The organism is Stenomitos rutilans (assembly GCF_059505485.1).
Genome location: NZ_JCACKR010000064.1, coordinates 1 through 54,920 on the forward strand (window position 1 = coordinate 1; position 54,920 = coordinate 54,920).

At 49.9% G+C, this 54,920-nt stretch carries 53 protein-coding genes, 32 tRNA genes and 1 pseudogene (1 of these 86 running past the window's edge); 66 read left to right on the forward strand and 20 right to left on the reverse strand.

Going from position 1 to position 54,920, the window contains the following annotated elements:
* Positions 1-52 precede the first annotated feature (52 nt).
* Positions 53-481 carry a GNAT family N-acetyltransferase gene (locus AC5JLP_RS11600; RefSeq protein ID WP_496068097.1) on the reverse strand — a complete coding sequence of 143 codons (429 nt, stop codon included), beginning with the start codon at positions 479-481 and terminating at the stop codon, positions 53-55.
* Between the two features lie 263 nt (positions 482-744).
* Between AC5JLP_RS11600 and hemC the strand changes: the two genes are divergently transcribed.
* Both hemC and AC5JLP_RS11610 read left to right on the forward strand, forming a co-directional pair.
* Positions 745-1,716, forward strand: a complete 972-nt coding sequence (gene hemC, locus AC5JLP_RS11605) for a hydroxymethylbilane synthase (RefSeq protein ID WP_496068098.1) — start codon at positions 745-747, stop codon at positions 1,714-1,716.
* Between the two features lie 196 nt (positions 1,717-1,912).
* Entirely contained in the window at positions 1,913-4,123 is a 2,211-nt protein-coding gene (locus AC5JLP_RS11610) for a CHASE2 domain-containing protein (RefSeq protein ID WP_496068099.1), read from the forward strand.
* Between the two features lie 138 nt (positions 4,124-4,261).
* On the opposite strand, the gene AC5JLP_RS11615 is transcribed toward AC5JLP_RS11610, so the two are convergent.
* The 6 genes from AC5JLP_RS11615 to gshA form a co-directional block, all read right to left on the reverse strand.
* Positions 4,262-4,693, reverse strand: coding sequence for a hypothetical protein (locus AC5JLP_RS11615; protein ID WP_496068100.1), 432 nt, complete (start codon positions 4,691-4,693; stop codon positions 4,262-4,264).
* Between the two features lie 14 nt (positions 4,694-4,707).
* A complete protein-coding gene (gene secF / locus AC5JLP_RS11620; protein ID WP_496068101.1) occupies positions 4,708-5,709 on the reverse strand; it encodes a protein translocase subunit SecF in 1,002 nt (333 codons plus the stop codon).
* Positions 5,706-7,127, reverse strand: a complete 1,422-nt coding sequence (gene secD, locus AC5JLP_RS11625) for a protein translocase subunit SecD (protein ID WP_496068102.1) — start codon at positions 7,125-7,127, stop codon at positions 5,706-5,708. The genes secF and secD overlap by 4 nt, the downstream gene beginning before the upstream one ends.
* Before the next feature lie 378 nt (positions 7,128-7,505).
* Positions 7,506-9,575 carry a peptidoglycan DD-metalloendopeptidase family protein gene (locus tag AC5JLP_RS11630; RefSeq protein ID WP_496068103.1) on the reverse strand — a complete coding sequence of 690 codons (2,070 nt, stop codon included), beginning with the start codon at positions 9,573-9,575 and terminating at the stop codon, positions 7,506-7,508.
* Positions 9,576-10,536: 961 nt separating this feature from the next.
* On the reverse strand, positions 10,537-10,995 hold the full coding sequence (locus tag AC5JLP_RS11635; RefSeq protein WP_496068104.1) for a tRNA (cytidine(34)-2'-O)-methyltransferase: 459 nt from the start codon (positions 10,993-10,995) through the stop codon (positions 10,537-10,539).
* Positions 10,996-11,369: 374 nt separating this feature from the next.
* Positions 11,370-12,521 carry a glutamate--cysteine ligase gene (gene gshA / locus AC5JLP_RS11640; RefSeq protein WP_496068105.1) on the reverse strand — a complete coding sequence of 384 codons (1,152 nt, stop codon included), beginning with the start codon at positions 12,519-12,521 and terminating at the stop codon, positions 11,370-11,372.
* A 560-nt stretch (positions 12,522-13,081) separates the two neighbouring features.
* Here gshA and AC5JLP_RS11645 point away from each other — a divergent pair.
* The 5 genes from AC5JLP_RS11645 (at position 13,082) to AC5JLP_RS11665 (ending at position 18,833) form a co-directional block, all read left to right on the forward strand.
* Positions 13,082-14,638 carry an ammonium transporter gene (locus AC5JLP_RS11645; protein ID WP_496068106.1) on the forward strand — a complete coding sequence of 519 codons (1,557 nt, stop codon included), beginning with the start codon at positions 13,082-13,084 and terminating at the stop codon, positions 14,636-14,638.
* 87 nt (positions 14,639-14,725) lie between these two features.
* On the forward strand, positions 14,726-15,631 hold the full coding sequence (locus tag AC5JLP_RS11650) for a GDSL-type esterase/lipase family protein (RefSeq protein ID WP_496068107.1): 906 nt from the start codon (positions 14,726-14,728) through the stop codon (positions 15,629-15,631).
* Between the two features lie 69 nt (positions 15,632-15,700).
* Positions 15,701-17,239: a SagB/ThcOx family dehydrogenase gene (locus AC5JLP_RS11655; RefSeq protein WP_496068108.1), complete on the forward strand. Its 1,539-nt coding sequence runs from the start codon at positions 15,701-15,703 to the stop codon at positions 17,237-17,239.
* 187 nt (positions 17,240-17,426) lie between these two features.
* Positions 17,427-17,888, forward strand: coding sequence for a hypothetical protein (locus AC5JLP_RS11660; RefSeq protein ID WP_496068109.1), 462 nt, complete (start codon positions 17,427-17,429; stop codon positions 17,886-17,888).
* 555 nt (positions 17,889-18,443) lie between these two features.
* Complete coding sequence (locus tag AC5JLP_RS11665; protein WP_496068110.1) at positions 18,444-18,833, forward strand: AbrB family transcriptional regulator; 390 nt, start codon at positions 18,444-18,446, stop codon at positions 18,831-18,833.
* Between the two features lie 130 nt (positions 18,834-18,963).
* Here the strand turns inward: AC5JLP_RS11665 and AC5JLP_RS11670 are convergent, their stop codons facing one another.
* On the reverse strand, positions 18,964-20,967 hold the full coding sequence (locus AC5JLP_RS11670) for a chloride channel protein (RefSeq protein ID WP_496068111.1): 2,004 nt from the start codon (positions 20,965-20,967) through the stop codon (positions 18,964-18,966).
* 533 nt (positions 20,968-21,500) lie between these two features.
* Between AC5JLP_RS11670 and AC5JLP_RS11675 the strand changes: the two genes are divergently transcribed.
* The gene (locus AC5JLP_RS11675; RefSeq protein ID WP_496068112.1) at positions 21,501-21,920 is read left to right on the forward strand and encodes a hypothetical protein; all 420 of its coding nucleotides are present in this window, start codon (positions 21,501-21,503) and stop codon (positions 21,918-21,920) included.
* A gap of 47 nt (positions 21,921-21,967) precedes the next feature.
* On the opposite strand, the gene AC5JLP_RS11680 is transcribed toward AC5JLP_RS11675, so the two are convergent.
* Genes AC5JLP_RS11680 through sufR form a run of 3 tightly spaced genes read right to left on the reverse strand, consistent with a single transcriptional unit; the run spans position 21,968 to position 23,400 of the window.
* Positions 21,968-22,345, reverse strand: a complete 378-nt coding sequence (locus AC5JLP_RS11680) for an NDH complex assembly factor CRR9 (protein WP_496068113.1) — start codon at positions 22,343-22,345, stop codon at positions 21,968-21,970.
* 27 nt (positions 22,346-22,372) lie between these two features.
* Positions 22,373-22,705 (reverse strand): hypothetical protein, encoded by a 333-nt coding sequence (locus tag AC5JLP_RS11685; RefSeq protein WP_496068114.1) that lies wholly within the window; start codon positions 22,703-22,705, stop codon positions 22,373-22,375.
* A 26-nt stretch (positions 22,706-22,731) separates the two neighbouring features.
* The gene (sufR, locus tag AC5JLP_RS11690; protein ID WP_496068115.1) at positions 22,732-23,400 is read right to left on the reverse strand and encodes an iron-sulfur cluster biosynthesis transcriptional regulator SufR; all 669 of its coding nucleotides are present in this window, start codon (positions 23,398-23,400) and stop codon (positions 22,732-22,734) included.
* Positions 23,401-23,659: 259 nt separating this feature from the next.
* On the opposite strand from sufR, the gene AC5JLP_RS11695 reads away from it, so the two are divergent.
* The 8 genes from AC5JLP_RS11695 (at position 23,660) to AC5JLP_RS11730 (ending at position 31,171) form a co-directional block, all read left to right on the forward strand.
* Positions 23,660-24,037, forward strand: coding sequence for a ferredoxin thioredoxin reductase catalytic beta subunit (locus AC5JLP_RS11695; RefSeq protein WP_496068116.1), 378 nt, complete (start codon positions 23,660-23,662; stop codon positions 24,035-24,037).
* 58 nt (positions 24,038-24,095) lie between these two features.
* Entirely contained in the window at positions 24,096-25,532 is a 1,437-nt protein-coding gene (sufB, locus tag AC5JLP_RS11700) for a Fe-S cluster assembly protein SufB (protein WP_496068117.1), read from the forward strand.
* Between the two features lie 99 nt (positions 25,533-25,631).
* Positions 25,632-26,423 (forward strand): Fe-S cluster assembly ATPase SufC, encoded by a 792-nt coding sequence (gene sufC / locus AC5JLP_RS11705; protein WP_496068118.1) that lies wholly within the window; start codon positions 25,632-25,634, stop codon positions 26,421-26,423.
* A complete protein-coding gene (gene sufD, locus AC5JLP_RS11710; RefSeq protein ID WP_496068119.1) occupies positions 26,420-27,787 on the forward strand; it encodes a Fe-S cluster assembly protein SufD in 1,368 nt (455 codons plus the stop codon). The genes sufC and sufD overlap by 4 nt, the downstream gene beginning before the upstream one ends.
* A 109-nt stretch (positions 27,788-27,896) precedes the next feature.
* Positions 27,897-29,159, forward strand: a complete 1,263-nt coding sequence (locus tag AC5JLP_RS11715) for a SufS family cysteine desulfurase (RefSeq protein WP_496068120.1) — start codon at positions 27,897-27,899, stop codon at positions 29,157-29,159.
* Positions 29,160-29,314: 155 nt separating this feature from the next.
* A complete protein-coding gene (locus AC5JLP_RS11720; RefSeq protein ID WP_496068121.1) occupies positions 29,315-29,803 on the forward strand; it encodes a hypothetical protein in 489 nt (162 codons plus the stop codon).
* A gap of 113 nt (positions 29,804-29,916) precedes the next feature.
* Positions 29,917-30,390, forward strand: coding sequence for a TspO/MBR family protein (locus AC5JLP_RS11725; protein WP_496068122.1), 474 nt, complete (start codon positions 29,917-29,919; stop codon positions 30,388-30,390).
* 361 nt (positions 30,391-30,751) lie between these two features.
* Complete coding sequence (locus AC5JLP_RS11730) at positions 30,752-31,171, forward strand: peptidylprolyl isomerase (RefSeq protein WP_496068123.1); 420 nt, start codon at positions 30,752-30,754, stop codon at positions 31,169-31,171.
* Between the two features lie 23 nt (positions 31,172-31,194).
* Here AC5JLP_RS11730 and AC5JLP_RS11735 read toward each other — a convergent pair whose 3' ends face one another.
* A complete protein-coding gene (locus tag AC5JLP_RS11735) occupies positions 31,195-31,413 on the reverse strand; it encodes a hypothetical protein (protein WP_496068124.1) in 219 nt (72 codons plus the stop codon).
* 88 nt (positions 31,414-31,501) lie between these two features.
* Here AC5JLP_RS11735 and AC5JLP_RS11740 point away from each other — a divergent pair, with 88 nt between their 5' ends.
* The 37 genes from AC5JLP_RS11740 to AC5JLP_RS11920 all read left to right on the forward strand — a co-directional run bounded on the left by AC5JLP_RS11740 (position 31,502) and on the right by AC5JLP_RS11920 (position 37,961).
* The gene (locus tag AC5JLP_RS11740) at positions 31,502-31,717 is read left to right on the forward strand and encodes a hypothetical protein (RefSeq protein WP_496068125.1); all 216 of its coding nucleotides are present in this window, start codon (positions 31,502-31,504) and stop codon (positions 31,715-31,717) included.
* Between the two features lie 74 nt (positions 31,718-31,791).
* A complete protein-coding gene (locus AC5JLP_RS11745; protein WP_496068126.1) occupies positions 31,792-32,322 on the forward strand; it encodes an HNH endonuclease in 531 nt (176 codons plus the stop codon).
* Between the two features lie 178 nt (positions 32,323-32,500).
* A complete protein-coding gene (locus tag AC5JLP_RS11750) occupies positions 32,501-32,692 on the forward strand; it encodes a hypothetical protein (RefSeq protein ID WP_496068127.1) in 192 nt (63 codons plus the stop codon).
* A 49-nt stretch (positions 32,693-32,741) separates the two neighbouring features.
* Positions 32,742-32,817 (forward strand) — tRNA-Asp (locus AC5JLP_RS11755).
* 3 nt (positions 32,818-32,820) lie between these two features.
* A tRNA-Glu gene (locus tag AC5JLP_RS11760) sits at positions 32,821-32,897 on the forward strand.
* Positions 32,898-32,900: 3 nt separating this feature from the next.
* Positions 32,901-32,974, forward strand: a tRNA-Arg gene (locus AC5JLP_RS11765).
* Positions 32,975-33,099: 125 nt separating this feature from the next.
* A tRNA-Cys gene (locus AC5JLP_RS11770) sits at positions 33,100-33,174 on the forward strand.
* A 5-nt stretch (positions 33,175-33,179) separates the two neighbouring features.
* Positions 33,180-33,255 (forward strand) — tRNA-Ile (locus tag AC5JLP_RS11775).
* A gap of 1 nt (position 33,256) precedes the next feature.
* Positions 33,257-33,327: transfer RNA gene (locus AC5JLP_RS11780), tRNA-Trp, on the forward strand.
* Between the two features lie 142 nt (positions 33,328-33,469).
* Positions 33,470-33,543: transfer RNA gene (locus tag AC5JLP_RS11785), tRNA-Glu, on the forward strand.
* A gap of 79 nt (positions 33,544-33,622) precedes the next feature.
* Positions 33,623-33,707, forward strand: a tRNA-Tyr gene (locus tag AC5JLP_RS11790).
* 92 nt (positions 33,708-33,799) lie between these two features.
* A tRNA-Arg gene (locus AC5JLP_RS11795) sits at positions 33,800-33,877 on the forward strand.
* A 3-nt stretch (positions 33,878-33,880) separates the two neighbouring features.
* Positions 33,881-33,953, forward strand: a tRNA-Phe gene (locus AC5JLP_RS11800).
* A 24-nt stretch (positions 33,954-33,977) separates the two neighbouring features.
* Positions 33,978-34,052, forward strand: a tRNA-Asn gene (locus AC5JLP_RS11805).
* Positions 34,053-34,115: 63 nt separating this feature from the next.
* Positions 34,116-34,193, forward strand: a tRNA-Gln gene (locus tag AC5JLP_RS11810).
* 7 nt (positions 34,194-34,200) lie between these two features.
* Positions 34,201-34,274 (forward strand) — tRNA-Gln (locus AC5JLP_RS11815).
* A 51-nt stretch (positions 34,275-34,325) separates the two neighbouring features.
* Positions 34,326-34,400: transfer RNA gene (locus AC5JLP_RS11820), tRNA-Leu, on the forward strand.
* A gap of 86 nt (positions 34,401-34,486) precedes the next feature.
* Positions 34,487-34,563 (forward strand) — tRNA-Leu (locus tag AC5JLP_RS11825).
* A gap of 73 nt (positions 34,564-34,636) precedes the next feature.
* Positions 34,637-34,712: transfer RNA gene (locus tag AC5JLP_RS11830), tRNA-Pro, on the forward strand.
* A 3-nt stretch (positions 34,713-34,715) separates the two neighbouring features.
* A tRNA-Leu gene (locus tag AC5JLP_RS11835) sits at positions 34,716-34,789 on the forward strand.
* Positions 34,790-34,794: 5 nt separating this feature from the next.
* A tRNA-Leu gene (locus AC5JLP_RS11840) sits at positions 34,795-34,870 on the forward strand.
* Between the two features lies 1 nt (position 34,871).
* Positions 34,872-34,949, forward strand: a tRNA-Ile gene (locus AC5JLP_RS11845).
* Between the two features lie 72 nt (positions 34,950-35,021).
* Positions 35,022-35,096 (forward strand) — tRNA-Lys (locus AC5JLP_RS11850).
* Between the two features lie 23 nt (positions 35,097-35,119).
* Positions 35,120-35,191, forward strand: a tRNA-Lys gene (locus AC5JLP_RS11855).
* Positions 35,192-35,242: 51 nt separating this feature from the next.
* Positions 35,243-35,317: transfer RNA gene (locus AC5JLP_RS11860), tRNA-Leu, on the forward strand.
* Between the two features lie 2 nt (positions 35,318-35,319).
* Positions 35,320-35,392 (forward strand) — tRNA-Met (locus AC5JLP_RS11865).
* A gap of 8 nt (positions 35,393-35,400) precedes the next feature.
* Positions 35,401-35,476, forward strand: a tRNA-Thr gene (locus AC5JLP_RS11870).
* 2 nt (positions 35,477-35,478) lie between these two features.
* A tRNA-Thr gene (locus AC5JLP_RS11875) sits at positions 35,479-35,554 on the forward strand.
* 5 nt (positions 35,555-35,559) lie between these two features.
* Positions 35,560-35,635 (forward strand) — tRNA-Thr (locus AC5JLP_RS11880).
* A 4-nt stretch (positions 35,636-35,639) separates the two neighbouring features.
* Positions 35,640-35,713: transfer RNA gene (locus tag AC5JLP_RS11885), tRNA-Gly, on the forward strand.
* Between the two features lie 81 nt (positions 35,714-35,794).
* Positions 35,795-35,866 (forward strand) — tRNA-Val (locus tag AC5JLP_RS11890).
* Positions 35,867-35,947: 81 nt separating this feature from the next.
* Positions 35,948-36,024: transfer RNA gene (locus AC5JLP_RS11895), tRNA-Arg, on the forward strand.
* Between the two features lie 13 nt (positions 36,025-36,037).
* Positions 36,038-36,114: transfer RNA gene (locus AC5JLP_RS11900), tRNA-Ala, on the forward strand.
* A 173-nt stretch (positions 36,115-36,287) separates the two neighbouring features.
* Positions 36,288-36,364 (forward strand) — tRNA-His (locus tag AC5JLP_RS11905).
* Positions 36,365-36,653: 289 nt separating this feature from the next.
* Positions 36,654-36,854: a hypothetical protein gene (locus AC5JLP_RS11910; RefSeq protein WP_496068128.1), complete on the forward strand. Its 201-nt coding sequence runs from the start codon at positions 36,654-36,656 to the stop codon at positions 36,852-36,854.
* Between the two features lie 275 nt (positions 36,855-37,129).
* Positions 37,130-37,861, forward strand: coding sequence for a hypothetical protein (locus AC5JLP_RS11915; RefSeq protein ID WP_496068129.1), 732 nt, complete (start codon positions 37,130-37,132; stop codon positions 37,859-37,861).
* 32 nt (positions 37,862-37,893) lie between these two features.
* Positions 37,894-37,961, forward strand: a tRNA-Met gene (locus AC5JLP_RS11920).
* A 35-nt stretch (positions 37,962-37,996) separates the two neighbouring features.
* On the opposite strand, the gene AC5JLP_RS11925 is transcribed toward AC5JLP_RS11920, so the two are convergent.
* The gene (locus AC5JLP_RS11925; protein ID WP_496068130.1) at positions 37,997-38,182 is read right to left on the reverse strand and encodes a hypothetical protein; all 186 of its coding nucleotides are present in this window, start codon (positions 38,180-38,182) and stop codon (positions 37,997-37,999) included.
* A 104-nt stretch (positions 38,183-38,286) separates the two neighbouring features.
* On the opposite strand from AC5JLP_RS11925, the gene AC5JLP_RS11930 reads away from it, so the two are divergent.
* The 4 genes and pseudogenes from AC5JLP_RS11930 (at position 38,287) to AC5JLP_RS11945 (ending at position 41,082) form a co-directional block, all read left to right on the forward strand.
* Complete coding sequence (locus AC5JLP_RS11930) at positions 38,287-39,720, forward strand: vWA domain-containing protein (RefSeq protein WP_496068131.1); 1,434 nt, start codon at positions 38,287-38,289, stop codon at positions 39,718-39,720.
* Between the two features lie 183 nt (positions 39,721-39,903).
* Positions 39,904-40,098, forward strand: a pseudogene (locus AC5JLP_RS11935) (Txe/YoeB family addiction module toxin); the annotation flags it as partial.
* A gap of 21 nt (positions 40,099-40,119) precedes the next feature.
* Positions 40,120-40,428 (forward strand): type II toxin-antitoxin system Phd/YefM family antitoxin, encoded by a 309-nt coding sequence (locus AC5JLP_RS11940; RefSeq protein ID WP_496068132.1) that lies wholly within the window; start codon positions 40,120-40,122, stop codon positions 40,426-40,428.
* Positions 40,429-40,467: 39 nt separating this feature from the next.
* Positions 40,468-41,082, forward strand: coding sequence for a hypothetical protein (locus AC5JLP_RS11945; RefSeq protein WP_496068133.1), 615 nt, complete (start codon positions 40,468-40,470; stop codon positions 41,080-41,082).
* 13 nt (positions 41,083-41,095) lie between these two features.
* On the opposite strand, the gene AC5JLP_RS11950 is transcribed toward AC5JLP_RS11945, so the two are convergent.
* Positions 41,096-41,254 carry a DUF433 domain-containing protein gene (locus tag AC5JLP_RS11950; RefSeq protein WP_496068134.1) on the reverse strand — a complete coding sequence of 53 codons (159 nt, stop codon included), beginning with the start codon at positions 41,252-41,254 and terminating at the stop codon, positions 41,096-41,098.
* Between the two features lie 125 nt (positions 41,255-41,379).
* Entirely contained in the window at positions 41,380-41,928 is a 549-nt protein-coding gene (locus AC5JLP_RS11955) for a DUF6438 domain-containing protein (protein WP_496068135.1), read from the reverse strand.
* A 194-nt stretch (positions 41,929-42,122) separates the two neighbouring features.
* On the opposite strand from AC5JLP_RS11955, the gene AC5JLP_RS11960 reads away from it, so the two are divergent.
* From AC5JLP_RS11960 to AC5JLP_RS11980, 5 genes are all read left to right on the forward strand, one after another.
* On the forward strand, positions 42,123-42,671 hold the full coding sequence (locus AC5JLP_RS11960) for an RNA 2'-phosphotransferase (protein ID WP_496068136.1): 549 nt from the start codon (positions 42,123-42,125) through the stop codon (positions 42,669-42,671).
* Positions 42,672-42,692: 21 nt separating this feature from the next.
* Entirely contained in the window at positions 42,693-43,364 is a 672-nt protein-coding gene (locus tag AC5JLP_RS11965) for a hypothetical protein (protein ID WP_496068137.1), read from the forward strand.
* 55 nt (positions 43,365-43,419) lie between these two features.
* Positions 43,420-43,872, forward strand: a complete 453-nt coding sequence (gene ybiA / locus AC5JLP_RS11970; RefSeq protein ID WP_496068138.1) for a riboflavin biosynthesis intermediates N-glycosidase — start codon at positions 43,420-43,422, stop codon at positions 43,870-43,872.
* Positions 43,873-43,891: 19 nt separating this feature from the next.
* On the forward strand, positions 43,892-44,725 hold the full coding sequence (locus AC5JLP_RS11975) for a hypothetical protein (protein WP_496068139.1): 834 nt from the start codon (positions 43,892-43,894) through the stop codon (positions 44,723-44,725).
* Between the two features lie 107 nt (positions 44,726-44,832).
* On the forward strand, positions 44,833-45,471 hold the full coding sequence (locus AC5JLP_RS11980; protein ID WP_496068140.1) for a HesA/MoeB/ThiF family protein: 639 nt from the start codon (positions 44,833-44,835) through the stop codon (positions 45,469-45,471).
* Between the two features lie 343 nt (positions 45,472-45,814).
* On the opposite strand, the gene lexA is transcribed toward AC5JLP_RS11980, so the two are convergent.
* The 4 genes from lexA to AC5JLP_RS12000 form a co-directional block, all read right to left on the reverse strand.
* Complete coding sequence (gene lexA / locus AC5JLP_RS11985; RefSeq protein WP_496068141.1) at positions 45,815-46,429, reverse strand: transcriptional repressor LexA; 615 nt, start codon at positions 46,427-46,429, stop codon at positions 45,815-45,817.
* Positions 46,430-46,712: 283 nt separating this feature from the next.
* Entirely contained in the window at positions 46,713-48,989 is a 2,277-nt protein-coding gene (locus AC5JLP_RS11990; protein WP_496068181.1) for an amylo-alpha-1,6-glucosidase, read from the reverse strand.
* A gap of 655 nt (positions 48,990-49,644) precedes the next feature.
* Entirely contained in the window at positions 49,645-50,553 is a 909-nt protein-coding gene (locus AC5JLP_RS11995; protein WP_496068142.1) for an RluA family pseudouridine synthase, read from the reverse strand.
* The gene (locus AC5JLP_RS12000) at positions 50,550-50,714 is read right to left on the reverse strand and encodes a hypothetical protein (RefSeq protein WP_496068143.1); all 165 of its coding nucleotides are present in this window, start codon (positions 50,712-50,714) and stop codon (positions 50,550-50,552) included. Before AC5JLP_RS12000 ends, AC5JLP_RS11995 begins: the two co-directional genes overlap by 4 nt.
* A gap of 212 nt (positions 50,715-50,926) precedes the next feature.
* On the opposite strand from AC5JLP_RS12000, the gene AC5JLP_RS12005 reads away from it, so the two are divergent.
* The 3 genes from AC5JLP_RS12005 to AC5JLP_RS12015 all read left to right on the forward strand — a co-directional run bounded on the left by AC5JLP_RS12005 (position 50,927) and on the right by AC5JLP_RS12015 (position 53,366).
* On the forward strand, positions 50,927-51,664 hold the full coding sequence (locus AC5JLP_RS12005; RefSeq protein WP_496068144.1) for a C40 family peptidase: 738 nt from the start codon (positions 50,927-50,929) through the stop codon (positions 51,662-51,664).
* Between the two features lie 84 nt (positions 51,665-51,748).
* Entirely contained in the window at positions 51,749-52,765 is a 1,017-nt protein-coding gene (locus AC5JLP_RS12010) for a glycosyltransferase family 2 protein (RefSeq protein WP_496068145.1), read from the forward strand.
* Between the two features lie 331 nt (positions 52,766-53,096).
* Complete coding sequence (locus AC5JLP_RS12015) at positions 53,097-53,366, forward strand: GlsB/YeaQ/YmgE family stress response membrane protein (RefSeq protein WP_496068146.1); 270 nt, start codon at positions 53,097-53,099, stop codon at positions 53,364-53,366.
* Between the two features lie 301 nt (positions 53,367-53,667).
* Here the strand turns inward: AC5JLP_RS12015 and AC5JLP_RS12020 are convergent, their stop codons facing one another.
* Positions 53,668-53,859, reverse strand: coding sequence for a hypothetical protein (locus AC5JLP_RS12020; RefSeq protein WP_496068147.1), 192 nt, complete (start codon positions 53,857-53,859; stop codon positions 53,668-53,670).
* Between the two features lie 470 nt (positions 53,860-54,329).
* On the opposite strand from AC5JLP_RS12020, the gene AC5JLP_RS12025 reads away from it, so the two are divergent.
* Positions 54,330-54,920 carry the 5' portion of a GDSL-type esterase/lipase family protein gene (locus AC5JLP_RS12025; protein ID WP_496068148.1) on the forward strand. It continues 360 nt past the right edge of the window, so the window shows 591 of its 951 coding nt (coding positions 1-591); it begins with the start codon at positions 54,330-54,332; its stop codon lies off the right edge, out of view.

The window sequence follows — 54,920 nt, forward strand, 5'->3', positions numbered from 1 at the left end:
CCTGTGTCAACAACTCAAACATCCATCGCTCAAAATGGCTTGTGCGTAAGTCCTACTTAAATTCGCTCCAAAGGTTGCATGGCTTCCAAAACAGACAATTTTCGGATACATAGCCACACTTCTCGTAGAAGCCTGTTGCAGTTGCATGGGCAACAGTAACAACTGTGATATTGTCCTCTCCACCAACCGCCTCTCGGATACGAACTAACAATTCACTGCCGATGCCTTGCTTTGCATAAGCCCGATCAACACCAAGGTCTGTGACGAAAAGGAAGTAGGCAAAATCACTCACGCCAAACGCAATTCCAATGAGCGTCCCTTTATCATTCCTGGCAGTAATAGCGATCGATCGCCTAGCCAGAAGCCTTTCTATTCTCTCTTCAAAGTGCTCTTGAGGATATTGACTCCCAAGATCACTCCTTTTCAAGAAGTCATAATACTCCTCAAAAGATAAACTCTCGTTCTCCCGGTATTCAATCATCTCTATCACTCAACAACACGCAAAGCGTCTCTATTACCAACCTGGGTTGCCGTAACCTGGAAGCAGACAAGCTCAAAATTCTTTGCTTACCCATGCTTGTTCAAAGCCTAACAATTCAACACGACCATACTGTTGTTAAAAGCCCGAAGGAATCTGCTTAAACATCTGTAATGATTGGTGCGTCTCGTACTTTCACCAAAGCGGTTACGCACTGCGGTAAGGTGGAGAGAGTGATTTTTGAAGCTCGTTTCAAGCCCTGAATTATGTCGCCTACTGCAACGCCTACTGCTACTCGCACGATTCGGATTGGTTCTCGCAAAAGCCAGCTTGCACTGGTACAAACCCATTGGGTGCAGGCGCAATTGCAAAAAGCCTTTCCCGATCGCACCTTTGAAGTCCACACCATGAGCACTCAGGGTGACAAGATTTTGGACGTGGCGCTGGCAAAGATTGGCGATAAAGGTCTGTTTACCAAAGAACTCGAAGTTGGCATGATCAGCGGTGACATTGATTTTGCCGTGCATTCCCTCAAAGATTTGCCGACTCGCTTACCAGAAGGGTTAGTCTTGGGCTGCGTCACGGAGCGCGAAAATCCGGCTGATGCGCTGGTGGTGCATGAACAGCATCAAGACAAGCAGCTTGGCACGTTGCCACAGGGTGCGGTTATTGGCACCTCCTCTCTTCGTCGTTTGGCCCAACTGCGGCATCATTACCCCCACCTCAGCTTTAAGGATGTGCGGGGTAACTTAAATACTCGACTGGCAAAGCTGGATGCAGGCGAGTATGATGCGCTGATTCTTGCAGCAGCAGGATTGCAGCGGCTCGGCATGGCTGATCGCATTCATCAGGTCATTCCAGCAGAGGTGTCGCTACATGCGGTGGGTCAGGGTGCGCTGGGCATTGAGTGCCGGGGTGATGATACCGAAGTGCTGTCGCTACTGAAGGCGCTGGAGCATGAGCCAACCGCATACCGCTGCTATGCAGAGCGATCGTTCCTGCGCGAGCTAGAAGGCGGTTGTCAGGTGCCCATTGGTGTGAACACATTGCTAGACGGCGATCGATTGACCCTCGCTGGCATCGTGATCAGCCTGGATGGGCAAAAAGTGGCGAAAGATAGCGTGAGTGGACTGACTACTGAAGCAGACGCGATCGGCGCAGAACTCGCTCAACGCTTGCGTGAACAGGGTGCCCAGGAGATTTTGGACGAAATTTTGGCAACGGTGCAACGGGGATGAGTGGAAGTTGTTAGCGTTTAGTTGTTAGTTTTTAGAAGGTTTAGAGGGGCAACCGATTGCTGGCTTGACGCTCTTGCTTCGACGATCGGGGAATGGGTAGAACAAGAATTGCAACATTAAGCATGACTGCTTTGCTGCCAGTTACCTCTGTCTAACAACTAAAAACCAACAACTAACAACTATAAGGCTGGGCTACATGCTGGGAACCCTGCTCAACGGACGCTTTAGAATTGTTCAGGCTTTGGGTAGCGGCGGGTTTGGGCAGACATATATTGCTGAAGATGTGTCGCAGCCCGATTATCCTCAGTGCGTCATCAAGCAATTTCGACCTGCGTATCAGGAGCAGGAGTTCTTGCAAGTTGCCCGTCGTCTGTTTGCAACCGAAGTTGAAACGTTACGAAAACTGGGAAGCCACGACCAAATTCCCACACTCATAGCGGATTTTGAAGAAAGCAACGAATTTTATCTGGCGCAAGAATACGTTGAAGGACTGCCGTTCAGTAGTGAAATCGCCTCAGCTCAGCGGCTTGATGAAGCGATCGTCCTTGATCTGCTGCGCGATGTGCTCAATATTCTGGCGTTTGTGCATCAAAACAGCGTCATTCATCGAGATATTAAGCCTGCCAACATCATTCGGCGGCAGCGAGATGGCAGGTTTGTGCTGATTGACTTTGGCGCAGTCAAGGCAATGCAAACGCAGATGACAGGCATCGTGCTAGCACAGAGCGATCTTACGGTGGGTATTGGTACGCATGGCTATGGGCCTAGCGAACAGATGATGGGCAAGCCGCGCTACAACAGTGATTTGTATGCACTGGGGATGACCGCGATTCATACGCTGACTGGGATACAGCCCTTTCAACTGCCCACCCACCCAGACACAGGCGAACTAATTTGGCGAGATCAGGCGCGGGTTAGTTCTGGTTTGGCAGGCATCCTGACGAAAATGACTCGCTATCACTTCAGCCAGCGCTATCAAACGGCAGACGCTGTACTGTACGCGCTGGAGCATCCCACCGAAATTGTAGCGGATGATACGCAGTTGCCGCTGACACTGCCAGAGTATCCGCCGACAGCAGCGCTAGACCGTGCCCTCGATCGCGCCAGCCTGCCTCAAACCGCCCGGCTACCGCTGACCTACTGGCAATCAGCTTCCAACGCTGTCTTGGGAGCTAATCCTAAGCCAAAGGGGATGCGATTGGCAGCGCTCTCTATTGGCATTGCCAGCGTTGCAATCACTGGTTTGATCTGGGGAATGCGTCAATTGGGTTGGCTGCAACCGCTCGAATTAGCGGCCTACGATCGCCTGGTGCAGCTCAGCCCCGATCCGGGCATCGACTCCCGCCTTTTGATTGTAGGCATCACAGAAGCCGATATCACCGCACAAAAGCAGTTTCCGATCGCTGATCGACCTCTGGCGCAAGCGATTCAAGCTCTACAGGGCTACAAACCTAGAGCGATCGGGTTGGATCTGCTGCGAAATCTTCCTCAGCAGCCCGGTCGAGCCGAGTTTTTAGCAGCACTCAAGGCACCAAACGTCATCACCATTACGAACCTGGGGAGTGCTAATCCACCAACAACCCCTGCGCCTGCAGAGGTTCCCTTTAATCGCGTTGGGTTTAATGATTTAGTGCTCGATCCGGGCGACATTGTGCGACGCAATTTACTTTTTGCCGATAGCGCCACCGCAACCAGTAAGACCCCTGTCACCTTCTACTCGTTCTCCTTGCGCTTGGCGCTGGCATATCTTGCACCTCAAAGGATTGGTCTTCAGGCACGTTCTGGTAATCCTGACAGTTTCCAGCTTGGTAAAGTGCAGTTTAGTCCGCTAGAGAACTATGCAGGAGGGTATCAGGCGATCGATGCGCGAGGCTATCAAATCTTACTCAAATATCGGGGACGAACGATCGCGCGGCAGGTGAGCTTGAGCGATGTTTTGAACGGCAACGTGGAGTCTGACTGGGTGAAGGATAAAGTTGTCCTTATTGGCACTACAGCTCCCAGCGGCAAAGACTTTTTTTCCACCCCGTATAGTTCTACCAGCGAAGATACGCCCCGGATGGCTGGGGTCTTCATCCACGCTCAAATAGTGAGCCAGTTTTTGAGTGCGGCCTTAGACGGTCAGCCCTTACTTTGGGTGTGGCCTGAGTGGGTAGAAGCACTGTGGATTAGCGTCTGGGCAGTCATTGGTAGTCTTTTGGCCTGGTACATCCGCCAGCCGCTAGTGCTAGTGCTGAGTGGGAGTGTGCTCTTGCTTAGCCTTGCAGTCATCAGCTTTAGCGTATTTCTGCAACAGGGCTGGCTACCGTTTATACCACCTGCTTTTGCAGCAACAGCAGCAGGGGCAATGGTGGTTGCCTATCGTGCTTACTGGTCATCACGATCAGACAACTTTGGGCGATCGTAGCAGTGCCGTTCAAGACACAAAAACATCAGACGAGCATTCAGCCACCCGCTTTAATAGTAGGGCTGCATGCTGACCGCTGACTGCTGACCGCTGACTGCTGAAAGCCGATACTCATAGCGATCGCCACAGTACAAGTTTTTACAGCCGCTTAGATTCTTTGGGCTTGCACACGAAGCGCCACAGAGGATGGCTCCGTCCCTGCTGCCGAATCCGCTGCACTTGTCGTTCTAAGCGTTGGCGATCGAGTTGCGATAGGCCAAAGATGGCATCATGGCTTTGTCGAAGTAGAACAGCAACGGTAAATCCGATGCAAACTGCTAGCCCGATGGCCGGAAAGCGGTTAAAGATCAGCCCATAGCGGACGGCAACCCACGTAAAGTAGTCTAAAAGCAGCGAAATGGGGTAGCGCAAAGCCCACAGACTGAGTGCGCCGATCGTGAGCCACAGCAAAACAACGACGCACCAGCGACCATAGATGGTCAGACGGTAAAGCCGCTTTACTTCCTGCTGCAAGGTGGTTACAGAATTGCCGCTCGTCTGGAGCGATCGTGGCTCCTCAGGCTGGTTCATATGGGGCGACTGGCTCAAGCATCATCTGACCTGGCAGAGAGATCGTCCACGTTACGATCGTCGGCGGCAAGATCCACCATTGCGGGTGTGGGAGGCAGCGCCTCGGCCCGTTCGCGCCAGAGGGCTAAGAGGGTACTGGCAATAAAGATGCTGGAATAAGCGCCCATCGTGAAGCCGATAATCAGCGCCAGAGCGAAGTTTTTTAAGGTTTCGCCACCAAACAGAAAGATGGCAAACAAGGTGAGCAAGACAGTGACGGTTGTGTTGATCGAACGGGTCAACGTCTGGTTGACGGCTGCATCCACAATGTCATCAATCGGTCGATCGGGTTGTGCAGCTCGTGTCTCACGAATGCGATCGTAAATAACGACGGTATCGTTCACCGAAAACCCGACGATCGTCAACAGCGCCACGATAAAGAGGCTATCGACCTCTGTGCCTATGGTCAATCCCAAAATGGCAAAAATGCCCACCGTAATCAAAACATCGTGAAACAGGGCAAGGATGGCAAAAATGGCGTAGTCCAACTGAAACCGAAAGCTTAGATAGACCGTAATCAGGGCAAACGACACCAACAGCGCCAACATGCCAGACGCAAACAACTGCTGACCAATGACTGGTCCCACCGTATCAATCTGATTTTTAGCCGGATCAAAGGCTCCAATTTTGCTGCCAAGCGCATCCAGAAGCTTCACCCGTTCCTCTGGATTCAGTGGTTTCGTGCGAATCGAGAGCGCCCGTTGTTCCTGCCCTAAAAGCTGAATGCTGCTGTCACCCAAACCCTCAGCATTCATGACCTCGCGCACGGCGGCAATGTCGATCGGCTTGTCACAGGCATTCGGCTTTGAGCAATCCAGTTCCACCTGAAGTCGCGTCCCACCAATAAAATCCAGACTGGGTCGCAACGGCGAACCAAACTTTTGCCAGGAGAGCAGCATCGCCAGAATGCCAGCAATGATCATCACCGACGAAAGCGTCCACCACAGTTTGCGTTGCCGAATAATTTGCAGTTTCATGGGGTCGCCTCCGCTTGAGATTGCGTCGTGGGCAGCTTCGGGCAATAGAACTCAAGCTTTCGTAATCCCTGAATGCTTTGAATGTAAAACAATAAGGTACGGGTGCAGGTCAAAGAGGTAAACAGGCTCAATAGCACCCCCAGCGCCAGGGTGAGGGCAAACCCTTTAACCAACCCTGCCCCTAGCCAAAACAGTGCTGCACATGAGATTAGTGTGGTCACATGTCCATCCAGAATGCTGGGAAACGCACGGTAAAAGCCAGCTTCGATCGATCGATAGAGCGTCTTTCCAGAACGGAGTTCTTCTCGCGTCCGTTCAAAAATCAGCACATTGGCATCCACTGCCATTCCAATACTGAGAATAAACCCCGCAATACCGGGGAGAGTCAGAGTTACTCCCAACAGATTAAACGCGGCATAGGTGAGCACGGCATAAATGAGCAAGGCAATATCAGCAATAAGTCCTGGTAGCCGATAGTACACTACCATAAAGACCAGCACGAGAAACAACCCGCCAATGCCTGCATAGATACTGCTTTGAACACTATCTCGACCTAGCGTTGCGCCTACTGTACGGTTCTCAACGACTTCTACGGGCACTGGTAAGGCACCCCCGCGCAACTGTACAGCGATATCAGTGGCTCGTTCAGCCGTAAAGTTGCCCTCAATAACGGCTCCACCGCCTGTAATGCCTGTTTGAGCGTACTGGACATCAACGGTATAAGCAAAGTCAGCACTAATCGGAGCGTCATCTAAGAAGATGCCCAAGGTGCGGCCCGTACCCGCAATACTTTTTGTCAACTCAGCAAACAGTTCACCGCCACGCTGATCAAACTTCAACCCAACGTGCCAGTTATTGCTAGCACCTGCTGGTTCAGGATAAGCGTCTTTGAGGTTTTTACCTGTCAGTTCCGTTTTCTCAAACAGACTTGTGATGGCCTCGTTGGTAGCTTTCAGTTCTGCTTGATTCTTGGCGATCGCAGCCTGATCTTGAGTCTTCCTCAGTTGTGCCTGACGATCCAGCTTCTCGCGCAGGTTTTGCTTTTCGATTTGCAACTGGGTTTCGGAGCCAGGTTTCTGCTTGCGAAAGTCTAGCTGAGCGGTGCCACCCAGAACGCGTTCTGCCTGCTCTGGATCGTTAACACCGGGCAGTTGCACCAGAATTTGATCTTTGCCAACAGTCTGCACCAATGGTTCTGAAACCCCCAGCCCGTTGACCCGCCCTTCAATGACTTTGCGAACGGCTTCGAGTTCCCGCTCGGTAATCTGTTGAATCTCCTGAGTCGTCTTCACCTGAATCGTAAGCTGTGAGCCGCCCTGAAGATCCAAGCCCAGGCGCGCTGGCACTTTGACAATCACCACAATAGCGGCGATGACCAGCACTAAAATCAAGCCTAAAAGCGATCGCTGTCTTCCCATACTGTGACCCCTGTAACAAACGCTATGATAGCGCTTTAAAGAATTTGAATTTTGCCTTGTGCGGGTCAACTTTGCCTAGTGAGGGGCGATTGTGTCTGATTAAACGCCTCTTTAGCCAAACGCTCCTCATTAAACTCCCTTGATGCGCTCAATTTAGAAGAGCGTAAACGATCGCGCTGCAATGAGCGTGCCCAAGCGACTCTAAGACTCTCACTAATGAGGCAGGCCGAATAGCCTTGTATAAAGTCAGGTGGTTCCAGTATGCCAGAAAGCAGCCGCGTAACTCACTCCACGCTTGTGGTTGAGAGGCACTCAACCAATAAAAAAGGGAGCTAAATGCTCCCTCTAAACAATCCAATACTTAATTGGAAAAAACGCTTATGCCTGCCCTCTCGGTAAATGAGCCATTGGGTTAACGGCTCCCTGTCCGGGCAGATGCACCTCAAAGTGAGAGTGCGGACCAGTACTGTAGCCAGTGCTTCCCATTTCAGCAATCTGCTGGCCTTGAGTTACTTGTTGCCCCTCGCGAACGATGAGACGGCTATTGTGTGCATAGAGGGTAACGCTACCATCTGGGTGCTGGATTTCAACCAAGTTGCCATAACCACCAGAGTTCCAGCCTGCCGTAATGATCACCCCCGCTGCCGCTGCAAACACAGGTGTGCCAACAGGTGCAGCAATATCGATACCTTTGTGCATCCGGCCCCAGCGCCAACCATAAGGAGAAGTCAAAACTCCCTTAGCAGGCCAGATGTAGCCGTTAAACTTACCTGAATTACCCGGCAAATACGCATCAACCGAGCCAAGAGGCGGCAAATCTGGAGACACCATTTTGCCCACGGGTGAGGAAATCAACGGCTCATAATTTTGAGAGCCGATCGATGCCGTTGCCACAAGCTGAGGTGTTTCTGGAGTAGCTACAGGTGCTAAATCGGCTTGCGCTGCCTGCATTTCAGCGTGCTTATTCTGCTGACGGCTGGCCTGCAACTGACGAATTTGAGCCTGAAGTGCTTTTGTATATGGAGTTAGCTGTGGTGCTGCGTTTGCTTCGTTTGATAGCGTGGCAGCGTTGGCTGGTGCCGCAACATTGAGAGGGACAGCCGCAACCTTGGTACCTTGTACAGTAGCGACCTGAATCAGACCTGAGGAACCCTGATACTTCTCTCGAAGCTTCACAATCTCAAGCCTGAGATTTTCAACGTAGTTGCTTTGTATACCCGAAGTTGATTGGTCTACCTGTGCTGGCTGCTTGCCGACGAAAGAGGCTGTTGCAACTTCAGTGCTACCACCCATCGCCGTGGGTGCTACTGACGAGTGGGTAAGTGAAACAGTTGGAACCAACTCAGCCGATGGCACTGTATTCGATTGAGTTGACACAACAGAGACCCCAGAAGCCTTACCAACGCTTGGTTCGGCGTTAACGGTCGTTGGACGCGATGTCACCGCTTGAGAGCGATCGACTGCAAGACGGGCACTTCCTGCTCGTGGCAGCGTCATTTGATCTGGCTTCGCAGATGCAATGATCACAGGGGCCTCAGCCGATGGCGTTAGCGATGCTTCACCCACGTCTTGAGGAATGACCAACACCTGGTTAACGCGCAAGACATTAGGGTCTTTCAGAGCATTGGCGGTCGTCAACTGCTTCAGAGAAACGTGATGGGCGTTTGCGATCGCCTCTAACGTGTCTCCAGTCACAACCGTATATGAAGGAGACAGAGGGTCACCAGTTGCCGCTGCCGTTTCCGGTGCTGCTTGAAAATTGGTCTCTGCGCGATCGTTCTGTTGAGTGTCTTTTAGTTGAGTGCCTTTTAACTGTGTAAGACCTTGTTGGAGTCGATCTTGCTTCTGTCTTAAAGCGTCGAGCACCTCATTATATGGAACTTGGGCAACCGTTTTCTGATTGGCGTCGATTGCCTTAGCACCACTGACCAGACCGTAGTATTCAGGTCTGTTGCCAGCAGCTTCAGCAGCTTCTGCGATGACAGAAACCTGTTTCGTGGTTGAAATCTTCAACACTTGCCCAACGTGCAGCACCGCATTCGTAGAAATGCCATTATCTAGTGCTACTTTCGCTGCATCCACCCCGTAAAATTGAGCAAGCTGCCAAAGCGTCTGGCCTTCTTGCACGGTGTGTTCAACAGTTTCTGCGGAAAAAGAATTTTGAGTTTGTTCAACATTGTGAGGCACAGTTGCAACATCAAACTCTTGAGGAACTACATTTGCAGCTGGCTCACCAGTAACTGGCTCTGCGGCAACTGCTTCATCGCTCTGGTTAGGCAGGGGGAGACCGTATGCCCCCACTGAAATTGCCAAGCCGATCACAGCGGCAGAAGTACGAACCAGACGATTGACCTCCAATGGAGTCTGCCTGCTTTGACTCTCCATCACACCCTCTTCAACCTCACAGGAAGGAACAGGCTTAACCTTCTGCGGAAATGTTCGTTCCAAAAAACGACCTCCTAAAATGTCCAGCGTTTAACTGTCCTTGAGTCACATCAGCTTGCCATCTGCCAATGATAGAAATCACGTCGAAAGGCGATCCAGATCACTAGCGGCAAACACTTAGGCAAGATTACCCTGCTTTCTCAATTTAGACAAGTTAACATAACCCCAAAAATCTACAATCCGTGTTCAAAAAACCTTTAATCGCCTTTTGTGAATCCGGCTATCGTGTGCTTGCACTCTTGTTGCTAGCCTCTTCTCAAGTGCATTGATTCAGATCTTGGAAGAATAAAGGTTCTTCCGATTCGCTGACATGCATTTGGGATTGTAACCGTCTAGCGCCATTTTTGAGAAGGTGGGAAAACCCCTTCCAGTCAACTCTACGACTACATACCAGACGAGTGTTAGACCACGATCGCTTACCGTTTCTGAGATCACGTTACGTTGAGAATTGGCCCTCAACAACCGTGAAATTGTGTACGTTATCACAATTAGTAACTCCCGCTTTATTAGCTGCTATGTCAGACAGACTGCTTTAAGCTTGCGAGAAGGCATCAGTTGTACTGCCAAGTGGGGATCAATCGCAACGATAAGAATTGAACGATCTGATATCGGTTTGCCATTGGAACTTATAGAAATTTCTTATTACATTCGCTCACTATTCGTGCTGCGTAGAACAACCCTTTCTCGATCTTTATCGCTTTGTAGAGACGAATGTAGCTGAATGATCGAAACGCAGTCGGGCTATATTTAGTTCATTCTTAAATAGCTGTATGCGCATTAAGTGTTTTGCGTTGTCTGAGGGCAAGGCTTAGTTGCTGGTCACAATCATCTCGGCCAGCACTCAATAGACCTCTAAAGACAGGGCTGTTTAGCCACACATGGCGCGTGAAGACGTGTATATGCTTGTGCAGTTAAGGTTTGTTTTGGCGGTCAAAACAAGGTGCATACTCACTGGAGTTGTTTACTAAGAGAGACCCAATTGTCGCTGTGCCTCAAAGAGGCCGACGGCTGCACTCACCGATAAGTTGAGGCTGCGGACATGCTGGCTTGCCATTGGAATATGGACGGTTTCGTCACAGGCGGTGAGCACATCAGCAGGCAGGCCTTGAGTTTCACTGCCAAACAGAAGCCAATCTGAGGATTGGAAGGCAAAATGAGTATAGCTACAGCGTCCAGAAGTGCTAAAGCCAATACGACGCCCTCCCTGGTGATGTTGTAGCGCTTGAAAGGCTTCGATCGATGGGTGATAGTGCAGGTTGACATGCGGCCAGTAGTCTAGACCGGCACGCTTCAAGTGGCGATCACTAATTTCAAAGCCTAACGGCCCCACTAAGTGTAGTTCGGTATTGGTTGCAGCGCAGGTACGAGCGATGTTGCCTGTGTTTGGCGGGATCTGAGGATGAACTAAGACGACTTTGAGCATGTGTTCGAGTAGCCAGCGTTGCTGTTTAAAGCGCTGTTAGCAGGGTAAAAAAAGGTACGACTGATAGCTTTTCTTAATCAATCAGCCATACCGTAAGGCTGGTAAAGATTTTGTTCTCAATCTGGCACCGTCCGCAGGGGGAGATCTCGCAAAATTATGTTATCGCTTGCAGACAGCCCACCTGTGTAGACGATCGACCGAGGCAGTCCAGTGGTTTAGCCCTAATGCGTTGCGTTTGTGCAAGCGTTCTTCTCCAAGCCTTCTGACAAGTCGAATACAGCGTAGGCTACTGATCGCTTGCTGTTCAGCCCCTTTAAGGGCAGCGAAAGCTAAATAGGCTAAACAGCAAGTACAACCCCGCCCGCTGTCTGACGCTAGGCGACTAGTGGCTCGCAAAGGTTGTCTTGCAGCGTAAGTTCGTAGGCAGCGGCGGCTTGAATGGCATGCTGCATGATCGGTTGGATCGCTAATCCCTGCTCATGAAGTTTGAGCCACTGTTGGGCTTCATTGCCTTCTCGCAGGATTTTTTTCAGCGGTAGAAGGAAGCAGCTAAAGCCCTCCCGTTTAGCGATCGGCCAGACATCCTGATAGAGCTGCTCAATCCAGTCTCTTGCCACAATCGTGCTGCCATCCTTCCAATGCTGTAGAGGTGCTTCTAAGCTACGGTGGGCTGCTGCAATTTCATTGGCGTCTGCGAGAGCTGCCAGAGCTTGCGATCGAGTTTCAGAAGGCAGTTGGCTGCTAAGCAGTGGATCGAGCGTTGGGTCGTCGATAAGTTGTATCAGGCGCGCTTCGAGGAGTGCTGTGATGGCTAGTAACGCGACTGGATCAATCACTAAATCGCAAATGCGCAGTTCCAACCGATTGAGATTGTAGGGGCGACGATCGCCGTTTGGTCTCACAGACGACCAGAGGTGACGCACATTTTGCATAGTGCCTGCTGCCAATTGCTGCTCAGTCCATCGAATAAAGTGGGCGTGACTTTCAAAAAGCGGCACTTGAGCTGGCGTTTTAGGAAAAAGCCCCCAGCGAGTCGAGTGGTAGCCTGTGGCGTTGCCCCCCAAGAACGGAGATGATGCGCTCAGCGCTAGGTAGAGCGGTGCTTCGACTCGAACGAGGCGGCAAGCTCGCATGAGAACGTCAGGGTCACTGATGCCGACATTAATATGGATACTGGCCGTGACGACGCTGGTGCCATAGGTTTGCTCGATATAGCTGTGGTAGGGATTACCCGGATCGGAGCGCCAAAAGCGATCAACGGAGCCTAGAGAAAGCGTGCTGCCTGGTATAAGGGTGTAATTTCCCAGTTGTTGCAGGTAGGTTCGTAGGTGCAAGCGGGGACGTACTAAATCACACAGTAGCCGCTCATAGCGGTAGCACGGGGGGGTGGTGTATTCGACGTTGCGGCTATCGGGTTCACGAACGAAGCCATCCAGGGCTGCGACAATTTTGTCAGAAAGCCCAACGATGTCTCCTTCAGGGGTGCTGGTGTAGATCTCAACCTCAAATCCTTTTGATAGCAGCATGAGTCCTCCCTGATTTGAGCAGCCTTCTTTCAGTATCGAGGAAAAGGTCAACAATGCATCCACTGAAAGTCGTGTGACGTATCAGACAAATTTTATGCGACACGGCAATTGCGGTTAGTAGGTGGTAGACGTTCGAGCGTAGAAAATTTCCTTTAAAGCTAATCAAAAAGTTTTAGAGGTTTGTACAACTTTGTCGCTCACCCACGCGATCGCCGCGTGATCCCGTTCCAGTAGAAGGTTCAGTTCTCTCTGCGGGTTCTTGCCTGGTACTTTAGCGCCCCTCGAAATTCAATCTGTTATCTCCTATACAGAATTAACCTTCCCAGAATTGGTGCAATCACTCCTAAGAGTTAATCCCTCTAAAGGGGTATTCGCGCTTCCATCACCTGCCCCGCATGGATAGCAGTCCGAAAATTGCCACTGAGGTCTTCTGTCCTCTAGTGGCTTGAGTAATGCAAGCAACGCTCAAGCCGTTTTCTAGCCATTGTGCTGATCTTGCTTGCCATCGGTGAGTTGCCTACCGTTTCTATTGACGTTTTCGCAAGGATTTTTGGGTCAAAATGTCTAAATTAATGCTTCATAAAAGGTCGAAGCACAAGCGTCGGCGTTTTTCCGGCTCTTTCGCTCGCTCAGTTTCTTCAATCTGGCGGAGTCTTGTTTCGCTGGCGATCGGCGAACCAGATGAACGAAGCAAAAAAACGCTGCGCCGATTGGTGACAGTGCTTGGGCTATCGTTACTCGCGATCGTGGTGTTCAGTCTGCTCACAGGATCACTCGTTGATCCAGCGGTTGCTCAGGACGCGGCTGCACCTGCACCACCGAAACTCGATACGGGTGACACTGCGTGGATGCTGACGTCTTCAGCTTTGGTGTTGTTCATGACACCCGGTCTGGCGTTTTTCTACGGTGGACTCGTGCGATCGCGTAACGTCCTCAACACCATGATGATGAGCCTGGTAGCAATGGGGATTGTGGGCGTAACCTGGATTCTCTGGGGCTATAGCCTAGCCTTTGATGTCACACTGGCTCAGGGGCAAACGTTTGCGCAAGGGATTCAACAGTTTATTGGTGGGCTGGGCTGGTTAGGGTTAAATGGAGTGGCCTTTGATGCTGCTGACCCCATTGGTTATGCCCCAACCATTCCCCACCAGGTGTTTATGGTTTACCAGATGATGTTTGCCATCATCACAGTAGCGCTGGTGTCGGGGTCGATCGTAGAGCGGATCTCGTTTAAGGCCTTCTTCTGGTTTATCGTGCTCTGGTCTACCTTTATTTACTCGCCCCTCGCTCACATGGTCTGGGGTCGAGGTTTTCTAGGCGGAATGGGTGCCTTGGACTTTGCAGGTGGAACGGTTGTACACATCAGTTCGGGGGTTTCGGCTCTGGTAGCTGCTTGGGTGCTAGGGCCGCGCAAAGACTGGATGGCTAAGCCAGTCATTCCTCACAACGTGCCGTTTGTTCTGCTGGGGGTTGGTATTCTGTGGTTTGGCTGGTTTGGCTTCAATGCAGGTAGTGCGTTGGGTGCGGGAAGCCTAGCAACTGTCGCGTTTGTAGCTACAACCGTGTCTACATCGGCAGCCGGGTTAACGTGGCTGATTGCCGAGTGGTTGCTGAAGGGCAAGCCAACAGCGGTTGGTATCGGCAGCGGCTTTGTTGCTGGTTTGGTTGGCATTACTCCCGCTGCGGGCTTTGTAACTCCACTGGCTGCCATTGCTATTGGGGCCTTGACCGCTCTTGCCTGCTTCTTCGCCGTTAATTTGAAGGCAAAGCTGCAATTTGACGACTCTTTAGATACCTTCCCCGTTCATGGTGTGGGTGGCGCGGCTGGTGCACTTTTGACTGGCTTTTTTGCAACTAAAGCCGTTAATGCGGCTGGCAACAACGGTGTTTTCTACGGCAACCCCGGTCAAATCGTCACCCAGATCATTGCGGTGTTGATTGCCGCTGCGATCGCCGCGATCGGCACCTTCGTGATTCTCAAAGTGCTTGGCCTGTTCATGGAACTTCGCGTCAAGCCTGAAGTGGAAGATGAAGGGCTGGACATCTACGAACACGGCGAAGGTGCGTATGGCGAAGAGTTTGCGGGCGAGGTTGCGTTTGCAAAACAAGCTGAATAGAGACGCCCGGAAAAACCTGAATAAAGACGCTTGAAAAACCTGAAATTGCCACTACAATCTGACTCAAATCATCTTAAATCTGAGCCAGTGTTTAGGCGATTCATTTCTCTTCCTGGTTGGGCTATTCTGTCGTTTAGCATTAGTGGGCTGTTGCTTGGGTCTGCATTGCTACTACGTTCGGGTAGCCTGACTAGTTTTTTGCAGGTTAATGCGTCAACGGTGCCAGCACTGCCTGCTAAGGTACCTCCAGCGGCTGAACTGGGCCAGCGCCGTCAGTTAACGTATGAACAATGGGTTGCCCTCTTAGGGCGAGAGGCCAACGTTGTGGCAGAGTCACACCCAAAAGGGCTTACAGTCCTGGCAGGAGACTCTCTTAGCCTATGGTTTCCGCCCGATTTGTTGCCTCAGGGGTCTGTTTGGCTGAACCAGGGGATTTCAGGTGAAACATCGTTTGGGTTGTTGAGACGGCTCAAACTGTTTGATCGCACGCAGCCAGAGACGGTCTTTGTCATGATCGGTATTAACGATCTGATTCGAGGTCTCAGCGCTGAGACGCTGCTGGCAAATTATCGTGAGATTATGCTGCATCTGAGAAAGGCGCATCCTCAGGCTCAAATCGTTGTGCAGTCGATTTTGCCTCACGCGGGGAGTCGGTTGCCGCGATCGCCCATCCTGAGTTCCCCATTACCCAATCAGCAACTCGCGCTCTGGGAGTCTCGGTTAGCCATCATGCCCAATCGCCGTATTCAACAGTTGAATCAGACCTTGGCAGCGATGGCAAAAGCAGAAGGTCTCGACTATCTAGATTTGTATCCATTTTTTACAGATGCTAATGGCGATTTAGCGGCTGATCTCAGTACAGATGGACTGCATCTAAGTGTCAAAGGGTATCAAGTGTGGCGATCGCGCCTCCAACTGTTTGCACAGCAGCAAGCCACCGCCGTCAGGCAGTTACCCCAAACACCCGCAACACAGGCAGGCATGAAACGTTAATCAGTCTATGGCGCTTTAGCCCAAGAGAATGCCAAGATTGGAGCGGAGCCGCATTCTTCCGCAACTGCTATGACGGACTTTACCGTATCGATCGCCCAGCACTATCACGAGCGGACAAAATACAATTCCGAAACGATCAAAACGAAACAGCAACCGCTCGATTGGGGCAAGCAACCTTTACCCTTTAAGGAATACAAAATTGGTGTCTCGATTGATCTAAAACCCCATTTGACCGATGCCCCAACTACTTTCGACACTGACCCAAACAGCATCTGGTGGCGACGGTTATCGCGATTGCTCCTCTGTAGCTATGGGTTAACTAGCAAAGTTGCGACCCCTAGCGCCTTCCATTACTTGCGGGCTGCCCCTTCCGCTGGCGGGCTTTATCCAGCTGAGTTGTATTTAATCTCCCGTGGCACACCGCTTTTGCCCGCAGGGCTATACAACTATCAAGCGTATACTCACTCCCTGATACATTTCTGGGAGAGCGATGTGTGGACAAAGCTGCAAGCCGCCTGCTACTGGCATCCTGTGCTTGAAAATACACAGATTGCCCTAGTGACAACGGCTGTCTTTATGCGCTCAGCGTGGCGCTATCAAGATCGTGCCTACCGTCGCATCTGTTTGGATACAGGTCATCTGCTCGGCAATCTTGAGCTTGCCTGCGCGCTCACAGACTACCGCCCTCACTTGATTGGAGGCTTTATCGATGATGCTATGCAGCAACTCCTCTATTTAGACGCTGAGCAAGAAGGCACGATCGCCATTCTCCCCTTGGCGGATTTGCTGGATGTTAAGCAAAATCTCTCTCTGGCACGCACAGCGCTACCCGCTGCCACACACCGCGAATACCCGTCTCTTTCAGATGGACAGATCCTCGGCTATCTACATCACGCGACTCAACTGCCTCTCGATACAACCGTTAAGGTGAATTGGAAGCCGCCAGCAACCTACGCACAGCGTGACGATAAGTACAATTTTCCCTTTTGCCTCAAGGTGTCTACGCTGACGCCACCGATCGACTGGGGTAGCCAACTGGAGCAACTAGAAACGACACTGCTTCAGCGGCGATCGACCCGTACCTACAGTGGCGCAGCGCTAACTCTAGAAGAACTGATCGCCCTGCTAGACTTTACTTACCAGCCTCAGCACTACATTGATCAAGGGCTGGACGGTTCGCCCGACTATTTTGACGTAAGCCTCGTCGAAACCTTTATTGCCGTATCTTCCGTCACCGGGCTAGAAGAAGGTTGCTATTACTACGCCCCGAAAACTCAAGAACTGCGCCAAATCCGGTTCAAAAACTTTCGCCAGGAATTGCACTTCCTCTGCTTATGGCAAGATTTGGGTCGTGATGCAGGAGCCGTCCTGTTTCATACGGCTGATCTCAAGGCCTCGATCGCAGCCTATGGCGATCGCGTCTATCGCTACCTTCATATGGATGCAGGCCATTTAGGACAACGGCTCAACCTGGCAGCCATTCGACTTGGGCTTGGAGTGAGTGGCATTGCTGGCTTTTTTGACGACCAGGTCAATGAAGTGCTGGGGATTCCGATCGATGAAGCCGTTCTCTACATCACAACGTTAGGGCGTTCTGCCGAGCGCTAAAGCGGCATTGAACCTTTTGGAATTAACCGTGGTCTTAACCCATACAACTGCTACCGCGTTGCTGGAAGGCGAGATCAATGAGCACAACCTTTGCTCATTCAGCCCGCTTTTTATCTCCAAAATAGCAACGTCAAACGGAACCATCAGTTGTTTTTTCCACGCGTCCATTTCAAGACACACAATCACTATGAACGTAAAACGCTTCTTACTCCTACCCGGTGCGTTGGCTCTTGCACTTTCCTTCGTAGCTCCCATGCTGCCTGTGGGTGCTCAAAGCCCATCGCCCTCTGCGGGTCAGTACCAAAAACGTGGTGTTAACCTCAACCTTACGGCTGAACAGAAAGCACAATTAAAGCAAATTCGTGAATCGACTCGCAGTCAAATTGATGCTGTTTTAACACCGGAGCAAAAGGCTCAAATCGCTGCGGCCAAACAGCAAAGACAAGCAGGTCAACCAGGCCAACGAGTCAAAAAAGCACGCGGTGTGTGGGCTTCCCTAAATCTCTCGGCTGACCAAAAAGCCAAAATTCAGGCGATTCGTCAGGATGCCAAGCAGCAGAGGGATGCGGTGCTGACCCCCGAACAACGCCAGCAACTGGAGCAAGCTCGGCAACAGAGACAACAGAGACGCCAACAGCCCAGCCAATAAGCCAGCACATATGCTTAATGTGAGGCCAATTGTGTTGTTTCGCTTGCAAAAATAATTCGCTCTGAGTTCTAAACGAAAGAGGGTGTGGGATGTTATCTCCCATACCCTCTTTTTGATCGTCCCCCTTAACAAGATGTTGAAAGAGATATAGAAAGCCTCATCACTCTGTTGCTATCCTAACTGCGCTTAGCAGCCGGGCTAATGGTGCATGCTTCCTCGGCTGTACTTTTACTGAAGCGACACACGATCGCGCGAACGGCAGGCCTGGATAAGACATCAACTGCAACTGGAAAACGATGAAAAGGCAATTCTGAAGGGGTTTATCTGTCTTTTAACAAGCAGTTACATGCTTTTAACAGTTACTATCAGTGACAAGAGCGGTTAGTGGGTCGCTACGATCGTATTCCCTTCCCAAGAAATTAGCAGTTAAGGCATGAGAAAAACGATACGGACAGTGTACTATGATTTGATAGGTAAGAACGCAGCCCTCACCTTTACCTTCTGGCAAAGGTCAGTAAATTTGAGATCCACTCCATATAATTCCGAGCTAAGTTGATGAGTAAAAAGAAAAAAATTGAGCCTCTTACTGGTGAAGCGCTGCTCAAGAAAGTGAAAGAGTTGGAGCATCACAGCAAGGAAGAAAAAGCGCGGGAGTGCGGCTATTACACCTTGACCAAAAATGGTGTAGAGCGAGTTAATATGATGAAGTTCTTGAACGCGTTGATTGATGCTGAAGGTATCGAGCTTGACGGCAAGCAAAACGCAAATGGTCGAGGCGGTCGCAGCGCCAGCTATCGGATTAGCGTTCAGTCTAATGGCAATTTGCTGATTGGCTCTGCCTACACTAAGCAGATGGAACTAAAGCCTGGTGATGAATTTGAAATTTCTCTAGGTAGGAAGCACATTCATCTCAAGCAGATTGACCAACTTGATGAAGAATCTTAAATGGACACGATCGATTGGATGACTGCCCTCCCCGCTGCATTGGCAATTGCCATTTTTGTGGGTGGTTTGCTGATGATGTTCAGTAATATCTGGACGATTCGTAATAAATAGCTAATTAGACAAGTAGGCATCAAGCAGGTGCTTGTGAAGGCGGTGCACTTACTGGTTCGCTGCTCATGCTCACCGTCTCAGCAAGCGTCGATTCCACGATCGCTGCTCCAGGGACGATGGGTTCGGCAAGCAAAATCTTTGCTGTAGATGCGGCATCCAGATAGGGATGAAGCGATTGCTGCATCAACGACAGGCTGCATACCAGCGTAATTTTTTCCTGCTCAAGCATGCCTACGATACGGCGAGTGTCATTACGATCGACTACGGGCAACTGACGCAAGCCTCGTGCAGACATTCTCACCAAGGCATCATAAATTGGCTCATCTTCGTAGGCGTACAGGAGGTCTGTGGTACAAATGGTGCTCAAGGTCTGGCTAGACGGGCTGAAGTTAAGCCCATCGATCGAGATATAGGTTTGGCTATACTCCCATCGCGAAATAAAACGGTGGATGTCCTGCAATGTCACAATGCCAATGAGCTGATGCGCCTCATCGACAACCAGCACACTCCGCGATTGATGCTGCATCATCGCTACCCCCGCTTGCAACACCGACAATGAACCAGGCAAAGCCAGGAAATGCTGATGCATGGCTTGAAAGACTGGCAGCAGATGTAACATCTCTGAGTCTTGATCCGGTTGGAGTGTGAGACCGATTGATTGTACGGTTGCTGTGTTGTGAGTAATGGGTCTAAGACGGTCAACGAGCCAGACGCTTAAACTCACAGCCGCCATGAGGGGCAGAATAATCCGGTAGTCGCGGGTCAGCTCAAACAGCAACAGAATTGCCGTTAAGGGCGCACGAGCACTCGCAGCCAGTACAGCCGCCATGCCCACCATGGCATACGCGGGGGGAGCCGCAATGCTGCCAGGTGCGATCGGCAGCACGATCGCCATTGCCTTCCCATAAACCGCACCGAGTGATGCACCCAGAAACATCGCGGGTGCAAATAATCCGCCTACTAGACCACTCCCTAAACTTACAGCGGTCATCACCAGCTTTGTGATGAGTAGACTCAGCAGTAGCAGTAACGAAAAGTGAGCATCTCGCAGCATGGCTTCTACGGTTTCGTAGCCAATTCCCAGAATTTGGGGAAACTGCAACGCGACCATACCAACGCATAAACCGCCGACGGCAGGGCGAAGCGCCGAGGGCAAGCGACCCATCCAGCGCAACCCAGAGATCTGCCCATCAAATAACTGTTGGGCCGTCTGAATCGACTGGGTATACGCGATCGACACCAGACTAGCAAACAGACCTAACCCAAGATATAGCGGCAGCTCCAATGGGCTGCGCACTTCATAGCTCGGCAGCGTAAACGGAGGTTGTCCACCTAGCCCAATTTGGGCAATTAATGCTGCAACGACTGCCGATAGTAAGACAACGCTTACCGCAGAGGTGGCAAACGTTGTTCCTAGCACCACTTCGAGAGCAAAAAACACCCCTGCGATCGGGGCATTAAAACCTGCCGCCAAGCCAGCAGCAGCCCCCGCCCCCAAAAGCAACCGCTGACGCTCCTTTGACATCTGTAGCGTTTGCCCAATAAGCACTCCAATGTTGGCACCAATCTCAACGCTCGGCCCTTCAGGCCCAAGGGATGCGCCCGTGCCCAGCGAGACGGAAGCTGCAACCGCTTTAGCACTAGCTCGTAGCGGGGAAACGTTTCCTAGCCCTTGCGCTGCGGCAATCAACGCCGATAAGCTAGGGCCGAAATCTTTGAGCAGCCAGCGCATCGTGCCAACCAGGAAGCCACCCAAAACGGGAACACAGGCAAGCGTCCAGAAGCCTAGAGGCGCGATCGCCCCCATCAAATCCTCTAGCATGAGGCTCTGGATCTGCTGAATCAGATAGTGGAAAAGCACCACAGCACAACCTGTACCGCTACCAATTACCAGCGCTAGCAGCAGCACAACCGTTTCTGGCGAGGGCTGAAGACGATTAAAGGCACTGCTAAGGAAAGGAGCGGATGGCTTAAAGCCTTCGGGCGTAGCAGTCAACGCATCAGAGGGAGAACTGGCGGTCATTAAACAGTAATGGCGATTATGAGATCAAGTTTAATTTTTGTTGCTAGCAATCCCATTCTCACTTATTTTTAGCGCCGTAGCGTGCCTTGTTATGCCCGAATTGTCACCCAAACAAAGAACTTCACCATGACTCGTATAGATAGAAGCCGCACAGGTTTTGGGCTGGTCTAAAAGTCTTGACTATTCCAGTAAGCAGAACGACGCTCACAGGGCTAATTTTGCTTAATAAGGGCGATCGACTGCGTAGCATTCCGTCCGAAAGACTGTAAAAGAATTTTGGCGGCAACGCTTTATGTCTGAACCTGGAAGATTAAAAAAAACGAAGAGGCGTGCTGAAAAGGTTCTCAAACCCGAATACAGCAGGTTACACTGAGCGAGGCAAGCATCTGGATTTAACCCATATCTAGGCGACGTCTCCGCCCTGTCCTCTGGTTCTGCAAGTATTAATTTGGCCGCTATTTAGACGCCTGGATTCCTTAAGGGAATACTCATTGAATTGGTTAAGTAAGCCTCTGTAACAGTGAACGATTCAGATGAACGCTCATACCTTCGATACAGATTCTCCTGTCTGCCCCATTTGTCATCGGGCGGGTGTCATTAAGCCCCACAAAATTCTGAAAGGATTGCTGACGTGCCAAAACTGCCGCGAAAGGCTGGTAGTGAGTTGGAGCGGTCATTATGTTCGTGACCCATTTAGCCTCAAGCCTCTTGCAACAGGTCAAATGCTGCGACGTGAAAGCCGTCCGTTAGCTCGAATGCAGCGTGACTTCAGGTTAGTCATTCCTTCACTTGTGTGGACGGTTCTGGGGAGTGCCATTGTTATAGGCACGGCAGTGTTTCTCGTGCAAAACGCTCCGATTAAACGCACGCCCTCAACGCACCCATTGCCATCGCCAACCAACGTTGAACGATCGCCCAAACTCAACCAAGCGTCTGGCCTTAACAAATCGTGAATATCACACCATTCCAGCGCGTGAGTTCAGTTGTGCGGTGAAACTGCCTAAGCCTTATCCAAATTAACCTTCGCTTGCCGCTCAAACCAGATGATGACTTGAGAGACGGTGAGCGCTTCGATCGCTACGCCTGCCTCCTGAGCTATCTGCTTTAACGGCTTCAGTGATGCGATGACTAGTTGGGCAAAAAACTGCCGGAACTCTCGATCAAGCCCTGTTTGCAAGCTCTCATCTTGATAGACCCAATCTTCAATCTGTTGTGGGTCTAGCTGCGTAATGGACGTAGTATTCTCCTGAGCAATTTGCCTGAGCGATCGCAGCGCATAAATAGCCACCCGCGCTGAAAACTTTTCCCGCGAAGTCAATAGCGCCTTGTCAACTTCGGCACATTCTTCAGGTGTCAGAAATTCGTTAGATGGTTGCATAAAAGCACTCAACGATTGGCTATTGACCTAATCAGACAACGTATACATCGTAAACCGCTCGTCATCTGGCCCATGCTTGATTAACAACTGCACCGCATTGGGTTCTCTCCAAGGTTGCTCCCTGACAACTTCAATAAACTCATCAATTTTTAAGAAGTTGTATGCGCCGCCGTAAACACAAGCAGTCATTGCTTTCCCTGTATTCACATACTGATCCAAATTAACCAGTGAAGTAAAGCGGTATTCCGCGAGCCAAGCGTTAACAGCATTTAGCGGTACAACCTCTTCAAAAGCCTCGCACTCATCGTCGCAGACTTCGTCCAAGCTGAAAATTAGCAGGACATCGACCACCCAACCCAATGCTAGAACTCCTTTGGCATCAAGTGTTACTTTGGCTGAATGAGATAGCCGCAGCGATGTTCACCGTTGACGAGCCAGTGAGTTCGCTCAACACAACATTCCAGCGCCACGGCAAACATTTCTAGTTCGTGACCGCAGACGCTAGGGAACGATTCGGCAATGTGGGAAATGGCGCAATTGTACTCTGTCAAGATGAAGCGATCACCCTCCTCATCGCTTGCGCCCGTCTCGTTAACCGGATGACACTCCGCCATATACCCTTCAGCGCGCCGAAGCTCAACCAGTTTGGAAACTCGCTCTTTTGAGGAACCAGCACCGATGCGATCGCGATATTCCATTGCTTTGCGTTCCCACTGCTTGCGCAGGATCGATCCCATTTGATCGGCTCCAACCGTTTCTGCCAGAGTATCGAGCAGCGAAACGGCAAAATCATCGTAGCGATCGGGAAAGCGATCGCGCCCTTCTTGGCTAAGGACATAGCTATAGTTTGGACGACCCATTCCAGTCTGTACGACCTGATGAATAATCAACCCATCCGTTTCCAAATCTTTCAGATGTCGCCGTATTGCTTGCGGGCTTACATGCAGTTGATCCGCAAGTTCCTGCACCGTGCATTGTCCTTGCTTCAACAAGTGCTCAAGGATGTCTTGCTTGGTAGAAGCTTGCTTGGTAGAGGGTTGTTGAATAGTCGTCATTCTTTTTCCAGCGGTAAAGCCGACTCCTAAAAGACACCCGTTGACTTGATCATAACAATGCCCATCTGCCAAAGCTCTGACAGCGATCGAACGTTTTTCAAGCTGTCCCTCTTATGACCATGCAACCGTTTGCCGGGTGCAACACTTGACAGTGACACTTTGACAACAACAATGTTGCTAAAGTATCTTACAATGTAGTTAAGCAACAACTGTGTTGTTTTAATTATAGAATCGATCCGTTGTCTTGTCGCGCTGCCTCATGAACTCAGAGACTCAATCCAACGCACCTGCTCAATCTACCGATAAAAGCCTCGAAGCGATGAGGCACTTTTCTATTACGTATGCCAAGCGAACCGGCACCTACTTTTGTGTCGATCCGGGCGTGACAGCGGTGGTCATTGAAGGATTGGCGAAGCACAAAGATGATCTGGGTTCGCCGCTATGCCCCTGTCGTCATTATGAAGATAAAGCGGCTGAAGTTGAGGCCGCTTACTGGAATTGTCCCTGTGTGCCCATGCGGGAGCGCAAAGAGTGTCATTGCATGCTGTTTCTCACGTCTGATAATGACTTTGCAGGCGACCAGCAAGACATCACCTTTGATGATATTAGAGCGACTACCAATCAGCATCACGGCTAATGATTAACTGCCCTCTGTCCCGATCGTCGTCCTAACCGTAGACCAGAGAACACTACTAATGAGTCCCACTGTTCAAAACTTAGTTAACCAACCCTACAAGTACGGCTTCATCACCAACATTGAATCCGATACGATTCCGCGTGGGTTGAGCGAAGATGTTGTGCGGCTGATCTCGGCGAAGAAAGAAGAGCCAGAGTTCATGCTGGAGTTTCGGCTGAAGGCGTACCGTCAATGGTTGAAGATGACGGAGCCAAACTGGCAAAATGCGAGCTATCCGGCGATCGACTACCAGAATATCGTCTATTACTCTGCGCCGAAGGTCAAAGAGAAGAAGAAGAGCCTGGAAGAAGTCGATCCTGAACTGCTGGATACCTTTGAGAAGCTTGGCATTCCGCTCTCAGAACAAAAGCGCTTGAGCAATGTGGCGGTGGATGCCATTTTTGACAGCATCTCGATCGCCACCACCTTTAAAGAAAAGCTGGCAGAGAAGGGCGTGATCTTCTGCTCCATTTCAGAAGCGGTGCAAGAGTATCCCGAACTAGTGCAAAAATACCTGGGTAGCGTCGTTCCCGTTGGCGACAACTTCTTTGCAGCACTCAATTCTGCTGTCTTTAGCGATGGCTCCTTCGTCTACATTCCCAAAGGCACTCAATGCCCGATGGAGCTTTCCACCTACTTCCGCATTAACAACGGCGATTCGGGTCAGTTTGAGCGGACGTTGATTGTGGCAGAAGAAGGGAGTTCGGTCAGCTACCTCGAAGGCTGTACCGCACCCATGTACGACACCAATCAGCTTCATGCGGCTGTGGTGGAATTGGTGGCGCTCGATAATGCCGACATTAAATACTCCACCGTCCAGAACTGGTACGCGGGCGATGCCAACGGTAAAGGCGGCATTTACAACTTTGTGACCAAGCGCGGGCTATGCCAGGGCGTGAACTCCAAGATTTCCTGGACGCAAGTAGAGACAGGTTCTGCGATTACCTGGAAGTATCCCAGTTGCGTTCTGGTTGGCGACAACTCAGTGGGCGAATTCTACTCTGTCGCGCTGACCAATCATCACCAGCAAGCAGATACGGGCACCAAGATGGTGCACATTGGCAAGAACACCCGCAGCACAATCATTTCTAAAGGCATCTCGGCAGGACAGTCGAAGAACAGCTATCGCGGCTTGGTCAAAATTGGACCCAAAGCAACGGGCGCGCGGAACTATTCTCAATGCGACTCGATGTTGATTGGCGACAATGCTCAGGCGAATACCTTCCCCTACATTCAGGTGCAAAACAACAAAGGCAAAGTGGAACACGAAGCGTCAACGTCGAAGATTGGCGAAGATCAGCTCTTCTACTTCTCCCAGCGCGGTATTTCCGCCGAAGATGCCATCTCTATGATGATTAGTGGTTTCTGTAAGGATGTGTTTAACCAGTTGCCAATGGAGTTTGCGGTGGAAGCCGATCGGCTCCTCAGCCTCAAACTCGAAGGCAGTGTTGGCTAAGTTCAGGTTTGAGCAGTTGGTTGATAGTTGTTAGTTTCAAAAGCGTTCTCCTGCTGGCTGATTGCTGGGGACTAACCGCTAATCTTTTAGAGGTCAAGGATGATTAACGAGAACGCAGAAGTAATTTTGTCGGTGCGGAATTTGACTGCCGATGTAGACGGAGTTCAGATTCTTAAAGGGCTGAATCTTGAAATCAAAGCGGGTGAAGTTCACGCCATTATGGGGCCGAATGGCTCTGGTAAAAGTACTTTTTCTAAAGTGCTGGCTGGGCATCCTGACTACACCGTGACAGGTGGCGAAATCATCTTTCAAGGCGAAAATCTGCTGGATCTAGAAGCAGAAGAACGGGCACGATCGGGCATTTTTCTCGCCTTTCAATACCCCATTGAAATTTCCGGCGTGAGCAATCTTGACTTTTTAAGAGTGGCATACAATTCCAAACGCAAACATCAGGGCTTAGACGAACTGGATGCGTTTGATTTTGATGATTTGGTGCGACAAAAGCTAGACATCGTGAAAATGGATGCTGCCTTTCTCAGCCGCAGTCTGAATGAAGGTTTTTCGGGTGGCGAGAAGAAGCGCAACGAAATTCTGCAAATGGCGATGCTGGAACCGAAGCTTGGCATTCTGGACGAAACGGATTCGGGTTTAGATATTGATGCGCTCAAGATTGTGTCGAACGGGGTGAATCAGCTTGCGAACACAGAGAATGCGATCGTCCTCATCACCCACTACCAGCGCTTGCTCGACTACATCACGCCCGATTATGTTCACGTCATGGAAGGTGGACGCATTCTCACCACAGGCGGTAAGGAATTAGCTCTGGAGCTAGAAGCACGTGGTTACGACTGGGTACGCGAAGAGGAAGCAGCGGAGGTCGGCGCACGATGACGATTCAATCTACTGTGTCTGACATCGTGACGGGGAATGGTAAAGCTAAGAGCGATTCTCCGGAAGAGAGGCTTCGCCAACGCGGTGAATACCTCCAGCAATGGCTGCGCTTACGCCCGGACCTAGGTGAAGAGTCAGCTTGGTTAAAGGCGATTCGCGATCGGGCTACGGCAAGCGTCAAAACACTCGCGGTACCGTCTACCCGTGACGAAGAATGGCGGTTTACAGATTTATCAGGTCTCTTGCAGGTTCGCTTTCAGCCAAGCAGTGAGAAACCTCCCACTTTAGGGTTTGAAGCGATTCAACCGTTCATCCTGCCAGAAGCGGCCAGCAGTCGTCTCGTTTTTGTAAATGGACAGTACGATCCGGCGTTATCGGCTGTAGATGACTTACCCGATGGCGTGATTGTCACGAGTCTCGCGGCTGGTGCCACACTCCTCAGCAACCTGCCAACCTACTTAGCACAGCAGCAAGGCGCGGAGGAAACTTTCACGGCACTGAATACAGCGAGTTTGACGGATGGTGCGCTCGTTTGGGTTGAAAAAAATCAAGCGATCGCCTCACCTATCCAAATTCTCTACGTTTCCACCGCGACCCAACCAACGATCGACCATCCTCGTACCCTCGTTGTGGCCGAAGCGGGTAGCCAACTGACGCTGGTTGAAGCGTATGTCGCGATCTATGACGGCATCTACTTTACCGATCCCGTCACAGAAATCTGGCTGGATGCTAATGCTGAAGTGAACCATACGCGCATTCAGCACGACAGCGATACCGCCTTTCATATCGGTAAGACAGCCGTTTCGCAGGCGCAGGATTCTCGTTATACCTGTAATGCAGTGAGTCTTGGTGCGAAGCTTTCGCGTCACAACTTGGAGGTTTATCACACCGGAGAGCAGACTGAAACAACGCTGAATGGCTTGACCATCATTGATGGTGAACAGGTGGCGGATACGCATAGCACGATCGCCTACAGCCATCCCCACGGCAGCAGTAATCAGATTCATAAGTGCATTGTGGACGATCGTGCCCACGCCGTCTTTAACGGTAAAGTCTTCGTGCCCAAAGCGGCTCAGCTTACCGACGCAAAGCAACTTAGCAGCAACCTGTTGCTGTCGCCCAAAGCACGGGTAGACACCAAACCTCAGCTTGAGATCACGGCTGATAACGTGAAATGTACTCATGGTGCAACCGTCAGCCAGCTTGACAGCGATGAAGTCTTTTACCTGCAAAGTCGCGGCATCGACGAAGACAGCGCTCGCAAGCTGTTGACCTACGCCTTTGCCTACGAAGTCATTCGTGAAATTCCCGTTGCGTCGCTGAGAGAGAAGTTGGCGGCGATCGTCCGTACTCAGCAAGCCTGAAGATTCAGAAGTCAGGAGTCAGGAGCCAGAATCAACTCAAGGCCCTTCTCTTATTTCCTCCGCTTCCCCTTGCCCCCTCCGCTCCCCCTGCCCCTCATTTCCTCCCGCCATGACCCTCATCCAAACAAAACCCCTCGCTGCCAGAGTTCGCGCTGATTTTCCCATCCTGCATCAGCAGATTCACGACAAGCCGTTGGTGTATTTGGATAATGCAGCAACCTCACAAAAGCCGATCGCCGTTCTGGATGCCTTGCGCCACTACTACGAGCACGACAACGCTAACGTGCATCGGGGTGTGCATACTCTGAGTTCACGGGCAACGGATGCCTACGAAGGGGCACGGGACAAGGTTGCAGCCTTCGTGAATGCAGCATCACGGCAAGAAATTGTTTACACCCGCAATGCCAGTGAGGCGATTAACCTGGTTGCCTATGCGTGGGGCAATACCAGCCTGCAACGGGGCGATGAAATTATCCTCTCGGTGATGGAACACCACAGTAACCTGATTCCTTGGCAACTGCTGGCGCAACGAACAGGGGCAGTGCTGAAGTTTGTCGAGCTAACTGAAACTGAAGAGTTTGATCTAGACCACTTCAAGTCGCTGCTGTCAGACAAAACGAAGCTGATTTCGGTGGTGCATGTATCCAACACGCTGGGCTGCATTAATCCTGTGAAGGAGATTTGCACGATCGCTCACCAGCATGGTGCGAAAGTCTTGATCGACGCCTGCCAGAGTGTCCCTCACATGTCGATCGACGTACAGGCCATTGATTGCGATTGGCTTGTCGCTTCTGGACATAAGATGTGTGCCGCCACGGGGATCGGCTTTCTTTACGGCAAGTTAGCGTTACTGCGATCGATGCCTCCCTTCCTGGGTGGTGGCGAGATGATTGCCGATGTGTTTTTGGATCACTCGACCTATGCGGATTTGCCCCACAAATTTGAAGCGGGTACGCCTGCTATTGCAGAGGCGATCGCGCTGGGTGCAGCGGTGGATTACTTAAGCGCGATCGGCATGGATACCATTCACGCTTATGAAGAAGAACTAACTAACTACCTGTTCCAACAGCTTCAACAAATTCCTGAATTAAGGCTGTACGGACCTAAACCAAAAGCAGATGGTAGTGGACGAGCAGCCTTAGCGGCATTTACAGCAGGAGAGGTGCATCCTCACGACCTGTCTACCATTCTGGATCAAGCAGGTGTAGCGATTCGGGCAGGACATCACTGCACCCAACCGCTCCATCGGTATATGGGCGCTCAGTCTACGGCGCGGGCAAGCCTCTACTTTTACAATACGCACGAAGAGATCGATGTGTTTATTGCCTCATTGAAAGAGGCGATCGAGTTCTTTGGCAGTATTTTTGGCTAAACTTTACGGCAACCTCATCGCTTTCTTACGGATTATACGGATTCTAAGTTGCTAGAACGTATGGTGTTGTGTGAGACTTGAGCTGTATTCGCTGTTGCCCCCGGCAAATACGGCTTTTCACGCCCAGCACAACTACACTTTACTGGAGCAGCTTAGTGAAAACCGTCATGCGTGAGCGGCGCGCCACTCAATCGAAGCGGCAACCCACTTTTTTTACGCGGCAGTACGCGGTTGCGCTTGCAGGCGTCTGCTTTTCAACCGTAGCAGTCACCCACTACAACGAAAGTAAAGTGTCTCAATGTAATCGCCTAGTTGCGATCGTCAATCAGGCGGCTGATGCTCAACCAGACGCTTTAGGTCTGACGATGGCTGAAGACAATCATCGTCTTATGAAGACGGCAATTCAGCTTGAGGGCTATGCCGATCGACTCGCATTTACAGACTTTTCTGACCCCCAAGTGCAAGTGTTTCAATCACAGTTTGTTCAGCTCTACCGCGATATCAGTCGGGCAAGCAGTGCAGTGGTTACGGCTCCTACAGACAACTTTCAAATTGTGAGTCAGGTCAATCGATCGTTCATCGAAACGCAGGAGCGTGAGAGTCCACTGGTGCAAAAAGTGAACCAGTATTGTAACGCTCGATAAGGGCTGACTCACGATCGCTCCAACGATGGATTAAAGTTCGCTGTCGTCCCAGCATAATGAGTGCATCTGTCTTGCCACGAGAGCAAGATTATTGCTGTGGAGTCTATAGAAGAATGATTAAATCCTGGATGGTGATTGGAGGGGTCGCTTTTTTAATCGCGTTTGTCAGTGGCATTCTGCGACCGCGAGATGTGAAGTGGTTTGCTCGATTGCAACGCCCGCGTTGGCTCACGTTTGAAGCCCTGATTCCTGTTATTTGGACAGTTGTGCTCATCTGTGGAGCCTGGTCAGCGTACATTGTTTGGGAGCGCGATCCTGGCAGCAGCAAGACCTGGCTACTCATGGGCACTTATGCACTACTGGAACTGGCGATCGTCCTCTATTCCCCAGTGACGCTCTGGTTACGCAGCCTGAATGCAGGTACGATCGTGGGTGGCATTGGGGTTGTGATTGGGCTCATTTTGGCATTTGTCGTTTGGCCGCTTTCAGGTTGGGCCGCACTGCTGCTGGTGCCTTACTTAATTTGGAGCCCGATCGGCACGTATACCACCTGGGAAATGGCGAAGCTCAATCCTGAGTCTGCTTGAAATATGAGATCGCCTGTAAAGCCGCGTCGATTGTGTTCAGCCCCTGCTTGAGTGATAGATCCTTTGTCATCGGTTGGATGAACGGCGTGAACCCTGACGTCAAGCTTGCTTTAGTTAGGTTACGCTAACACTCCTCTGGTGTGCTGGAACGGCTGTGCCCAACCGAAGTGGTTGCACGGGTTTCAGGCGTTTTGTCAGTCAATCAGAGTGCAGCACCCAATGCAGATGTTCTCAGCCAGCCAGCGATCTACCCAATCTGCAATCTATGAAAAATTTTGATCTGAAGCTTGCAACGTCTTTCTGAGCGTTAGGATCTAAAGGCATTTTCACCAGTCGTTGAACGCTGGAGCAAGGAGACCTCATGACCCGCGCCATCATGGAAACCAATAAGGGTACCATCAACCTCGATTTATTTGACGCTGATGCGCCAAACACCGTCAAAAACTTTGTCGATCTGTCTGAGAAAGGGTTCTACGATGGGCTTGCCTTCCATCGCGTGATTCCTGACTTTATGGTGCAGGGAGGCTGCCCACTCGGCACTGGCACAGGCGGTCCAGGCTACAAAATCAAGGATGAACTGAACCACAACAAGCACCTCGCTGGCACTCTATCAATGGCTCATGCGGGGCCAAATACGGGTGGTAGTCAATTCTTCATCTGCCATTCGCCGCAACCCCACCTAGATGGCGTGCATACCACCTTTGGGCGCACTCAAGATATGGATGTGGTAAATGCCATTCGGAAGGGCGATAAGATTCTTTCGGTGAAGATTGAAAAGTAGCGATCGCGCTTTAGCCTGATGGTTTATGCCTGCTTTCTCTCAACGCCTTTGACCGCGAGAGGAAGCAGGCAGTGTTTTGAGAGGCGTGGCTGAATGAGCGTAAGCCAATCGATCGCACCCTTACGTATCACTTCAGAAACATCTATTACCGCAGAACTTGCAGCAAACCCGTCCTGACTTTCAGCATGCTCTGGAGATTCTTCAATCTGAATCTGCTTGTGCGTGTATCCATAACCAAACATCTCAGATTTCAATCCAGGGTAGACAATCTAATACTACAAGTGTAGTATAAAGGTATCCAGACTTGTAATACGAATACTACAGCCTTCCATGATACGTATTCTTCTCGCCACCTTGAGCAGCGTCCATGTTCGACTCCAACACAGTTTGGGCAGAGCAGCGGCGCTGTGTGCGTTTGAGGGAGCGTATCGGTTTAATGGCGGCAAATCCGTCAGCGAAGGCATTGATCGCACAGTCACCGGGTGGCTCAATCCGGCTCAAGTGACGAGCAGCGGGAGGTGCAGGGCAATCCTGACACCGACATAGGGAAACCCATATCAACTTCCCATCCCCCGCCTCTGATCACCAGGAGTGGGGGTTATTTTTTGAGGAGAAAACCAATGCAAACCGAGCAGCGACAGAAAATTCCCATACTTCAGAACCAGGTTGTGGTGTTCTCTAAGAACTACCTGCCCCTGGCACGCATCAACCTTAAACGGGCGATCGTGCTCCTGGTGACCGGACAGGCAGAGACCCTGGAGTTTAGCAGCACCCAGCAATGGGAAGTACGATCGCCCAGCGTCGTACTACAAATTTCAGGTCACATCCGGTTGACGAGCGGCAATCCAGAGCGGCACTGGAAAGTTCCTCCCGTCAATCGGCGGGAAGTCTTTCGCCGAGACAACCACACCTGTCAGTACTGCGGCAGCACCAAGCATCTAACGCTGGATCACGTCATTCCTCGCTCGAAAGGTGGAACCCATACCTGGGACAACGTGGTGGCTGCATGCGAGAAGTGCAATTCAGCTAAGGGCGATCGCCTTTTACATGCAACCGGAATGGTTCTGAAAACGAAACCGAAAGCACCTATTCATCCTGCGATCGCATTTGCAGAACTGTTCTGGAAAGAACATGACACTGTAGAGAGCTAAGTGGTTAGTGCTGAGTAATGAATAAAAAGTCTTCTCAGCACCCATTTAAAGCTGCTCACTCAATGCTTCTACCCTTGTGCTCACCAATCTTCAAAAAAAGTTGTAGTACGCTCTTGACACCTTGTAGTATTTTGTATTATGTTTGTAGTATGAGATGAGACACAGAGGAGCCAAGCCAATGAACACTCACTCCCTTACTCAAAACAGTTACCTCTTGAAGCGCTTAAAGTTCTTAAAGACTCCATGTCCTGGCACTGCCAAGCCACTTCAAGATCCATCGAATCAGGGAAATTTATCTCTCAATCAACACACGCAAGCAATCCGCCAACTTCAGCAAACCTATTACCTGGAACGGCGTTGCTTACTCTAATTCCTGCTGAAAACAGCAACCTGAACCTTGAAAACTGAATTGCCACCTTGGGGGTGTAGCTTAGCCCGGTCTAAAGCAGTCGCCTGTCGAGCGAAAGATCGTGGGTTCAAATCCCATTTCCCCCGTATAGCCGTGTGGACGACTAGAGAAGTCGCTCTGGTTCTCAGCCAGAAAGAAGCGGGTGCAACTCCCGTCACGGCTCCCATATGAGGATGTAGCTCAGACGGACAGAGCGCCTGTTTCCGAGGCAGGAAGCCACAGGTTCAAACCCTGTCATCCTCGCTCGTGGGGGTGGATTGGCATCACCTGCTCCGAAACCAACAAACGGACGGCTGCAGGATTGGGATACCCTGCGGGAAGGCAAAGCCTACAATTCCCCGCATCTCCACCAAATCTCCAGGTCGCACCTCCAGGATGCCAAATGGGAAGGCGTTGGTCTGCAAAACCAACTAGCGAGAGTTCGATTCTCTCCCTGGAGTCCAACCATTGCAGTGTCACCTAACGGCTAAGGTACTCGGCTCATAACCGAGGATATGTGGGTTCGACTCCCACCGCTGCGACCATGCACAGATGGTGTAACGGCAACATCACGGTCTCCAAAACCGTTGTTCGAGGTTCAAATCCTCGTCTGTGCGTTCTATGATGTGCCCTCATCCAGGAAGCTTACATACTGGTAAAAACTGATTTTCCCATCAGTCTATAGGTTCGAGTCCTATATCCTGTTCGCAGGTTAAAAACAGCTTCTTAAACTCGCACATTGTAGAAACTTCAAGTTTTGGTGCCGTAGGCAAATGGGTAAAGCCACAGGACTTTCAATCTTGTGTTTGCGGGTTCAACTCCCGTCGGCACTGCCTGAGGAGTTTTGAGTTTTAAGTTTTGAGTTGAATTGTTAATTCATAACTCAACATTCATAACTCAAAACTCTTGCATAGGTCGGCTCGCCTATCAGCGTGGGCAACTGTCTGTAAAACAGCCGCTTCTTGCGTTGCAGGTGCGACTCCTGCCCGACCTACCAATCATGGAGAGTAACCCGATCGGGCGATCGGCGCTGTTTGCTAAACAGATGGATGCACAATTGTGGTTCGAGTCCACTGCTCTCCGCTGCGTGAGGACGTGGTGTAACTGGATGAACATCTCAGATTACGAACCTGAAGAGTGGGGGTTCAAGTCCCTCCGTCCTCGCCAATTGGGAATGTAGCTGAGTTAGGTTTAGCGCCAGGTTGAAGCCCTGGAGACGCGGGTTCGATCCCTGCCGTTCCCATCCTTGAGTGCAGGGAAATTATATTGCCCCATAGCTCAATGGCGGAGCGGGCGGCTGTTAACCGCAGGGTTGTAGGTTCGAGTCCTACTGGGGCAGCCATTTTGGAAGGATGAAGGATGAAGGATGAGGGATGAACTTAGTTTGCATTTAATCGCTAACTATTGCCGAGTGGACGAATTGGTAAAGTCACCTGTCTCTGAAACAGGGGTTTTGTAGGTTCAAATCCTACCTCGGCAGCCATTTTTATTGGGAAGTACGCAAACAGGCAAAGCGGCTTGACTTTGAATCAGGTGTTTGAGGGTTCGATTCCTTCCTTCTCAGTCGGGGGGCATGAGAAGTTATTGGGTCAATTTCTCTATCCTCCTATTTCACGCTCCTGTAGCCCAACTGGCAGAGGCGGCTGTCTCAAAAACAGTCTATGTGTGAGTTCAATTCTCACCAGGAGTATGGAAAGTTATGAGTTCTCAATTTTGAGTTTTGAGTTAAATCTTCTCATTCAAAGCTTAAAATTCAAAACTTAAAACTCTCACCTTGCTGCTGTAGCCCAAGAGGAAGAGGTGTCGGTCTTAGAAACCGGAGGTTGTGGGTTCAAATCCCATCGGCAGTACCAATTTCAGTGCTGAGGTATGAGTGCTGAGTAATTGCTCAGTCCTCAGTCCTCGCTACTCAATCCTAATTCTCATCGGGATGTAATTCAGTGGTCAGAAGCCTTGGTTTGGGACCAAGGAGTCGTGGGTTCAAATCCTACCATCCCGACCATTTGCCCTTGTGACGGAACTGGCAGACGTGCTGGCTTCAGAGACCAGTTTTTGTGGGTTCAAATCCCACCAAGGGTACTGATGCTCCTGTGGCGGAAGGGAAGACGCTCTAGACCGAGGCTCTAGATTTTGTGGGTTCGATTCCCACCGGGAGTACCAAGCACCGAAGGCGGAAGTGGTGGACGCGCACGCCCGATAAGCGTGTTATTAGCAGGTTCGACTCCTGCTCGGTGTACCAATTGAAAGGCTAAAGGATAGAGGACAAAGAAAGTTAATTTCCATTCATCCTTTATCTTTCATCCTTTTGTTTGGGTCGTTGGCAGAGCGGTTATGCAGCCGCCTTTTAAGCGGAATTATCCAGGTTCAACCCCTGGGCGACCCACCAAAATTCGATCGCAATGGGCTAATGGGCTATTAGCTAAACGGTAAAGCAGCCGCCTCTTAAGCGGAAGAGCGTAGGTTCAACTCCTACATAGCCCACTGGAAAAGGCTAAAGGCTAAAAAACATTTCATTCTTCATCCTTTCTTAATGCCCCTGTGATGCAATTGGCTAGACATGGCTTGCTTAAAACAAGTTTGTTACTGGTTCGAGTCCAGTCAGGGGTATGGCGGAGATGGAGCTATGGTGCGCTCTGGGGTCTCATAAGCCTTTACGTAGTGGGTTCAAATCCCACCTCCGCAACCAAAATGCAGGTGTAGTGCAACTGGCCAGCATGTGGGTCTCGTAAGCTCACGATATGAGTTCAAATCTCATCGCCTGCTCCAGATGCAGATGTGGTGTAACTGGCAACACAGGGGCCTGGTACGCTCCCGATATGGGTTCAATTCCCATCATCTCATCCAACTATGCTGGTGTAGCTCAATTGGCAGAGCAACTGTCTTGTAAACAGTCGATCGCAGGTTCAATTCCTGTCACCAGCCCCAGCATGTGGACATGGTGTAGCGGTAGCATGTGAGGCTTCCAACCTCTTGGTGTGGGTTCGAGTCCCACTGTCCATACCAAAACGCGATCGTGATGTAGCGGCGAGCATCTGAGTGCGCCACACTCAGCGCATGGGTTCGAGTCCCATCGATCGCTCTCGTAGTCCTGTAGCTCAATGGTGGAGCATCTGTCTTACAAACAGAGGGTTGTAGGTTCAAATCCTACCGGGACTACTGGAAAGGATGAGGGATAAAGGATGAAGGATAAAATGCACATTTTCATCCCTCATCCTCCTAATTCATCCCTTCACTCATGGGAGTGTCGCCTAAGGGAATAGGGTATCGATCTTCTAAATCGAGCGATGTAGGTTCGACTCCTACCACTCCTGCCAAATTACCAAACTTGGGTCTGTAGCTTAACTGGGAAAGCGTCTGCCTTGCAAGCAGAAAGATGTCGGTTCAACTCCGACCAGAATCCACCAAACCTGGGTCTGTAGCTCTAGTGGCAGAGCGCCCAAATTACCTTGTGCCCTAACCTGCAAAGCTTACATACTAACTTCCTGTTAAGAAGCCAAAAACTGCTTTGTGAACTTGTACGAGGGATGAGTGCAATTCTCATCGGGAGGAGATCGGTTCGATTCCGGTCAGATCCACTGTGACTGAACCCGAAATGGTGGAGGGGCTGGTCTGTGACACCAGTGTTAGCGAGTTCGACTCTCGTCGGTCACTCCAATTAGTTTTGAGTTTTAAGTTTTGAGTTTTCAGCATCGGTTTTAACTCAAAATTCAAAATTTTCAACTCAAAACTCTCTGATGGAAGGTGCCGCTGAATGGACGGCAACTGGTCTTGAAAACCAGGGTGAGGTTACACTCAGGGGTTCGATCCCTCCACCTTCCTCTGAAATTTTGGGTAGTGCTCAAATCGTAATGATTTTGGAGCTGTTAACGATGGCGGCTAACGCCGCACATCATTACCTTTTTAGGTCCACCAAATTTTTTATTAAGAACAAGAGGTGATAGCAATGGTTCACATTCGGTTTGAAGGTCGATCGCTCGACCTACCAGAGACTCAACTGGGAATTACTACAGGTATGAATGATGTCGCAGTAAAAGAACAAGTTTCTCGACATTTAGATGTCAATGCAAATCGGCTTTCGGCGTATGTGGTTGATCGTCGCCCCAGTGGCGATGTGATCGTCCGTCCTGAAGCGGTTTACGGTTAAATTGTGCTTTCCGCACCCTAACCAGAAAAGCTTACATACTTAGGGATCAGAAGGTTGTAGGTGCAAATCCTGCTCACTCCAATTGGGGTAATAGCTCAATTAGCAGAGCATCTGAATGTAGTGAACAGCTTTTCTAACTTGTGTGGAACTCTGACTCGTCAAATCATATTGGTTTATCAATACAACTCAATCACACACGGAGGTGATCTTAATGATGTTCGCTAATGCAATTGCACAACTAACTTCAGCACAACTGTATTTAGACAACCAAAAGTATGAGCGAACATCGTTTGAGCGAAATTGTGATTGAACGTCCTCGTGGTGGTAGGCGGATGAGTCTGAGAAAGTTGACAGGCTTTAAAAAGCAACTGCACCAACTTACGGAGGAAGCGAGTCAGGATGGATTATTCAACTCCTACCTGATCAAACCCAGAAACAAATCCAAGTATCTTTCTGATCATCTCGGTCCGTTGCGTCGGTTTTTGCGATCGAAGGTAGGACAACCGTGGAACGACGTTTACAGCGAACTGTGTCAGCGGTTAGACGGCAGCACAATGGCGGGACAACATGTGCTCGATCATGTGCAAGATTATGTGGAACGGCATGTCGAACTCATTAATGGGATTCCTTGTCAGAAATCACGTAGACAATATCGGCTGACTCAGGGTTATCGCTTCAAACTTTATGTGCATCCTGAAACGGGCATTCTTTGTGATCCAGCGGAGAGTTCTCTAACATCGATCGCAGACCCACCACCTAAACCAAAGTGGCAGACGGACACCATTAATCTTGACGCATATCATCAATATCACAAGCTTGACGATATCTGGTACTTGATTACCTATCAAGAGATCCCTGCGACCGAAAGCGTCTTTGATATATTGTATCGAGTCACCGTCACGCGTGGACAAAAGGGCTTTAGCGATCGACTCTACGCTGCGAGTAAACATCAATGCAACAAACGCGAAATCAAGCTGATTCAGAAGAAACTCAATCAATTAAATTAATCTCCACTTCGTGCCCCAACCGAAAAAGCTTACATACTAGCTCAGTGGTAGAGCGCTTTCCTCATAAGAAAGGTGACGTAGGTTCAAATCCTACATATGAACAACAGCTTTTTTAACTTGCACGGAGTGACCTTTTCAACTACTGGCAGTTGTTGCCGCGCCCCGATCGCAGAAGCTTACACACTCTCCACCAAACCACGGTGCGTATCTGGAGGGATACGCTGCAAGCCTGAGACCGATCGCAGGCAAAACTGGAGGAATAACGCCTTCAGCCAAGCTTCTGTAACTTGCGCGGTGACGCTTCACCGTTGCATGCAACATCTGCCTCCTTTTCAGAGTTTTGAATGATGAATTTTGAGTTTCGAATTGATTTCTAACTCAAAATTCATCATTCAAAACTCATAACTTTCACAAAGGAGGTTCCCATGAACAACACTGAACGGGATTTGCGGCTAGAAATGCTGAATAGCTTGCTCACCACTCCCCACCGCAAGTTGGAGCAGGTTGCAGAAATCCACAAATTGATTGTGGAGCTTGACCCGATCTTCTACGGACACCTGGCAGTCTGGTATCAGCGGAATGGCGATGTGCGCGACCACAAGGAAGTGTTTGTCGCCCATCTGCTGACCAGTGATTTGACCGAACACCGCGATGCTGGTTTTGTCATGCTGCAAGAGTTTCCACCGTATCAGGTGGCTCGTGTGGTGGACTTCATGAAACAGCACTGCAACAAATTACCTCGTTCTGCCCGGACTGCGGTGCAGCAGTATCTGAAGGTGCGGGAAAGCAACCCTACTCTGTTTGATCGCGCTGCTCTGCGGGGACGTAAGGCCATGAAGCACCTGTATGCCTCGTTGCACATCAAGCCTGACGAACGAGCAAATGCCATTCTGTTCCGTGACCAACCTCCAGTGGGTTCGCTAGCAGAGGTGTTGAAGCAGCTTGCCAAAGCTGAGAGTGCGGCAGAACAGGCCCGCTTGATTGTCGAATTTAAGCTGCCCTACACGATCGCCATCGGTGCGGTCAAGCAACTGACTCCGGTTGTCCTAGTGGCGTTAATCAACAGCATGTCTTCCCAGGAAGTGATCAACAACCTCAAGTCACTGAAGGCAAGAGGGGCAATGAATCACCCAGAGGTAAAAGCGTTGATTGATGCCAAACTCGACGAGGCATCGAGAGGTGCGCGAGTTGCTGCATTCAAAGCACAGATTGCAGCGGATGCAGCCGATTTGGACGCAGACACAGTTGCTCGGTTGGAAAAGGTAACGAATGAACAGGTCAAGCGGCGCGGTGTAATTACCCGTTCGACTGCCCTGCTGGTGGACAAGTCGGGTTCAATGGAAAGTGCGATCGAGATTGGTAAGCGGCTGGCTGCTCTGATCTCTGGCATCACCCAGGCAAACCTGTTTGTCTACGCCTTCGACACCATTCCCTATCCTGTAACGGCTCAGGGTAGAGAGTTGACCGACTGGGAGCGGGCCTTCCAGCACATTAAAGCAGGCGGTGGCACCAGCATCGGCTGTGCGTTGGAAGCCATGCGAAAGAAGCGGCAGATTGTGGACCAGATCATCATCGTCACAGACGAAGGTGAGAATGCCGCTCCTTACTTCGGTGAGGTTTACAAGACCTATTGCCGTGAGTTAGCAATCCTGCCAAACGTGGTGATTGTCCGCGTAGGTGGTTACTGCAACTGGCTGGAGAGCCAACTGAAGGGACAGCAGGCACCTGTGGAAACGTTTACTTTCGCGGGAGACTACTACAGCTTGCCGAACCTTGTGCCGCTGCTAACCCGCCCGTCTCGCTTAGATCTGCTGCTGGAGATTCTGGACACATCGCTACCCGTGCGATCGGATAAGTAAAGGAAAAAGGTGCGTGAGGGTAATACTGATCGCACCTTTTTCTTCCTCAACAAAGCTGGGTTAGGATAAATCCCAAAACAGCTTGAATGTATGGGTGCTGAGGGTGAGCAGAAACAGAATCGTGAGGCTGTGTTTCAGCCTGAATTTATTGAGGATCTGGAATATTGAGTTGAAACGGATCGGAAAATGGCACTCCGCGCTATCAAGCTGGTCAAAGAAATTCTGCAAGATCCCTTTGATGGAACTGGCAAGCCAGAACTTTTGAAGTATGACCTGGCTGGATGCTGGTCACGTCGTCTGAACAAAGAACACCGGATTGTTTACAAGGTCAGCGATCGCCAAATTGATTTTTTGCAAGCACGCTATCATTACGAGTAAGACGATTGAGAGGTTTAGAAAATGTCAACTCAAATTCCTTATGTTGATGCTCAAGTGAATCTTGATCAACTGTGCGATCGCGTTGTTAAAACAGGTGAAGCAGTCATCATCACTCGTCCTAATGGTAAAAATGTTGCCTTAGTTTCTGAAGCTGAGTTGTCGAGTTTGCTGGAAACACTTTATCTATTGCAATCGCCTGCCAATGCAGCTCGTTTAACCACAGCGCTAGAGCGATCGAAGGCAGGTGAAATACAACCGCAAGCGATAGATGAAATATGTAGGAGACTTGAGCTTGACCAAGATGATACTAACAATGAATTAGCGAATTAGCTTCTCTGAGCTAAAGAGCCTACATAAAATCGAGAGATCATGAATAAAGTGAATAAGCAAGAACTGTTATCACAATTGAACAATGCTCAAAACAATTTTATGCTGGGTATTGCAGCCCTTGGACTGTTGGTTCAAGAGGAGAGCCATTCAGTTATGGAGAAACTTGTATGCATCATAACAGAGACATCTTTTTCGTTCGTAAATGATGTTTCTCAAGTCCGTAGTCAATTTCACAGTAATCAGTTTCCAATAAAATTTTCATCTTTTCCATTAAGTGTAGCTGCAAATTACATAAAGATTGCCAATAAGGAGCGAATACAAGAAATACAACAGGAATTCTTTAAGATGTTGCTGAGGTCTCTTCTTAAAGAATCTTTTGAAGTTATTAAAGAATACTGCACTAATTCAAATCAGCTACCTCTTTTCAGGAAACAGGATTGGTATCATTTTGCTCGATTCGTACGCAACTGTTTGTCTCATAACTTCTTAATTGAGTATAGAGATTTTGACAAAAAACTTTTACCTGTTTCTTGGAAGGGAAGAAGTTTCACCCTCTGTATGAACGGCAAACCTATTGATGCATCTTTTTTAACTATTGATCATGCACTTGAATTGTATAAAGACATGAGAGGTTTCGTAGAGAATTCGCTGTAATCAAACAGTAGTTTCATCCCTGAGTTGTCAGCGTTTGGCGTTCTCGGTCTGCCACATAGCTCAAGCAACCGAGAATATCCTCCTGCGTGAGATAGGGAAAGTCATCTAGAATTTCTTCATATGTCATGCCCGAAACAAAGTAGGGCAATACATCATAAACTGTGATTCGCATTCCACGAATACAGGGTTTACGCCTCGCTTTCCAGGTTCGATCGCAACAAGCAACAGATCAAAAGCATTGGTCATGGTAGCGATCGTCCTTTCAACCAAGAAGAGAAGCGATCGCTCATCCAATCATTACCTAACTCCTTGTGAATTACGTTCGGAGGCCGTGCCGATCCATTGTTGAGAATTTACCGCAGCATCAATTTTGTTTTCCAATGCCGTTAGTTCTTTGGGTGCATTGGGTGAGGCAAGGTAATGATTTACGGTTTTTTGTCGTTTACCCATCATCAGCGAGGTAATTGTAGACGGTGCATCGGTGTGTCCTCCCGTATAGCTGTCTTGCAACTGAAAGTACTGAAGCCGTTGAAACTCTGCTATCAGCTTTTTCACTGCCGACTGGCTAATCGTGATCGTGCGAGTGCCAGTTACCTTCACAAACCGCCTCCCCTCGTACACCACTTTGCCATTGCCGTAAACGGTGAGTTTATACATCGGGCAAAAGCCAAAACAGGCTGTACGTTCCAGTGTCAGCATCACAGGTTGCCGCACTTGTTGAGGTTGAACAGCTACTCGTCGGCTCAAGGAAGTAGCTTCAGCCGCTAAGAGTGGGGCATGAAAAGCAGGAATGATTAAAGCACTGCTAAGACCAATTAGCACACTCAGTAGCATGGGCGATCGCATTATCATCTCCTCCAAAACCAGCAATATTGTGTTATCTCCAAGTCTATTGATTGCTACTGAGTAATGATTCGCGGTTGCCAATTTAGATACAAGTTGAAGTCACTTTAAAGAACGGGGCACTATAGATCATCAAATCACTTGTAGTATAATGTATTATTTATGTAACATGCTCCTACTGAATGAGGTATTGATAAATGGAACAGATACGCCTGGTAAAAATTAGTAAATACTTGAGTAGGCATCTGCGGCATACACCAGAACGCCTCGGACTCACGCTGGCGACTGGCGGCTGGGTTGGCGTTGATGAGTTGCTGTCTGCTTGTGCCGCGCATCAGTTCTCCTTCACGCGTGCAGAGCTAGAAGAAGTCGTTGCCGCCAGCGATAAACAACGCTTCTCCTTTGATGAGTTGAAAACGCGCATTCGAGCCAACCAAGGGCATAGCGTCGAAGTTGATTTGCAGCTAGAACCACAAACGCCACCAGAGGTGCTGTATCACGGTACAGGTGAACCATCTGTGCCAGCAATTCTGCGATCGGGTTTGCTCAAGCTGTCACGGCATCATGTGCATTTGTCTAGAGAGATGGAAACGGCCCGAAAAGTTGGAATGCGGCATGGTCGTCCTGTAATCTTTGCTATCGATGCCGCCGCGATGCACCAAGCAGGCTTTACTTTCTACTGTTCAGACAATGGTGTTTGGCTTGTGGATGAAGTTCCGTCCTGCTATCTGAGAATTACAAAGTAACTTCATGAGGAAACTGAACTTATGGCTAACACTAAGCAAACCGTTCAGCCAAAGAGCTTTATTAGATGGGAGATTGTTTGTATTGGCGTTTTCCTAAGCCTTTATACAACAAATTTAATTTTTCCATTTTGGAAGTTATATGTTCCTGTTTTTGGGGCGGGAGAAATTTTTATATGGTTTTTAGCTCTGCCAGTAGCTCTATTAAATCTATTGCTTGTCATACTGCTATTAACCATTAGACGAAATAAGCAGCGGCTTGCCAAAATTTTTATTGTTGCGCTAGGGCTTGTCATTCTGGCAATCGGTTATGCTCATAATGCTTCTATTAGCAGTTTTGATGATAATTTTAGAGCGTACTTTAAACAAAGAGAATACATTGTCGGATTAATAAAAGAAGAAAAACTAAAAGGGGTAATGAAGTGCTTAAACAAAAGGATTCAGCATTCAGAAAAACGTCCGTTAAACGCTCAGATACCAATCTGTACTGAGGCAATCTCTTTACCTGAAGATTATAAAGGCTTGTCCTTTGGAAGTACACGCCTAGTTAAATACAGCGATCGCTTTGAGATTCATTTTACTCATAGTACCTATGGGTTTGGAGATGGCTCTAGAGAAATTATCTACGAAGAGAAGCCTGATCAGTCACCGACTTGGAAAACATTAGGAAGAACCCTATATCCACCATCACATTAATTTAATTACATCAAGCTTTTCTCCTAAACCATCCTTTTTTTGTAAGAGAGAAACCATGACCATTTACTTTTATATAGAGCGCGAAGAGCCTTACGGTTTTTTCTCCAATTTCTCAGCGCATGGCTTTGTGTTAGATGAATTGTATTGGGCAACGAGTGAACATTATTTTCAGGCACAGAAGTTTGTGGGTACGCCTCATTTAGAGAAAGTACAACAGATGAGAACGCCCAAAGATGCCGCTAATATGGGCAGGAATCGCGCGCTTCCGCTCCGTCCTGATTGGGAACAGGTGAAGGATGAGGTGATGCAAAAAGCGGTGATGCAAAAGTTCACCACGCATGCGAATATCCGAGAAATTTTGCTTTCAACTGGAAGTGAAATGCTGGTGGAAAACTCTCCGATCGACTATTACTGGGGCTGTGGCAAAGACGGAAGTGGCAAGAACAAACTGGGGCAAATCTTGATGGAAGTGCGTGAGGCTTTACGCAACAAGAATTGCTCAATGTGAGTGAGGGGAGGTGCTTAGTATGACTGATATCCACAAGCTATTGAATCAGATTGCCAGTGCTGAAGCGCAACTGCGATCGACCCAATTTCTTGCACCTTGTGTCAGAGGTGGACGAGTTCACACACGGGTAGCAGGGATGGTCTATACCTTCACTCCTCAACCTCAAGTGTTTGAAGGGTGGGGCATTTTTCAGCCTGTGAATGAACAAACTGCAACACTGGTTGAAGAGGCAGAGTTACCTCAGATTTCTACTTACTTGCAACAGTTTTCGACCATTCGGTTGCGTTTGGCCTACCGCTTACAGCGTCAAACTTGGCTAGCCTATCCAGTCAATGAAGCGGATATGCGGCAGCGGTTTAAGGTCGTGAAACCTCTGCCTGTGCATCTAGTGACAGAAGGCGTTGCCTTTGAGCAAATCCTCGCTCGCTGGAATGGCAACTCCTGCTGGTTTGCGGAAGTCGATCGCCGTGCTGACCCTACGACCGCCGAAACTCTGCAATTCAATCTCAAGCAATTGATTTCCGTTGAAAACTTGCAATTTAAGGGGATGACTCCAGAAATGCGAACTCTCTACGAATTAGCAACTCAGCAGATAGAAGGATTTGCCCAACCTCACCGCGATGAAAAGCAATTACGTCAAGCGCTCAAGCTGGGCGGTGGCGAACTGCATCAGTTCCAGGTTCGGGGGGATTACTGGACGGTAGATTGGACAACATCGGATGGCATTCATCACACGAGTGCGATCGCCAAAGATGACCTGACTGTGGTGAGTTCTGGTATTTGTCTCAGTGGGCGCGATCGCGACTTTGACCTGCAATCGTTAGTCGGTGTGATGGAGGAAAGGGAGTACTGAGTGCTGGGTGCTGAGTAAAAACAAGGCCTGATCAAAGGCTATAACTGGCAACATCTCCTCTCAGCACTCAAATCTCAGCACTCAGCACTATTCATGTACTCAGCACTATGACTATCTTTTTTCATGAGCAGCTTTATCGAACAGACACGGTGATGGCAAAGCTGAAAGAGTTTCCTGTGACCATTTGTGGCGCAGGAGCACTGGGCGCGAATCTGGCTGAGAATTTAGTTCGTGCTGGCTTTGGCAAACTCAAAGTCATCGATCGCGATCGCATTGAGGAACGCAACCTTTCAACTCAACCCTACTATCGTTCAGATGTGGGTGCATTCAAAGCCAGGATTTTGGCGAATAACTTGTATCGAGCGATAGGGACAACGGTAGAGACAGAAGTAAAGGAGCTGACTGCAACAAATGCTGCTCAGCTACTCAGCGAGAGTGGATTAATTGTTGACGTTTTTGACAACAGTACGTCTCGCCAAGTCGTGAAAGATTACGCCGATCGCACTGGCATTCGTTGCCTTCATGCTGGGCTTTCTGCAGATTATGCCGAAGTAATCTGGAATGATGTTTATCGCGTTCCGTCTGATGTCAATGATGATGTCTGTGATTACCCATTAGCACGTAATTTAGTGATGCTAACGGTTGCTGTGGTGTGTGAGGCGATCGTCTCTTTTGTCATGACAGATGAACAACGTCACTTCACGATCACGTTGAAGGATCTGAACGTTCAATCTCTCAATCTGTAGCCCTGGAGGGTGATTGAACCACTCCCCGCAGACCGTCACCAGCACTTCGCACTGCCAAGCTCTGACAGCACATTTTACATGGAAAATCTGCTACCACAGTCCCAGAACTATTAACCTGGCAATCAAACGGCATGAGCGGCTGTCCAAGACTGGTCAGCTACCAGTGTTCCATCGACGCCATCACGTGCCAGTTAACTGCTTTGTGAACGTTCTGGGCAAGTGATTGCCATTGCCATCAGCCGAAGAAGCCTGTCATCGCCATCGACCACAATCTGCTGCTTCTGGCTTAACCCGAACTCAGGTTAACTAACAAGTCCATACAGAATCTTTCTTAAACTATGATTTACAGTCGCTCCCGCCAAACACCGACCAGGCTACCCTGAACATCAAGGTCTCTTGCGGGGACTTCGATCGGCGGATAGGTATCAGCATCGGGATTACCGGGTTGCAGAACGACCTTACCACCTTTGCGATGGAAGTACTTCAGCGTTGTTTGGCCTTCTACTCTGGCCGCAACGATCGTGCCATTTTTCAACGCTTTGGGGTCGGCAACAGGTTGCAAGATGACCACATCACCATCGTCAATGAGCGCGTCGATCATGCTGTGTCCTCGCACACGCAGCGCAAAAAAGCGAGGATTCAGGAGCAGATTAGAAAAATCTAAATGCTCGACCTCGGTATCCTGGAAGGTTTCTACCAAGCCACCCGCCGCGATCGCGCCGCGAATGGGGACACCTGGAGAAGATGCCTGAGTTAGGCGAATCGTCCGAGCTTTACCCTCATTCCAATCGATATAACCCTTTGTCTTCAAGTGCTCCAGGCGGCTTTGAACGGGTGCCGGAGACTTCAAGCCCATCGCCTTCATCATTTGCCGAATGGAAGGTGAATGCTGATACTCACGAATGTAGCCCACTAGCCAGTCGTAGAGTTCCTGTTGGGCTTCGGTAAGGGTTTCCATAATCATTACTAAGCGATCGCAGTATTTAGAACACTTGTACCATCAAAATCGCGACTTGTCTAGTACTTTTCTGATTAAGAAGATTATTTTTTAGATTGCGAGACGTTAAGCGTTCGCTTGGAGTAAATCTATGAGGCTGGGTAGTTAGAAAAAGGCAAGAGGCAGAAGGCAAAAGAGAGGGATCGTTCTGGCTGCTGGATGGAGTCTGTAAAGGCTCATGGCTTAGCTTGGTGGTAGAAAAACTGCCCTACCACCAAGCTTGTGGTTGCCTGGTTGAAGATGGTTAGGCTTCGATGACGACGCGCAAGTTGCCGCGTTTTTTGGAGACACGGCAGGCTGTGCTAGAACCCGATCGCTCAAACTCCAGATCTAGCAGCGTTGGGCCGACGCGAAGGTTTTGAAGCGAGAGGTAGTTAATCGATTCTGGCAGAGCAGGGTCAATGATGCGGAGGTGGTTACCAGGAGCATCAGGGACGAGGTTGACCATCATCTGCAAGAGCTGAAAGACGCTGCCCGTTGCCCACGCTTGGGGTGAGCAGGCGACGGGATACTGCACCGGATCGTTGTCTTCTATGCGCTCATAGCCACAGAACAGTTCAGGCGGGCGCTGGTACGGTTGGCGTTTGGTCATGTCCAAAATGCCTTTGGACACTTCGAGGGCCTGATCGATTAGACCCAGCGATCGCAGCCCGATCGCCGTCATCGCATTGTCGTGAGGCCACACAGAACCAATGTGATAGCCCATTGGGTTATAGGCAGGCGATAAGCTGCTGAGTGTGCGAATGCCCCAGCCATTAAACATATCGGGCGCACGCAAACGTTCGGCGACGCTATAGGCTTTTTCGGGGGTAAAGATGCCCAGGTTGAGGCAGTGCCCAGGATTGGAGGTGATGCTGTCTACAGGTTTACCATCGCCGTCCAGCGCCAGTGCGCAAAAGTCCTGATCTTCCATCCAGAAGTCGCGGTTAAAGCGAACTTTGAGGTCTCTGGCTTCGTCTTCCCAGCGATCGGCGAGATCAATCCGCTTCTTCATGCGGGCGATTTGCGCCAGCCGAATTTTCGCGGCGTAGACGTATGCCTGCACTTCGCAAAGGGCGATCGCGCCTTCTGCCAGTTGTCCGCGACGGTTGATAATGCAATCGCCAGAGTCTTTCCAACCTTGATTTGCCAACCCTCGACGGGAGGTGCGGAGATAGCTGAGGTAGCCTGTTTCGCGGCAGTTGCGATCGAGCCAGTCCATCGCTGCCAAAGCGTTTGACCACAGAGCATCCAACGTTTCGCGATCAGCCGTCCAGGCAAAATACTCGGCATAAAGCATTAGCCAAAGCGGAGTCGCATCAACTGTACCGTAGTAGGGTGTATGAGGAATTTCCTGGCAGCGCGCCATTTCGCCAAACCGAATTTCGTGCAGGATTTTGCCCGGTTGCTCGTCGCGCCATTCATCGTCGTTTTTACCCTGGTATTGCGCCAGGATGGTGAGAGTTTCGCGGGCAATTTGCGGGTCGAGCATCAAGATTTGAGAGGACGCAATAATGGAATCGCGTCCAAACAAGGTAGAGAACCAGGGCACTCCGGCAGACAGCGCTTTGCCCTTACCAAACGATTGCCGTAGCAGGTAGATATCTTGCTCGGCTCGTTCGATGATCTGGTTAAAGGTGTTTTTATCTGATCGAATCCGCGTGACCTGTTGTCGCCAGGTTTGCTCTTCCATCAGTTCTGCTGCTTTCGCCTGAGAGAGCGTCACAGGAGCGCTAACGACAGAAATCGCATGACTGTTATTAAACATTTGCAAGCGATAACCGATCTTCAACGTTTCGTGAGAGTCGATAGTCAACTGCCAGACAGCCGTAAAGCCTTTCAGCACATCGGGCTGCTGATGGACGAAGTAGAGGCGTGACTCCATCAGCGCATTGTCTAGACCTTTATAAGCAAGCGTCATTTCCATCGACTTTGCAACTGGCTTAGCGGAGTCGTCGATCGCAAACGCTTCGCTCTGGTCAGCAGGCGTTGGTTCAGATGGCACCAGATGCAGTCGTTTGCCGTGATGTTCGCGTGCGTAGCCTCGAATGTCGAAGAGATCTTTGAAATCGGCATCAAAGCTCAGGCTCATTTCAAAGCTGACGGTATTGGTCGTGTAGTTAGAGATTTCGATTTCCTCAAATAGCCCACCGTTCAGAACCAGTTCACGCTTGATGCCGATCGATTCAGCGCGGATACGCTCATCAATCTGCGGGTTTGTGCATAACACTGATAGGAAAAATCCCTTGTCTGCCGTGCTGCTCAAAAGAATGGGCGATCGTCCCTCAATTTGCAGTTCCAGGCGGCTAAGAAAGCGGGTATCGCGGCAAAACAGCCCCATGCTAGAGCTGCGATCGTTCTCCATGCAGCCGCCAATATTGCCGAGTGTATCGGTCAGCAGGAATAAGTCGTCATCCTTCAGTGTCAACGTGGTGTGAGGGCGTTCGCTCAACACACAAGGCCATTCAGAGATGGGGAATTGGTCAGCCGGGGCAAATTTACGACCGTCAAGTTCAATCAGTTCCAGAGTTTCTAGTGTCATTCGATCCACAGGTTTCGGTAACAGGACAAAGTTGGTAAGGGCAAAACTCAGGGCACTCAAACACACGTGCGATCGAACGCTAGAGAGCATGAGATGTAAAACAGTGAACGTAACCATAGCCAGCTTCAAACGTCATAGATGGCATCACCGATGAGAGGTTTGAACGGTTTCAGTTTAAAACGTACAGTCGCATCTCTCCCTCATAGCGCCTTGAATAGAAAGGTATTGGATAGGCATTGGATGCATCACATTCGATCACGTGTAACCTGGCTCTACCAGGCAAGACTGACCGTAGTCATGCAGCCGACGACAAAACGACGATTTGTACAGGATTAGCCCATACTCAAGGCTACAGAATTTTTGCAGCTTGTGGCGCGATCAGAGTATTCACTGACAAGATCTCACAAAATCTTGATAGAACTGGTTTTCGGGCATTCAACACACTCATGCGATCGCCGTTTGCTTTCTGCATAAATGTTGAATTTATTGTTCCAGCCTGTCAGCGGTTCTAAACAATTGGAAGGCAAAAGAGGGTAGAAGGAGAAAAGTTTTGAGTTCAAGAGTTGGGCGCTGGGAGATGAAGGCTAAAAAGCTGACCGCTGATTACTACGGTTTGAGTTTCCCTGCCTTCCCTGCGTCCCCGCTCCCCACGCCCTCAGACAGCGAGTATTGGCGGCGGTTGACAGGTAAACGTCATTGACTGCCCGTTGGGATGGGTAAAGCTTAACTGTAAAGCGTGCAGGTGGTAGCCGCAATCGCCTGGTACAGGCAGTTTATCGGTTTCAGAGGCGGAGCGGATGACGGGTATCCCGCCGATCGCATACAGTGGATCGCCAACGAGAGGATAACCAACCGCTGCGAGATGAATGCGAATTTGATGGGGTTTGCCCGTCAGAATGGTCACTTCGAGCAAGGTAGCTGTGGCATCACGGCGCAGCACTATACAATTGCTTTGGGCGAACGCTCCCTGAGAATGGGCGGCATAGACATACCCTAAGGTGGGATGAGGCTGCTTGCCGATCGGCTCTGTAATGGTGAAGCGATCGGGCATGGAGATGCCCTTTGCCAGCGCTCGATAGATTTTCTGCATCTGGCGTTCGCGCAGTTGTTGGCTCAGGTATTTACGGGCATTGGGCGATCGTGCCAGTAGCATGACTCCAGAAGTCCCTCGTCCCAAGCGATGGATGGGAGTCGGTGTGTCTTGGGGATAGCACTGCTGCAATTGCCAGAGCAACGTGTGTTCCAGGAAACCTCCTCCGGGTAGGACTGGCAGACCGGGTGGTTTAGCGACAACCACCACATCAGCATCCTCGTAAAGCACATCGAATGCTAGCGGCACTTCCGGTTCTTGCCAGGGAGTCCGTTGGTAGGTCAACCATTGCCCTGCTAGCAGGCGCGTCTCTGCCGTTGTTTCTGCTTCATCGAGCAATATTTGTCCTGCTTGAATCCGACCTTGCCACTCAGACCTAGTAGAATGACGATATCGCTGAGTGTAATAGTCCAGCACCGTTACACCCTGTGCTGATCGATCTACCTGCTCTCGATACGTCCAACCACGATTCACATTTCAGCACTCACATCACGCAGCAACGGCTCAACTCTTGTATTCTGAACGGTGTAGCACACTTCAATCCAGAAGCATTCGTTTTTGTGAGTCGTTTTGCTGTAGTAGCCCTGAAAAGTAAATGCCCCCAGCCAGAAGCCAAGGGCAATATCAGGGTGCATCTACCACTCCTCTATTCCAAAACGTCTTGCTTGATCCGGAGGAAATGGTAGAAGGGGAAAAGTTCTGGATTAATTTGTGAACAAAAGGTAGAAGTAGAAGGTAGCAAAGGGGAGTAGGGAGTAGGGAGTGGGGCTAAAGGCTGACGGCTCTCTTAACTCAAAATTCAAAACTCTCGCCCTTTTATTAACAACCAACAACTAACAACTTTTCCGTGATTTCTTTTGCTCAACTCCAGGCCCACCAGTCGCTACCCAATGCTGATCGCCCACAGTATAGCTGTCGGACGCATCTAAACCTCTACAAATCTCCAGCATTAGAAGGATTGGTCACGCAGGCGGCGGCAGGACGCTATTTACGCGTTGTGCCACTGTCCGAGGCGGAGCAGGGAACAACACCAGCGGCGATCGCAGTCTGTCTCTGTGAAGACGATTATCCCGGCTGGCTGGCGATCGCCGATCTTGAACAGCTCGACATTGCCGATCCACCTTATCAACCTGTTTCTCTTTCAGAGGCAGAAATCAGGAAGCGGGTGCAGGGTGCGATCGCCTTTGCAGAAGCAGCGATGGCGCGACCCAACCAGTACCTCTGGGGTGGCACGGTGGCACCAGACTACGACTGTTCTGGTTTGGTGCAAGCGGCGTTCGCAGACGTAGGCATCTGGCTACCTAGAGATGCGTATCAGCAGGAAGGCTTTACGCAGGCAATTTCGTCATCAGAACTGCTGCCTGGTGATTTGGTCTTTTTCGGGCCACCCGCTAAGGCAACACATGTGGGCTTATACCTGGGCGAAAGCTGCTACATCCACAGTTCTGGCAAAGATCAGGGGCGGAACGGTATTGGCATCGATCGCCTGTCGGAGTCGGGCGATCGTGTTAGCCAAGCATACTTTGCTCAACGGCGGGGTGCTGGGCGGATTGTCGCCTGCTATCAGCCAGCAAGTTGCACCTGACTGTAACAGATTCGTGACCAATCTTTGATACAGTGCTTTCAGTCTCTTTAGTTGTCAGCCTTATCTTTACTATTGCCATTGACCATGAGTATTTCATTGCACCCTGACGGCAGTCTGATACGGGCTTCCAACGCCACTCTTCCCGAAGTCTCGGTCGTTGTACCTATTCATAACGAGTACGATAGCCTGCCTCATCTGGTGGACGCGATCGCCTCTAGCCTCAGTGCAGAACAGCTTCGCTACGAGATTATTTGTATCGATGACGGTTCAACTGATGGTTCAGATGCCTTGCTCAGGCAAATGGCACAGGCACGGAACGACTTACGTGCGGTGATTTTACGTCGTAACTATGGTCAAACAGCGGCAATGGCGGCAGGCTTCAGCAGTGCGAAAGGACTGGTCATCGTGACGCTCGATGGCGATTTGCAGAACGATCCAGCCGATATTCCCATGCTGCTTGCCAAGTTGGAAGAAGGCTACGATCTGGTGAGTGGTTGGCGCAAAGACCGCCAAGATGCGGCGCTCACAAGGCTACTGCCCTCAAAGATTGCGAACTGGTTGATTAGCAGGGTGACAGGGGTAAAGCTGAATGATTACGGCTGTTCACTGAAAGCCTATCGATCAGAACTCGTTGCCGATATGAATCTCTACGGCGAACTGCATCGGTTTCTACCCGCCCTGGCTTTTATTGAAGGGGCTAGAATTACCGAAATTCCAGTGCGCCATCATGCCCGTCGCTTTGGCAAGAGCAAATATGGCTTAGACCGGACGTTTCGAGTCATTATGGATTTGCTCACCGTCTGGTTTATGCGGAAGTTTCTCACCAAACCGATGCATGTCTTTGGACTCTTTGGTGTAGGATCGATCGCCATTGGTACAGTGATCGGCGCATACCTTACCGTGCTGAAACTGGCTTACGGAGTCAGCATCGGCAACCGTCCACTTTTGATTTTGGCAGTGGTCTTAGTCTTAGCTGGCGTGCAGCTCTTTAGCGTGGGGTTGCTGGCAGAGCTTTTAATGCGCACCTATCACGAATCGCAAGGCAGACCCATTTATCGTATTCGTGAGACGATTGAGCCTGGTCATGCCACCGATCGTTAGAATGATCAAAGCAACATGATGAGATGCATGCGCGATCGAGCTCTAATGGTCATACCTCACTGATTTAGAAAGAGGACTTACGCAAAAGCGGCCAATCTTTCGCCTCCTAGCCCCCAATGCTTGGGGGAACCGAGCCAATTAAAGCCCCAAAAATTGGGAGTTTGGGGGCAAATGCGTAAGTCCTAAGAAAGCACCACAAATGAATGATTGCACCCTATTCCTGAAGGGCTTTGGAGTTATATCCTTTGGCAGATTGGTTAATAGCAGGGCCTTGTTATTGTTGATTTGTCAACAGTTGATTTATCAACATAAAGAGGTTTAGTAAGCAACTATGAACATCATTGCTTGGATCGTATTAGGTTTGATTGCGGGTGCTATTGCGAAAGCAATTTACCCAGGTCCTCAAGGTGGCGGCATCCTTGGCACGATCGTTTTAGGTATTATTGGCGCGTTTGTCGGTGGTTCTTTGTTTAGCTTGTTGAATACTGGCACGCTTCAATTGGCAGCTACAAGCTTGAGTATTCCTGGCGTTTTTGTAGCGGTTCTTGGTGCAATTATTGCCATTTTCTTGTGGGGGCTGCTCACCCGCCGTGCAGTTTAGGTCGTCCCTCAATTTAGGTTTAGTAACGCCTGACTGGGTGCTGTGCCTTGATGTTGCCGATGTGTGAAGGTAAGTAGTTTTCAAACTTCACGGCTAAAGCAAGAAGCTTGCTCAGAAGGCGAAAGTTAAAACTAAGCAGGTTCAGTGAGAGCTACTATTTCTCTTGCTGAACCTATTTTTTGCAATCGGGCTTGCGCAAACCTCGGAAGCTTTAACCAAGAATCAGGTATCAAACCAAATGTTGTCGCTTAGACCTTCGAGGTTCATGAGAAATCGTTGATTAGTCGCGTCTCAGTAGTCTTTATTCGTCAGGCAAAATCCATTGAGGTGGCTCCATACGCTTTTTACGAATAGCCTCTTCTGCCATTTTCAGCATTTGATCAAGCGAGGTTTCGCTAATAAATTTAGTTGCTTGGGCTTTGTATTCCAGGTTTGGACATTTATCACCTAATACACAGCCGTTTTTGCAGGCTTCAGCACAGTCGATCGTCATTCTTAGCTCCAATCTCAAAATGAGATGTCATTGAATCTTTACGTCTAGGTGAGAAAGCTCCAGCACTGTAGGCACATACCTTGATTGGCGAAGCAAACCCATCCAGCATTTATTTTACCGTTGTAGCTTTGAACTATAGTCGTGACAGAGCAATCCTCTTGCTTTATAAAAATTATTTTTGGGTTAGCTATCAGCTACCAGCCTTAAAGTCTATGTTGAGGGCTTAGGACTGATGGCTTAAACCACACATACTTTTGACGCACCCTTTCGGACTGCTATAGCTGAAGAGAAATTAGAGGAAGGAAGCGTTGCCTGCGTGCATACGATCGCGTCGTTCAGACAAGCTTCCGTTGATATGGCCGTTGCAACGTTGAGGCCACATTTACTCTGCGGACGTAAATTTTTGCTAACAATTTTCCTGATCGGGCGCAGCAATTGTGACTAGGAAAACATGAGTTTCCTGTAGCAAAATGACCGATCTTTCTCTGTTGGCAACCGTTTTGTCAAAAAGCTTGGCTCAGCAACCGTCTACCAGTGTGCCTCCACCAGCCGCCCCACTAATAGCCCGCGATTGGAAGACATCGCCTTTGCGTCAAACCGATTCTTCAGAGGAAGCCACTCGAACTAAAGCTATTCTGAAGCCCAATGTGCAGCCTGATATTGGGCAGGAAGCTACAGAATTTTCTCAGCCCGCGATCGCCTTACCCCGTTCAGGTAGCCAACTCTACTGGCAGCGTGTGGCGGCCCTGCGATCGGGCAAGCTCTACACCCGGTTGCCGATCGATAGCTTTTATGAAATCTGGTCACGAGCTACTAGAAACCCAACCGACGCCCAGTGGCGACGGCTGCTGGCTTTAGAGGCCAAGGCTGCAACTAGAGGGCAAGGAAACCGCCGTTTGTCGGTCATGGTTGGTGATTCGCTCAGTCTGTGGTTTCCGAGCGATCGCCTGCCGTCAGGTCAACTCTGGCTCAATCAAGCGATTTCTGGCGAAACCACTCAGGCGATCCTCCACCGCTTGCCCACGTTTTCGATCGCTCGCCCACAGGCAATTTATGTCATG

Excerpts from the sequence above, each read along its gene's own strand:
- AC5JLP_RS11600 (WP_496068097.1), bottom strand. The coding sequence starts at position 481 with ATGATTGAATACCGGGAGAACGAGAGTTTATCTTTTGAGGAGTATTAT.
- hemC (WP_496068098.1), top strand. The coding sequence starts at position 745 with ATGTCGCCTACTGCAACGCCTACTGCTACTCGCACGATTCGGATTGGT.
- AC5JLP_RS11610 (WP_496068099.1), top strand. The coding sequence starts at position 1,913 with ATGCTGGGAACCCTGCTCAACGGACGCTTTAGAATTGTTCAGGCTTTG.
- AC5JLP_RS11615 (WP_496068100.1), bottom strand. The coding sequence starts at position 4,693 with ATGAACCAGCCTGAGGAGCCACGATCGCTCCAGACGAGCGGCAATTCT.
- secF (WP_496068101.1), bottom strand. The coding sequence starts at position 5,709 with ATGAAACTGCAAATTATTCGGCAACGCAAACTGTGGTGGACGCTTTCG.
- secD (WP_496068102.1), bottom strand. The coding sequence starts at position 7,127 with ATGGGAAGACAGCGATCGCTTTTAGGCTTGATTTTAGTGCTGGTCATC.
- AC5JLP_RS11635 (WP_496068104.1), bottom strand. The coding sequence starts at position 10,995 with ATGCTCAAAGTCGTCTTAGTTCATCCTCAGATCCCGCCAAACACAGGC.
- gshA (WP_496068105.1), bottom strand. The coding sequence starts at position 12,521 with ATGCTGCTATCAAAAGGATTTGAGGTTGAGATCTACACCAGCACCCCT.
- AC5JLP_RS11645 (WP_496068106.1), top strand. The coding sequence starts at position 13,082 with ATGTCTAAATTAATGCTTCATAAAAGGTCGAAGCACAAGCGTCGGCGT.
- AC5JLP_RS11655 (WP_496068108.1), top strand. The coding sequence starts at position 15,701 with ATGACGGACTTTACCGTATCGATCGCCCAGCACTATCACGAGCGGACA.
- AC5JLP_RS11660 (WP_496068109.1), top strand. The coding sequence starts at position 17,427 with ATGAACGTAAAACGCTTCTTACTCCTACCCGGTGCGTTGGCTCTTGCA.
- AC5JLP_RS11665 (WP_496068110.1), top strand. The coding sequence starts at position 18,444 with ATGAGTAAAAAGAAAAAAATTGAGCCTCTTACTGGTGAAGCGCTGCTC.
- AC5JLP_RS11670 (WP_496068111.1), bottom strand. The coding sequence starts at position 20,967 with ATGACCGCCAGTTCTCCCTCTGATGCGTTGACTGCTACGCCCGAAGGC.
- AC5JLP_RS11675 (WP_496068112.1), top strand. The coding sequence starts at position 21,501 with ATGAACGCTCATACCTTCGATACAGATTCTCCTGTCTGCCCCATTTGT.
- AC5JLP_RS11680 (WP_496068113.1), bottom strand. The coding sequence starts at position 22,345 with ATGCAACCATCTAACGAATTTCTGACACCTGAAGAATGTGCCGAAGTT.
- sufR (WP_496068115.1), bottom strand. The coding sequence starts at position 23,400 with ATGACGACTATTCAACAACCCTCTACCAAGCAAGCTTCTACCAAGCAA.
- AC5JLP_RS11695 (WP_496068116.1), top strand. The coding sequence starts at position 23,660 with ATGAACTCAGAGACTCAATCCAACGCACCTGCTCAATCTACCGATAAA.
- sufB (WP_496068117.1), top strand. The coding sequence starts at position 24,096 with ATGAGTCCCACTGTTCAAAACTTAGTTAACCAACCCTACAAGTACGGC.
- sufC (WP_496068118.1), top strand. The coding sequence starts at position 25,632 with ATGATTAACGAGAACGCAGAAGTAATTTTGTCGGTGCGGAATTTGACT.
- sufD (WP_496068119.1), top strand. The coding sequence starts at position 26,420 with ATGACGATTCAATCTACTGTGTCTGACATCGTGACGGGGAATGGTAAA.
- AC5JLP_RS11715 (WP_496068120.1), top strand. The coding sequence starts at position 27,897 with ATGACCCTCATCCAAACAAAACCCCTCGCTGCCAGAGTTCGCGCTGAT.
- AC5JLP_RS11725 (WP_496068122.1), top strand. The coding sequence starts at position 29,917 with ATGATTAAATCCTGGATGGTGATTGGAGGGGTCGCTTTTTTAATCGCG.
- AC5JLP_RS11730 (WP_496068123.1), top strand. The coding sequence starts at position 30,752 with ATGACCCGCGCCATCATGGAAACCAATAAGGGTACCATCAACCTCGAT.
- AC5JLP_RS11735 (WP_496068124.1), bottom strand. The coding sequence starts at position 31,413 with ATGTTTGGTTATGGATACACGCACAAGCAGATTCAGATTGAAGAATCT.
- AC5JLP_RS11740 (WP_496068125.1), top strand. The coding sequence starts at position 31,502 with ATGATACGTATTCTTCTCGCCACCTTGAGCAGCGTCCATGTTCGACTC.
- AC5JLP_RS11745 (WP_496068126.1), top strand. The coding sequence starts at position 31,792 with ATGCAAACCGAGCAGCGACAGAAAATTCCCATACTTCAGAACCAGGTT.
- AC5JLP_RS11750 (WP_496068127.1), top strand. The coding sequence starts at position 32,501 with ATGAACACTCACTCCCTTACTCAAAACAGTTACCTCTTGAAGCGCTTA.
- AC5JLP_RS11910 (WP_496068128.1), top strand. The coding sequence starts at position 36,654 with ATGGTTCACATTCGGTTTGAAGGTCGATCGCTCGACCTACCAGAGACT.
- AC5JLP_RS11915 (WP_496068129.1), top strand. The coding sequence starts at position 37,130 with ATGAGCGAACATCGTTTGAGCGAAATTGTGATTGAACGTCCTCGTGGT.
- AC5JLP_RS11925 (WP_496068130.1), bottom strand. The coding sequence starts at position 38,182 with ATGTTGCATGCAACGGTGAAGCGTCACCGCGCAAGTTACAGAAGCTTG.
- AC5JLP_RS11930 (WP_496068131.1), top strand. The coding sequence starts at position 38,287 with ATGAACAACACTGAACGGGATTTGCGGCTAGAAATGCTGAATAGCTTG.
- AC5JLP_RS11940 (WP_496068132.1), top strand. The coding sequence starts at position 40,120 with ATGTCAACTCAAATTCCTTATGTTGATGCTCAAGTGAATCTTGATCAA.
- AC5JLP_RS11945 (WP_496068133.1), top strand. The coding sequence starts at position 40,468 with ATGAATAAAGTGAATAAGCAAGAACTGTTATCACAATTGAACAATGCT.
- AC5JLP_RS11950 (WP_496068134.1), bottom strand. The coding sequence starts at position 41,254 with ATGCGAATCACAGTTTATGATGTATTGCCCTACTTTGTTTCGGGCATG.
- AC5JLP_RS11955 (WP_496068135.1), bottom strand. The coding sequence starts at position 41,928 with ATGCGATCGCCCATGCTACTGAGTGTGCTAATTGGTCTTAGCAGTGCT.
- AC5JLP_RS11960 (WP_496068136.1), top strand. The coding sequence starts at position 42,123 with ATGGAACAGATACGCCTGGTAAAAATTAGTAAATACTTGAGTAGGCAT.
- AC5JLP_RS11965 (WP_496068137.1), top strand. The coding sequence starts at position 42,693 with ATGGCTAACACTAAGCAAACCGTTCAGCCAAAGAGCTTTATTAGATGG.
- ybiA (WP_496068138.1), top strand. The coding sequence starts at position 43,420 with ATGACCATTTACTTTTATATAGAGCGCGAAGAGCCTTACGGTTTTTTC.
- AC5JLP_RS11975 (WP_496068139.1), top strand. The coding sequence starts at position 43,892 with ATGACTGATATCCACAAGCTATTGAATCAGATTGCCAGTGCTGAAGCG.
- AC5JLP_RS11980 (WP_496068140.1), top strand. The coding sequence starts at position 44,833 with ATGACTATCTTTTTTCATGAGCAGCTTTATCGAACAGACACGGTGATG.
- lexA (WP_496068141.1), bottom strand. The coding sequence starts at position 46,429 with ATGGAAACCCTTACCGAAGCCCAACAGGAACTCTACGACTGGCTAGTG.
- AC5JLP_RS11990 (WP_496068181.1), bottom strand. The coding sequence starts at position 48,989 with ATGACACTAGAAACTCTGGAACTGATTGAACTTGACGGTCGTAAATTT.
- AC5JLP_RS12000 (WP_496068143.1), bottom strand. The coding sequence starts at position 50,714 with ATGCACCCTGATATTGCCCTTGGCTTCTGGCTGGGGGCATTTACTTTT.
- AC5JLP_RS12010 (WP_496068145.1), top strand. The coding sequence starts at position 51,749 with ATGAGTATTTCATTGCACCCTGACGGCAGTCTGATACGGGCTTCCAAC.
- AC5JLP_RS12015 (WP_496068146.1), top strand. The coding sequence starts at position 53,097 with ATGAACATCATTGCTTGGATCGTATTAGGTTTGATTGCGGGTGCTATT.
- AC5JLP_RS12020 (WP_496068147.1), bottom strand. The coding sequence starts at position 53,859 with ATGACGATCGACTGTGCTGAAGCCTGCAAAAACGGCTGTGTATTAGGT.